A 49,162-nucleotide genomic window follows, 5' to 3' on the forward strand; every position below is an offset into this window, starting at 1 on the left:
CCAGGAAATTGTTACGGGCTTATTGGAGCAAACGGTGCTGGTAAATCAACATTTTTAAAGATTCTTTCTGGAGAGATTGAAGCGAACTCAGGTGAGGTTCATATGACTCCTGGGGAACGTATGGCAGTACTCAAGCAGAATCATTTTGAATTTGATGAGTTCAATGTACTTGAGGTTGTTATCATGGGCCATATTCGTCTGCATGAGATTATGAAAGAGAAGGATACGCTCTATGCTAAATCCGAATTCACAGAAGAAGACGGACTTCGTGCCGGTGAACTGGAAGGCGAATTTGCTGAGTTGAATGGTTGGGATGCTGAGCCAGATGCTGCAGCACTCTTGATTGGTCTTGGTATTCCTCGTGAACTGCATGATAAGAAGATGATTGAGCTTAGTGGTAATGAGAAAGTTCGCGTATTGTTGTCACAAGCATTGTTCGGTCGTCCGAATAACTTGCTACTCGATGAGCCTACCAACCATTTGGATCTTGAATCGATTGGCTGGTTAGAGAACTTCTTGATGGATTATGAAGGTACTGTTATCGTCGTATCCCATGACCGTCACTTCTTGAACAAAGTATGTACGCACATTGCGGATATCGATTTCGGTAAAATTCAGATGTATGTAGGTAACTACGATTTCTGGTATGAATCCAGCCAACTTGCTTTACGCTTGTCACGCGATTCCAACAAGAAGAAAGAAGAGAAAGTGAAGGAACTACAAGCGTTCATTCAACGTTTCTCTGCGAATGCTTCTAAATCTAAACAAGCAACTTCACGTAAGAAACAGTTAGAGAAAATTACATTGGATGATATTCGTCCATCAAGCCGTAAGTATCCATTCTTGCACTTCAAACCGGAACGTGAAGCGGGCAAACAACTACTTACAGTTGATGGCTTAAGCAAATCAATTAATGGTGAAGTTGTGATTGATAATGTAAGTTTTGTGGTTAATAAAGGCGATAAGATTGCTTTTGTGGGACCAAATACGCTACCTAAATCTACATTTTTTGATCTAGTGATGGGTGAGCAACCAGCAGATTCAGGTGAATATACTTGGGGAATTACGACGACACAAGCTTATTTCCCTATAGATAACTCCCGTTATTTCGATGGCATAGAGATGAACTTGGTAGATTGGCTTCGTCAGTATTCCCAAGACCAAGATGAAACGTTCCTACGTGGCTTCCTTGGACGCATGTTGTTTGCTGGAGAAGAAGCTTTGAAGAAAGCAAGCGTCCTGTCGGGTGGAGAAAAAGTTCGTTGTATGTTAGCGAAGATGATGCTTAACGGTGCCAATGTACTTGTGTTCGATGAACCTACGAATCACTTGGACTTGGAATCCATTACAGCACTCAATAACGGACTAACTGACTTTGACGGTACGATTCTATTCACATCTCATGACCATCAGTTCATTCAGACGATTGCGAATCGAATTATCGAGATTACTCCTAACGGAATTATCGATCGATCAATGAGTTATGATGAGTATTTAGAGAACGAAGAAGTTAAAACGCTGCGGGCACAAATGTACCCTGTAGAAAAATAAACTAGAATCAATTTTTTAGTGAATATCAATAATGACCCGTAGGCTTCACTTTGAAAAAAGTGGGCAACTTACGGGTCATTTTTACGTTAATTATATGTGTGTTGTTGATTAGTATCACATTTAGTTGATCTGTCAGATAGTAAAAGAAAGCGTTTTTTCGTAAGCTTAATGAAGTCGGAATAGCAGAGGGGGACACGACATGGCACAGCTTTCCGTGAAAACGGTGGAATCAAAGCCACCGCTAAAGCGGCCTACAAACAAATTCACAATTTTTATGAAGCAAATTGATTTACAGTTAATGGTATTGCCAGCACTTGCGCTTATTATTCTCTTCAGTTATGTTCCTATGTATGGAATCATGATTGCGTTCCAGGATTATAAAGTAGGCAATAGTTTCAGCAGTAGTCCATGGGTTGGATTTAAGCACTTTGCTTATTTCTTTAATTCACCAGATTTTGCCTTAGTTATGAAGAATACCATCATTATCAGTTTGCTGAAATTTTGTATCGGATTTCCGGCACCGATCATTCTAGCATTAATGCTTAACGAAGTTCGTAGGATGAGATTTAAGAGAATTGTACAGACCGTTACATACTTGCCTCACTTTATGTCATGGGTTATTATCGGTGGTCTTGTTGGATCGATACTCGCGACAGACAATGGTAGCATTAATATGTTACTTCAAAAGTTGAATTTGATTAATGAACCGATTAACTTTCTATCGGTACCGGAATATTTCAAGACCATTCTGGTATCAACAAATATTTGGAAAGAAATCGGATTTGGTTCCATTGTTTATTTGGCAGCCATCGCGGGAGTTGATCCTAGCTCATATGAGGCCGCTTCAATAGACGGAGCCAGCCGATTTAAACAGATATATCTGATAACGCTTCCATCTATTATGCCAGTTGTTTCAATCTTCATGATTCTAGCAATCGGGAACTTATTGAGTGCTGGATTTGAAGATATTCTCGTTCTCGCACCGAATCCCGCGCTTAGGGACGTATCAGATGTCATCGATACTTATGTCATTCGAGTCGGGGTAAACAATTACCGATATTCCTATGCCACTGCCGTCGGTCTTTTCAAAGCTGTTGTTAGTGTAGGATTGCTTACGATGGCTAACGTTGTAGCGAAAAGATCAGGCAACAGTCTATGGTAAATATGACACAAGTAAAGGAGGTACATGCTGATGCGCGACACTAAAGGCGATCGCATTATGGTAATATCCATCTATGCATTTCTAACTATTTTTGCTATATCAACACTTTATCCATTTCTAAATGCGCTTGCTGTCTCATTTAATATGGGGTCAGATACTGCTAATGGAGGAGTTACACTTTGGCCACGTAAATTTACGTTGGAGAACTATGAGCTAGTCTTCAAGGATGAACGTTTAATGAATGGGTTTTATATATCTGTGTTACGTACGGTAGTTGGTACTGTAACTGCTATATTAGCCACAGCTATTTTCTCTTACGGTATGTCAAAGAAAGAATTGGTAGGACGTAAATACTATATGGTCTTGTGTATCATTACGATGTACTTTTCCGGAGGTCTCATTCCTACATTCCTTTTAATGCGGAATCTTGGCTTGATGAACTCATTCTGGATATTCATTATTCCTTCGCTAATCGGCGTATGGAATATGATTATATTTCGTACCTTCTTTCAGGCGTTGCCTGCGGGATTGGAAGAGTCAGCAAAGATGGATGGATGTGGAAATTGGGGCACCTTATTCCGGATCGTATTACCATTATCGGGTCCGGTCATAGCTACATTAGGGTTGTTTACAGCTATATCGCACTGGAACGAATGGTTCGTTGCTAGTATTTATATTTCGAAAGATGAATTGATGCCAATTCAGACCATTTTGAAGCAAATACTGGCTTCTAATATCGTATCAGAACAGTCTTCTACGCTAGATTCAGCATCATTAGCGCGTATGCAGCAGGCGAAGACGATTACGAGTAAGTCTTTATCTATGGCGACAATGATGGTAGCAACACTGCCCATTGTTTGTGTATACCCTTTCGTTCAGAAGTATTTCGTAAAAGGGGTACTTGTAGGTTCCTTGAAGGAGTAGTCACTGGGATTTACTTAGCATGAGTTTGGAGCCTTGCGCTTTAAACATAAATAAAGAGATTGAAAGGGGAAAACAAGGGAATGAAGAATAAAAGAAAGTTAGTTGGTAGTGTATTTTCAACTGCAATGGCTCTGTCTTTAGTTGTTGGATGTGCCAGTAATAATGAGACTAAAGCACCGAATGAACCAGCTAAAGATGGTAACAACAAGGTTGAGGAAACCGCTGAGGCTCCAAAGCTTTATGAATTGGGCAAGGAACAACTAGACATTACATTGTTTGGTAACTATGCATGGTACGCGGCGACTCCTAAGTGGGGTTCAGAAGAAATAACTAAATATGTTCAAGATACAAAGAAAGTCACCATTACTGAAGTTCCAAACGGGGGGAATAATGTTCAGAAGCTTAATACAATGATAGCTTCTGGCGAGCTTCCAGATGTCATTTGGGGCGAACGTGGTACCGATGTAGAACGTTTACGTGAGGCTGGTTTACTTGTACCTTTGGATGATTATATTGACAAATATCCTAACTTGAAGAAATGGTTGGATCCGATGGCAGCTAATATGCTACGTTCACCAGATGGTAAGCTATATACGTTCCCTAACTGGTATTCGAATCGTCCATACGGTAACGCTGGTTGGGTTGTAAATAAGAAAATTTACAATGAGTTGGGCGCACCGAAATTGGAAACTACGGATGATCTTTATGCTTACTTGAAATTGGTTAAGGATAAATATCCAAAAGTTGTTCCTTTTGAGAGTGACTTGGCAGCAGAAGGTCAAGGTATCGACCAGATTTTCTCGGCTTTCAAAGAAAACAATCTTAGCTTCACAAGATTTTATGCAGTACCAGAAGGCGATAAAATGGTCTCCATTTATAAAGATCAAGGGTTCAGAGAATCTGTTGTGTACGCTGCGAAGTTGTTCCGTGAGAAGTTAATGACACAAGATGCCATGACGCAAACACGTGATCAAGTTCAAGAGAAACTTAACAACGGAAAAGTTGCGGTATATGCAACTTCTAACCCTACTGTTTATGCGATGCAGGCCGATGCTGAACTTAGGAAGACTGATCCTGAAGCAGGATATATTATGATCATGCCGATTTACAAGGAAGGTCTAGATCCAAGCAAGATTTTCCCAGGTACATTCAATAAACTTGGATGGAATTCTGCTGTCATTACGACAAGTGCTAAAGATCCAGAAGCAGTATTTGCATTCTTGGATTATTGGACTAGTCCTGAAGCGATGACGTTACAAATGTTTGGCCTTGAAGGTGAAGATGGTTACTGGAATGGCTTGGAGGCAGATGGTGTAACTCCGAAATTCACTGAAAAAGTTAAGACTGATCCAGCTGGTCTGACAAAATTACAAGGTAAAATGGATCCATTAATGTGGGTAGGTAATACGGTGTTTGTTGATGATCTTAAGGCTGAAATCCAAAAAACTTTAGCTGAAAGTGAACGCAACTGGGCAACATACTGGCAGTCTGAAATCACTTGGAAAACACAAGGTGATGCGACAGAATTCATCGATCTACTTCCAAATCCAGAAACTGAAGAAGGTATCGCATTCCAACGTGCTAAAGATATCTGGTTGAAGGTAAGAGCTCAGACATTGTATGCGAAGTCAGACGAAGAAGCGCTTGCAATGCTTGATAAAGCGCATGATGATTCAATGAGTGCTGGATTCGATAAAGTACTTGTAAAACTTGCAGAGAAATGGCATAAGAATCAGGAAATAATGAAAGGTAAGTAAGGTGTACTAAGGGGACCCGAGGGGTCCCCTTTTTATTTGGGTGTATTCGTCATGGATGGTATCTAATTTCAAATAGATTATTTGGAAACTTGTGGTCCAAATGATGCTAGAGAAGTTATACTTAGTTAAAGAACGGGATGAGCCTTTTAGGAGGGTTATGAATTCATGTATAAAGTATTGTTAGCGGATGACGAGCATCTTGATTTAGAGGGAATGAAACAGTTTATTCCTTGGACTGAGTTGGGTCTAGAAGTAGTGGGAGCTGTAAATAATGGATTCGCGGCTTGCGAAGTTATGGATAAGCTGTCCATTGATATTCTTGTTACAGATGTGAACATGCCTAATATGTCTGGCCTGGAACTTGCTAGAATTGCTATTGATAGGAAACCGGATATACGAGTTGTTTTCGTAAGTGGGTATCAGGACTTTCATTATGTTAAACAAGCATTGTCATTGAAGGCGTGCAGTTATGTACTTAAGCCAATGGATGATGAAGAACTCATCGCATCGCTGCATCAAATTGTTCAGGATCTTCAAACTGAGGAGAAACGAAAGGATGAGGAAGAGCAGTATTATCATATGAAGCCGATGGCAAAAAATGATCTTCTAATTCGATTACTCCAAGGGGAGACTACCTGGGAACGACCTGATGGAATAGCGAAAATTGCTGTGTCCTATGGACTGGATAAGCTTGCTGGACCACTTCGTACAGCGGTATTGGAAATGGATGATTTGGAATGGATACAGCATGGTGATACGCAATCGGGCACTGAGCAAAAACTTGAAGTATTACTGAAAGAAATAAATGAAGTGATTCTTGAACACGAAATGGGGTATTGCTTCAGGTTATCACGACAACGCGTTGCTGTTGTGATACATGGTAAAGGGATGAATGACAATATTCATGAAATGTTTGAAGAAGTAACCGCTAGGTTATCCTTTTCGGTGACGATTGGGCTTGGAGAGCCTGTCCAAGATGTGTCACAGCTCCCTATTTCATATAAACAAGCTTTGGAAGCCTTAGATGGAAAAATGTTTTTTGGTAAGGGGGACGTGATCAACTATGAGGATGTCCGTAGAGCACCAGAATTAAGTGATGCTAAAACACTGGATATTCGCTTGGTTGCCTTATTTAAAGCGATGTCGGAGTATGACTTAGTGGGTATTCACGATGAAATTGAAAATTTATTTCAAGCCGAGTCTACGTTAAGCTCAAGATTTACGATATATAATTTAGCAATGTACATTATCTTTAAGTTGGATCAGTATCTACATACATTGGATGAGGATTTGTTCGAAATGCTGGGGATGGAGCTTCGCAGTCTTGATGTCGTATTGAAATTTGAGACGATAGGAGATATCCGATCTTGGTTAGTACGCAAAGTGTTTGAGATTTCGGAAAAGATCCACCAAAGAAAAAACTCGAAAAATAGCAAATTAATTCGTGAGATTATGAATATTTTGAAGGAACGAATACAGGAGAATATTACACTGAAGGATATTGCCCAGCAATTTTTGTTCTCTCCTAATTATCTGGGACATTTATTCAAAGAAGAGGTTGGTAAAAGTTTCAGTGAGATACTGACCGGTATGAGAATGGAGCGGGCACGCGAATTACTTAAAGATCCTACTCTGAAAATATACGAAGTTGCGAATCTGGTGGGATACAAATATATTCCCTATTTCAGTAGGCAATTTAGAGAAGCCTATGGTATGACGCCAATGGATTTCAGGAAAAGAGAGTAACGACGGAGGGAAATATGATGCAAATTCAGGTTAAGACGAAGAAGCCAAAGTATATTCCGTTTGGCTACAAGTTGATGTTGACTTATCTAGTGTTTGTTATTATACCTGTTATTGCTATTGGTTTCTTTTCTCATAATATGTACCAAAATTCTATGCGTGAGCAGACGAGGAGTAACATTCAGGGAACGTTGTTGCAAACGCGGGATAATATTGAATATAAGATGTCGGATGTTGAACGAGTATCTTCAATGTTATATGAGGATTATTTTCTGAACTTACAGCTTCGGATTATTGACGAAGGCTGGGATCGGTATGAACGTATGACGAAGATTATTTTACCTAAGTTTGATATTGCCATTAATGCAACAGGTGTGAATATAGCAATGTACTTGTTTTTGCATAATGAAAATTTTAATGAAGTATATACAGGCTCCTTAACGAACGAAAATCCAGTGTTATTAGAACGCGATTATAATTTGTATCATATAAAGCGAATCGAGGAGAAATCGTGGTATAAGAATTTTCCGGAAGAAGTATATGGGGGCACGAAAGTATGGGAAAGTGTGGAGAGTGATAGTGATTTTAATCGTATTTCGCTACTTCGCCGCTTAGTAGATAACATTCGTCCTGTGAGTTTGAAAGAAACAGGATTTATGAGGCTTAGTGTTAGCATAGAAGAACTCTTTCAGTCGGTTGATTATCGTAAAATTGGTGAAGGAAGCATATTGGCTATTAGAGATGAGCATGGGGAAGTTATACATCAATCTGGTATTATGCCCAATGATTTCGCAAATGATACGATTCATGACAAGCAGTACATGATGATTACGGAAAGTATGAGGGGAACACCCTGGGAATTAGTAGCCTATGTTCCCATGACAATTATGGAGCGTGACTCTGCAAAAGTACGAATATTCATCATTTTACTATGTATCCTCTGTCTGATTGTATTTACGATAGCAGGTATGTTTATCTCACGATATTTCTCCATTAGAGTTACCAAAATTGTCTCTGTACTCAATGCGTTCCGCGAGGGAGATTTGCATAAGCGTATGGGTTATAAGGGGAAAGATGAATTCTCACAGATAGCTCTAGCGCTCAATGAAATGGGGCACAATATTGATCATCTGATCGAACAAGTATATGTGACACAAATTGAGAAGAGGGAGTTGGAGTTAGAGTCCCTGCAAGCACAAATTAATCCGCATTTCCTGTATAATACACTTTCTTCAATTAGTAGGTTGGCCAAATTCGGTGAGATCGATAAGCTACACCGTATGGTTCTAGACTTAGCCAAGTTTTATAGGCTTTCTCTCAATGAGGGAAGGACAGTGATTCCAGTACGGAGTGAATTGGAACAAGCAGAAGCATATATTAACATACAGACCACCAAGTTCGGGGATGCAGTGTCGATCTATTTCGACATAGATCCCGAGATTATTAAATATGACACAATTAAATTAATATTACAGCCCTTTATCGAGAACGCCTGTGAACACGCATGGTTTGGTGACTCAATTCATATTCGAATTGTGGGGGAACTGGAAGGTAATAATATCATATTTAAAATCATTGATGATGGTATTGGAATGTCACCGCTATTAATTAAACAAATTTTTGATCCTGTGGAAGGATTAAACACGGGTTATGGCATTCGTAACGTGAATAGTCGGATTCAGCTCCACTTTGGTCCACAGTATGGAGTTACTATCGGAAGTAGACCAGGTATTGGATCTACCGTAAGAATTGTCATCCCGGCACAACTTCCGGACAGAAAAGTTAAGACCTATGAATAGAGTTGTCAAATAGCCAATACATTATTAATGAAAAAGATGGATCCTAAAAATTTAGGATCCATCTTTTTCTTATTGTGTGTTATCTAAGGAAAGTTACGAATTACCCGCACGACGACGTTGGGTAGTCGGCTTGGTGTTGTTCTGATTTTTTAATTGCTTAGCAGAACCGGCTTGAAAGGTATTCGTTTGACCTGAGGCAGACTGCTGTTTCTTCTGATCCAGTTTTCTTCGAATGGCATCAGCCAGACTAACTTTTTTTAATTCTTTATTTTCGCTCATGTGAAAACCTCCCTTTGGGCGTGTGTCTTCATTCTAATCGTTTTTAATTATCTCTACAAGGGGGAGGATGTTCAGGTTCCTAATGAAGCACAATTGGTTGGTCTAGGCTCAAGAAGAATACGTTTAATCGGATAGGGAAAAGATGGTTAATAACTGCAAATGAAGGGGTTGTACAATGCTTTGGATATTTATGAAGAGATACGTAAAGGAGAAAGAGGAGCATGGGTTAGTATTGCGGCCTATCTCATTTTATCTGCATTCAAATTAGTGAGTGGTTATGTATTTGCTTCTAGCGCTTTAGTAGCGGATGGCGTCAATAACGTAACAGATATTGTTGCGTCCATAGCTGTGTTAATAGGTCTACGTATTTCACAGAAACCACCGGACTCGGATCATGCCTATGGACATTTTAGGGCTGAGACGGTGGCAGCCCTCATGGCTTCTTTTATTATGGCTATGGTTGGTATTCAAGTTATAGTTGAAACAATTCGGACGCTATGGAAAGGTGAAAAGATGGAGCCTCCGAACTTATGGTCTGCTGGTGTGGCCCTCCTATGTGCAGTTGCGATGTTTGGGGTATACCTTTACAACCGTCGATTAGCTCGTCAAATTAATAATAATGCTTTGATGGCAGCAGCCAAAGATAATTTATCCGATGCTATGGTAAGTATAGGGGCAACTGTAGGGATTGTTGGGGCACAATTTGGATTTCCTTGGATTGATAGCATAGCAGCATTTGTGGTAGGAATCATCATTTGTAGTACGGCTTGGGGTATTTTCAAGGATTGCACCTATAGTCTAACGGATGGATTTGACCAGAACCAGATCATGGACTTACGAAGTACAATTGCAAGTGTTTATGGTGTAGAAGGGATCAAAGATGTGAAAGCGCGTGTTCATGGTAGCCATGTACTTGTCGATGTGGTGATTGAGGTACAACCGAATCTAAGTGTTACGGAAGGCCATAAGATCACAGATCGAGTTGAAGAACAAGTGAAGAAAGAACATAACATTATGCAAGTCCAGATTCATGTCGAGCCTAAATAGAATGTGCTGTGTGAATATCCAGAGGTTGAGTTATGAGATTTGGAAATGAAAAAGGGTGTTTTCCAATATGGAAGACACCCTTTTTTAGGTTGCTAAGCGGTGCTATAGGATGAGGCATAGTTTCCCCTTTAGTGATAAAAGGTTCTATTACTGTTATAGTTGAATGATAAGAATAGATAGTAAATACGCCCTTTAGTAGGGTGATTCATATCATTTATTGGTTGAAAGGGGAGAGATTATGAGGATTGTTAGACGACTTGTTCTACTATTTCTTCTATTGGTTATCGCATTGATTGTTGCAGTTATAGTCTATATCAGACCAGATAAAGCAATAGATATGAGTTACGAACCCGTAGATATGAAAGTTAAAGTATGGAACATGGTGAAGAATAAAGTGCCCGAAATTGAATTGACAGGCGATGAATTAAATAATATCGCAAAGAAAAAGATGGTAGAGGCGCTCAAAACAACTAATTTAAGCGTAGATGTAACGGGGGCAGAATTTATCATTCATGGTGATGAAGTGGAAGCCCAATTGAATGGGAAGTGGGGTATACTTCCTTTTGGAGTGAATTTATTCTTTCATATGGAATCTAGTGGGAGTGACCTCATCTTAAAGCACTTATCGACCCAAATTAAGCAGATTACGATTCCTAATTCAATGTGGTCTTTACAACCTATTACTTTCTCATTAAAGGAACATATACCAGATATCGTAGGTATCGATCAAGTTGATTTTAAAACGGATAGCATTATGCTTACTTTCAAAATAGATTGGACATTGATCCCGCAATTTCTACTTGATTTTAAATAACGCAAATAACATAGAACCCCAAATCGCTAAATTAGCAACTTGGGGTTCTATAATATTTAAACCTTGATCATTTGCTCTAATGGCGGTTATACATTCCTTGACCGACCAGTAAAGAGTGAAATAATAAATAGTACAATAAAGATAAAGAAGAGTACTTTCGCAATCGAAGTTGCTGCTGCAACGATACTAAAGAATCCAAATATTCCTGCAATCACCGCAATAATTAATAATATAACAGACCATCTCAACATGTTCAGTCACCATTCTTTCTTAATAATTTAGTTTTGTTTTAGGATATTTTCTCGTTATCCTTCATATGGATAGGAGAATTCTTTGTCGTCTTAATGGGGTTGCTGCATCCTTGTAATTGGTATTTAACCTCGCTGTAAATGAATGAAACATCCAGATTTGAATGAATTGCAATAGCTAGTTCTAATGATGTAAGACCTGTTTCGCACTTTTAAAGAACGGGTAACTATGATCAATGAACAATATAAATTGAGAACATAAGAAGGAGCGATTTAACTATGATCGAAATCAGTGTCGTTATTATAGCTGTTGCATTTGCAGTACTTGTTGTATTTCTTATTAAAACGTTAAAAGCAGCTACGATATCGTTAGAAAAAACATCTCAAACATTACAGGAAGTGCAGAAGACAATTGATGAATTAGGGTATGAAGTGAAACAAACCGTTAGACACGCTAATGACATTACCGTAGATTTACAAGCGAAGATGAAACAAATTGATCCGGTGATAGAATCTGTACACAATCTTGGCGAAGTATTAAGTGAAGTCACATATGCAGCTAAGCAACTCTCGAGCACAGTGATGGATAAAATGATGAAAAAGAACAATACACCGCCAGCTTCAAATATAACACCAAGTACGGCTGAACAACGGACGGTGAATTCTTATGCAGCAGTTAACGAGGCGAAGGAATCTAAAGCAACAAGTTGGGTAAAGTACGTTGATGTTGCAGCTGGCATATGGCAGAAATTTCGTAAGTAGCGTTTAGGAAATATGATGTAATCCAATAAGGCAATCAGAAAGGGAGTGGAACATGTTTCAGCTAATGATGATGTTGCTAGGACTGCTTGCTCCTTTATCTGGAGCCCCAATGGATGAAAATGTTAGTACGATATCGCCCTCAGCAACAGTACAGAACGTTATCTATCAAGTGTCGGATAAAGATCATTATTACCAATCACTGACGAGTATCGAATCATTTGAAACGGTTAATGATATTTCTTTATGGGATCGTAAAGAGGATCTTATTAATAAGAAGGGTAAGGCTCTGCAAGTGATTGAGAACCCCATCTTAGGATGTAGCGAGTATGTATATGATGAAATGACCGTGGGGATCTGTGATGATGTGGTGAGTTATGTTCATGTAGATGCCATCGTTGGAACTCTTAGAGTTAATGGAACAGATATCACTATAAGCAAGAAGGGGATTGACGATACTTTAGGCATACCTCAATTTTATTCGGAAGATGGAGAGGTATATATCAGAGGTCAACAAGCGATTAAAGTATATAAGGATTCCTTAACGGGTACAATTCAAGGTATCGACTTTTTTGATGAAAGTTCTTCTTGAAATCTATTCTTTTGATTCAGTTATCTTCAGATAGGGTAATAGAATAACGAAGCAGAAACTTTAAAGGAGAGTGAGAATTATGGATTCAACTCAATTAAATTCTTATGCTAAAGTGGTTGATAATGGTGTTAAGGCGGTAGAAGAGGTTAAGCAATTGCGTAGCACAGGTTATGCATACGATAATATTTTTGTATTAGCACATGATGAAAAACGTACTGACCGGATTGCCGATGTAGCAAATGCTAATGAGATTGGCATCAAAGAAGAAGGCATGTTCGATTCACTTGCTAACTTATTTCGCTCTCGTGGCGACGAACTTCGAGCTAAGATTACTTCTCTAGGATTTACAGATGCACAAGCGGATGCCTACGAAAAGGAATTGGATCTTGGTAAAGTTCTAATTATTGCTAAAAGATAAATATCATATAAAATGCTTACATGTGCTTTAAACATAGATAAGGAATGGGGGATAGCTCCATTCCTTATCTGTGTTTTTTGGAACATATGACCATAGAATGATACTAACTCCAAAATAAAAAAAATTTCCTCTAAATGAAGCGAAGTTTTAGTATATAGTAATATAGTATGTATATTTACAGACAAATGTAGGAGTCAGAGTGAAATAGATTCTTCATCTATCGTATAACTTCGCAATTTCGTTATTATGAACCCAAGGAGCCAACTATGACCATATTAATTGTTGATGATAATCCTACGAATGTCATTATAATACGTGAGATATTAAAGAAAGAAAAGTATCTTGATACCCTGACTGCTTCTTCTGCGAGAGGCATGTTTGAGTTTTTGAAAATTAAGGATCATCCTGCTGAGGTCCTGCCTGAGAGCACCAATATTGACCTCATTCTTCTAGATATGATGATGCCTGAAATGGATGGTATTGAAGCGTGCCGTATTATTCAACAATACCCTCACCTTAAAGATATTCCAATCATTATGGTTACTGCCGTGGGAGACTCCAAGAAACTCGCTGAAGCGTTAGACAGCGGAGCTATAGATTATGTTACAAAACCGATTAATAAAGTAGAACTCATGGCTAGAATCCGTCTGGCATTGCGACTAAAGAAGGAGAACGACTGGCATAAGGAACGGGACCAACGTATTCAGGAAGAACTTAGATTGGCTGCTTTAGTTCAGCAAGCAGTTCTTACTCCACCAATTGAAGATAATTTATTTGAAGTACATGCTCTGTATCAACCTTCAGCAGAATTAGCGGGTGATCTATATGCGTGGTATCCACTTGGGGACGGAAGATATGGTGTTATTCTGCTGGATATGATGGGTCACGGGATATCATCTTCCCTAGTCTGTATGTTCGTTGCGTCAGTATTAAAGGATACGGTCACCACATATGTAGAGCCAGAGAAGGTCATTCAAGAACTGAATAGACGGTTTAATCAGCTATATATTGAGAATGAGTTATTACAATATTACTTCACAGCCATATATTTAGTAGTGGATACACGTATGAAGAGGATTGACTATGTCAATGCAGGACATCCCCCTGCGCTCTTTTTTCAAGAGAATGGAAGTGCAGAAATGTTACATCAAGTATGCTGTCCTGTGGGGCTATTTGACAAGATTGAAGTAGAACAAAAGACTTTTTATTATGCAGGAAACAGTCACATCGCATTATATACAGATGGATTGATGGAGATTGTCGAAGGTGATCATGATGAGCAAATGGCCTTTTTGAGTGGGCATTTAGAGAGTAGTCATAACTGGGATGAGAGCGCGATGCGACAAGCATTTTTTAATAGCGAATTAGAGAATGAACGAGATGATGATAAATGTTTGGTGTGGATATCACTTAAAGAAGGAGAGAGGCAAGAATGAAATTAAAAACAAAGTTATTTATTGGATTTGGTTCCATGATGTTTCTCTTACTCATATTGACTATGGTTGGATACGACCGCTTAGATTATATGAATAAGCAATTTAATAGTGTCTATGAGGATAGATATATTAAGGTACGGAGTTCAACGGGGATGCGTGGTGAAGTTAATAAGGTATCACGGTATATGGCGAACCTACTCCTTAATGAGGATGATAGCTCCACTCTCAATGCAAAAGATCAACAAGATATAGTTACATCAATTACTGATGCGGAGAATTACTTGAAGATCATGGTGAATAGTAATAACAGTATTGAAGAAAAACAAATGTTAGACCGGGTGCAATTAGCTTGGACTCAATTTGATACTTATTTAGATAAAGGAATATTATTATTATCTAATGGAATGAAAAAGGAAGCCGTTGCGTATCGAGATAACATGGGACTTCCAACGCAACTGGAAGCATTAGCTAGTTTGAATGAGTTGGCTACGTATCAAGACCGAATGGTTGACGAAGCAATAAAAAATGCCAATGTTGAATACAATCGTTCTATTCAAATTACGACAATTATTATGGTTATTGGACTAATGTTAGGTTTGGGTATTATTATGTGGGTTATCCCAAGCATTACTAAAGGGCTTAATACCGTTAATATGATGATTAGTAGCTTTGGTAAGGGGCATATAAGAACCATTCGACGCCTGAAGGTGAAATCGAAGGATGAGATTGGTGATGTGGCACGTGTATTCAAACAAATGGCTGAAGATATTGAGAAACAACAAGAATTGGAAAAGAGTTATCTAGAAGCTCAGAAGGATCAGAATTGGCTTAATTCTCATACAAGCCAAGTAACAGAGCTTCTTCGTGGTGTTAATTCTTTGGAACAGATTTCTCAAACCTTTATTAATGAATTCACACCTGTCTTGGGGGCTCAATATGGGGCAGTGTATATTCAAGGCGATGACAAACGGCCTAATCGTCTATTTCAATATGGGGCATATGCGGGCTCTGTAAATATAGTGAGTAAAGAATATATTGATATTGGGGAAGGACTCGTAGGTCAATGTGCATTGGATAAAAAGCCGATCCATATTAAAGAAATTCCGGATCAGTATCTATCTATTCAATCTGGACTTGGAGATACATCACCTACAAGTCTAATGATCTATCCGGTACTATTTGAAGATGAACTATTAGGTGTAGTAGAAATCGCATCTTTAGGACAATTCACTGCATTGCAGAGACAATTAATGTCCCAACTTACAGGTAGCCTAGGTATTATCCTTAACAATATTCGACGTCGACTTAATGTAGAAGAATTGTTACGAGAATCACAGGCTTTGACGGAAGAATTGCAGTGTCAATCAGAGGAATTACAGACGCAGCAAGAGGAGTTACGTCGTTCTAATGAACATTTAGAAGAGCAGACAACAGCGCTTAAGAGGTCTGAAGGACAATTGCAGAGCCAACAAGAGGAGCTTGAACATTTTAATACAGAATTGATTGCTAAGTCACGTACTTTGGAAGAGCAGATGCAAGATTTGGAAGAGAAGAATTACCAAATTGAGAAAACGAGTGCTCAATTGGAACAACAAGCCGTACAGCTTGCTGTTACAAGTAAATATAAATCGGAATTTTTAGCTAATATGTCACATGAATTACGTACGCCTCTTAACAGTCTTCTGATCTTGTCGCAGTTGTTGACTGAGAATAAGGGGGATAATTTAACGACTAAGCAAATTGAATATGCCCGGACTATATATATGTCAGGTGCAGATTTGCTGAAAATGATTGATGAAATTCTAGATTTATCCAAAGTAGATGCTGGTAAAATGGAAATTAATCAGGAAATGTTAAAGATCAAAGACTTAGAGGTATTTGTTCAACAGAATTTCACACCAATAGCTGATAAACGTCAAATCGCACTCAATGTTCAATATGGAGATGAACTACCTGAAGAAATCTTAACAGATGAACATCGAGTGAAACAGATTCTTCGGAATTTGTTTACGAATGCTATTAAATTTACAAGTAGTGGCTCTATTAACTTTAATATCAATCGAGTACAAGCAAGTGAAATACCTAATCCTCTTAAGAAGGATGGAGAATATATCGCTCTTTCAGTCAAAGATACCGGAATTGGCATTCCACAAGATAAATTAGGGTTGATATTTGAAGCGTTTCAGCAGGTTGATGGGACAACTAGTCGTAAATATGGTGGGACTGGATTAGGCCTTTCGATTAGCCGTGAGCTTGCGGGTCTTCTTGGGGGCTACATTGATGTTGAATCGAAGGAAGGTGAAGGAAGTTGCTTCACATTGTATCTTCCGATAGATTCCTCCAGTGAAGTATTTTCAGGGGAAAAGGAAGCGGCTGCTTCCCATTCAGAGTCATTCATTACTAACAGAATGAATCGATTCGATACAGATTTCATGAGCAATATGAAGGTTGAGTTGAAGGAAGTGACGATGGCGCCTTTAAAAGATGATCGCGATGCAATTCAAGAAAAGGATAAAGTCCTGCTTATTATTGAAGATGATATGAAGTTTGCAGGAATACTACTGGAGATGGCACGAGATCGAGGGTTTAAGACGTTACTTGCGACACAGGGCGATATAGGTTTAAAGATGGCACAACAATACCTTCCTAGCGCTATTATTCTAGATATTCAACTTCCAGTCATGGATGGATGGTCAATACTAGGTGTATTGAAGAATTCTGCATTAACACGGCACATTCCGGTTCATATCGTATCTGTTGTGGATGATGTGAAGCAGGGATTAAGGATGGGCGCGATTGCATATCTTCAGAAGCCCTCTTCTAAAGATTCTCTTGAAAAGGCCTTTTCGTATATTGAATCGTATACGGAGAAATCCCTGAAACATTTATTGATCGTTGAGGATGATCATATACAGCGTAATGCTATTATTGAATTTATTGATCATGACGATGTATCGATTAAGGCTGCTTCATCCGGTGAAGAGGCGCTAAAAGAACTTCGTAAACAAAAATATGATTGTATGGTGTTAGATTTGATGCTCACCGATATGACAGGTTTTGAACTTCTTGATCAGATTCGAGATGATAAACAATTAGCAGATCTGCCGATTATTATCTATACAGGCAAGGAATTAAATCATCAAGAAGAAATGATTCTGCGTAAGTATACGGAATCTATTATTATTAAAGATGTACGCTCTCCCGAAAGATTGCTAGACGAGACAACGTTATTCTTACATCGGGTTGAAGCTAACTTACCAGAAGATAAACGTGAAATATTACAAAAACTCCACAATAAAGAGGCCTTATTTGAGAATAAAAAAATACTACTTGTGGATGACGATATACGCAACGTCTTTGCGCTATCTAGCGTGCTTGAAAGTTATCATATGGAAGTTGTATTTGCCGAGAATGGAAGAGATGCTCTAGATATGCTAGAGAAACAACCTGACTTTGATCTCATCTTAATGGATATGATGATGCCAGAAATGGACGGCTATGAGGCTATGCGTCAGATTAGGCAAATTCCACAATTTCAAAGATTGCCTATTATTGCACTCACGGCTAAAGCAATGAAAGAGGACCGTTCTAAATGTATTGAAGCAGGTGCTTCTGATTATGTTAAAAAACCGATACAAACAGAACAACTACTATCATTAATGCGCGTATGGTTGTATTCGTAATAAAAAGAGAGTAGGTAATATAATGACTTCGTGGAATAGTCCTGAGGATGAAAATGCACTAATGAACTTGGTAGACTCTGAAAGAGAGCAAATTGAACTTGAGCTGTTGTTAGAAGGGATGCATCGTATGTACGGGCACGACTTCAGAAATTACGCAACGCCTTCTTTAAGGAGGAGAATATGGAATTTCATCAAGATGAATAATTTCCGAAATATTTCTTCTCTCCAAGAGAAAGTTCTCCATGACCGCTTAACGTTTGATCGATTGGTGCATAATATATCTATTCCTGTTACGGAGATGTTCAGGGATCCGCAGCTGTTTAAGTCATTCCGAGAAAATGTGGTTCCAATTCTTCGAACATATCCATATATTCGTATTTGGCATGCGGGATGTTCCACGGGTGAAGAAGTATATTCTATGGCTATTCTTCTGTACGAAGAAGGCCTATATGATAAAACCCGTATTTATGCGACAGATATGAATAGCCAATCTTTAAAGCAAGCGCAGAGTGGGATATTCGGAATTGAGAAAATGAAGTTGTATACTAAGAACTATATAGAAGCGGGTGGTTCCCGATCCTTTTCCGAATATTATACAGCGAAGTACAATTCGGTTATTTTCAAACCATTTCTTCAGAAGAATATGATTTTTGCGGAACATAATCTAGCTACTGATCGCTCATTTAATGAATTTAACGTTATTTTATGCCGAAATGTGATGATCTATTTCAATGATAAGCTTCGTGATCATGTTCATGAGTTATTTCACGAGAGTCTGAGTCGTTTTGGTGTTCTAATATTGGGTTCGAAGGAATCGATTCAACATACGAACTATGGAAGTTTATATGAACCACTGGATCGAGTGGAAAAAATATATCGTAAAATAAATTGAGAACGGAGGTGGAAAACATGGGGTTTCTTGGACCCATTCATATCCTTTTGGTAGATGACCGACCAGAAAATTTACTTGCACTCGAGGCTGTCCTTGAAAGTGAACAATATCATCTTATAAAGGCAACTTCCGGGGAAGAGGCATTGAGGTGCCTTTTGAAGAATGAATTTGCTGTGATTATTTTGGATGTGCAAATGCCTGGGTTGGACGGAATTGAGACCGCTAAATTAATTAAAGCAAGAGACAAGACGAAGGATATTCCCATCATATTTATTTCAGCGAACAGTAAAGAGGCAGAACATCTATTCGCTGGTTACTCAGCGGGAGCTATTGATTATATGGTTAAACCATTTATCCCGCAAATACTAAAGTCTAAAGTTGATGGATTTGTGGAAATGTATGTGACCAACAAGAAGCTTAAGACTCAATCGATGTTACTTCAACAGAAGACACGAGAATTAGAGAAAATGAATTATGAACTGATTGTGGCGAAGGAAGCTGCAGAAATTGCTGCGAATGCCAAGACTGAGTTCTTAGCGATGATGAGTCATGAAATTCGGACACCCATGAATGGTGTTATCGGCATGATTGATCTTCTAATGGAGACTGATCTACAAGAGGAGCAGAAGGAATATTCTGAAATTATACGTAAGAGCGCAGATGCCCTTGTCACCGTGATTAATGACATATTAGATTTCACCAAAATGGAATCTGGCAAGATGGAACTCGAAGAATATCCATTTGAGGTACAAGCTTGTGTGCAAGAGGTATTTAGTCTTATGGATATGGAAGCAAGTAAGAAGAATCTGGAGTTAGTTTACTTTGTAGATGAAGATATTCCACAAGTTGTGTATGGGGACATGAACCGACTTCGTCAAGTTCTTATCAATTTGATCTCGAATGCTATAAAATTCACAAGTAAGGGTGGTGTATACCTTGTCGTGTCTCTTCAAGAGAGCGATCAGGAGCATCTCACACTAGAATTCACAGTTAAAGATACTGGTATTGGACTCTCCAAAGACAAACTTGATCAATTATTCATCCCTTTTTCTCAATTGGATTCATCCATGAACCGTAAGTATGGAGGTACTGGATTGGGCCTTGCTATATGCAAATCAATGGTTGAGATTATGGGGGGAGCAATTCATGCTGAATCGATGGATGAGGACGGCGCTACCTTTATATTCAGTATTGTAGTTCGGTATCTGAATGAAGAGGAACGTGAATTATGTTTTGCAGATAACCTAGGTTTGCCTGTCACTAGAAAAGAACAATTAGAGGCGAACGTTCTCATTGTAGACGATCATCCGGTGAATCAGAAATTGATGGTAAGTATGCTTTACAAAATGGGGTTGTCTGCCGATATAGCGAAAGATGGATTACAGGCAGTTGATATGGTCAAGAATCATAAAGCATATGACATTATATTTATGGACTTACACATGCCCGTGATGGATGGGTTAGAAGCTACAGCTCGGATACGTGAATTGACGTCATTGACAGACACCCAACCGATTATTATCGCAATGACAGCGAATGTAATAGAGGGCATCGAACTGCGATGTTCTGAGGCAGGGATGGACAATTATATCAGTAAGCCAGTACAGATGAATCATGTGGAACAAGCATTATCGCTCTATTTGAATTAATTTTAATTTATTTGTTTCAAACATGATTAAATAGGGTTATGAATATTGGTAGTCAAAACATATTCGGGAGAGAGTGTCTATGAATACAAATAAGAACGAGAAGTTTAATGCTACAATGCAATCGAACGATGGAACAATCACTGTTGTCCTTTCTGGAGAGCTTGATTTGTCTGTTGCTCCTGAATTTCGCTTAATGATGAAGCCATTAGTTGAGGATTCCAATCATGATCTTATCATCAACTTGAAGAATTTGAAGTATATCGATAGTACAGGTATTGGCATTTTATTATCTATTTTAAAAGCGCGACATGGTATGGGTTCAAAGTTTCTTGTGGAGGATGTTCCTTCCCAGATTCAGAAATTATTTGATATGACGGGTATTTCTAAGTTCTTTGCAACTAAAGAGAATTCCTAATAGGAAAGGGTCGGACTATAAATGAATGGTGAAGCAGTTCAGAAAGTGGTAATATCATTACCTGCAAGTGCTGATTATGTAGATATTGTAAGATTGAATTTGTACGGTATTGCCTCGAAAATGGGTTTTTCCTATGAGGATATAGAGGACATGAAGGTAGCCGTGTCAGAAGCATGTAACAACTCTGTTCTATATGCTTATGGACAGGAAGACGGGACCGTAGAAGTGACTTTTGAAATAAACGGCGATTTATTATCTATTACTGTTAAGGATGAAGGGGATAGCTTTGACAATCTGACCGCACAAGGTGAAGGTAGTACGTTGCATGATAAAGAATTGGATGACGTACAAATTGGAGGCCTTGGATTCTTCCTAATGCAGGCGCTTATGGATGATGTGAGCGTAGAAAGTCAAGCGGGTTGTGGCACTAAAGTAGTGCTTACGAAACGCCTTATGAGAAGCGAGGAAATGGTATGAGTAACAATGTGACTCCCCCCGAGTCCATGAGTGAGGTAGTGGGTCTGATCTGGGAATACCAGCAGACACAAGATAATGAAATCGCCACCGTACTTATAAAGAAATTTAAGCCGATGGTAAAGATGGCTACAGGGAAAATCTCTCGTAACCGTCCTGATCTATATGAGGATTTATATCAAGTAGGTCAGATGGCATTGATTCGTTTGCTTAACCAATACGATATTAGTCTTGGGATTCCATTTGAGCCTTATGCTATGAAAAGTATCATAGGTCACATGAAGAACTATTTAAGAGATAAATCATGGTATATTCAAGTCCCACGAAGAATTAAGGAAAAGGGTGCTCTCGTTCAACGTGCAATTGATGAATTGAACATCAAGTTAGAACGTTCCCCTAATGTTCGAGAAATTGCCGAGTATTTGGAGCTCACGGAAGAAGAGACCATAGAGGTGTTAGCAGGACGTGAGTGCTATCATTATGTTTCATTGGATACACCGCTGTCACAGGAGGATTCAGGAACTACCTTGGGGGAACTCATTAGCTCTGATGTCAATGATTACGATTCGGTTGAGAAACGTATGGATTTACAGCAGGCTCTAAGTCAACTTAAGGAACAAGAACAACAAGTATTGTTATTTGCATTCCAAGATGGTGAATCGCAACGAACGATTGCTCAGAAGTTAGGTATATCTCAAATGAGTGTGTCGAGGATTCAAAAGAAGGCCACGGAGAAGTTAAAAGAAATCATTACTAATTCTTCTTTATAAAAGGAACTTTATGAAGCAACAATACAGTACACAGATGAATCTTACCCTCGTCAGGACACGCTGATATTCTCTTAGAAGAATTAGTAGCGTGTCCTTTTTGCTACGACAACATAACAATATGGATTAGAGGAGGACTGTACTTGAAGAATGAACTCAGGAAGAGGCCGTATAACCTGCTGTCTTTGCAAGGTGATTGGCAGTGGCATGATTTGGTGGTGGATGATTGGTCATCACCTGAAATTGAGAAGTTACGGATAGATCATCCCCATGCAGCGGAGTGGCTTGATATACTTCCACACCTTGAATCTAATTACATAAGCGTTAGATTTCCAGATGGTTTGAGCCCGAGTATCTTTGGGACGATAGAGTATACAATGAATTCGATGAAGCCAAATGATACAACGTATAAGCGCGAAGTGGAAAGATTCCATTACTTTGTGTTTGAGAATACCCTTATCACGATTAATTTGGATAACCATACCTGGGAGGAAATGAATAAGGCGAATCGAATGATTATGCTGCAACAATGTAAGCAATCGGTAGAAGGATTATTTGTAATCGCGAGGACAGTTCTTCATTATCTTCATCAAGGGATGGATGTGTTTGAATGTGACCTCCGCAAATTGGAGCAACAAATGGAGAGCAACAATCACCGCTATTTAATGGATAAGATTTTAGATTCGCGATATGAATTACTTTTTTGGAATAATCTATTTATTTCTTTTCAGGAATTGGTCATTGCTTCTAAAGAGGCATATTATGATGACATCAAAGATAATCGACTTTATAATCAATTATTCTATCGAGTAGATCGAATGGAGCGCTTATTTGTTCATTATAATAAAGAAATTGACACTTTAATTTCGATTGATAACGCTGTTTCTGCCTTTCGAGGGAATGAGATCATGAAGACGTTAACGATTTTGACAGCCGTATTTATGCCAGCCTCTGTGATTGGAGCCATCTGGGGGATGAACTTCGATATCATTCCATTCTCAAAAATCCCTTGGGGGTTTGTAGGAATGATTGTCATGATTGGATTAACAACGACGGTCATGTACTTGTGGATGCGGAAGAAGGGATGGACTGGTGATCTACTTAAGACAAATTCAAGGGAAAAACATGTGTGAGTTGTCTTGAAATAATGGATATAGAAATAGCCTGAAAGAATCCTTTCGTAAGGATTTCTTCAGGCCATTTCTTATTGGATCTAAAGAGGTTCATTTATAAGCATCAATGTATTGTTGTAGGTTGCCCAGGTATTTACCTATCAGAGGCATATCAACGAAAATACTTAAGATATAACCAAGTAGTCCTAGAACAACAAAGGTTCCTACGGATAGTCCTAGGCCACGAGACAGACCTGCAGTGAAGTTCGTAATAATTCTTTTCTTGGGGTTGGTATAGTTCTCAATAATGTCTTTGAACTCAGCTTTATCAAGCATATTGGCAATTTGGTCCAGTCGAGAGTTAAGGTGCTTCACTTCATGCCTGAGCTCGAAAGGATGCTCATCTACTTCATAAGTTTTGATTTTCGTCATAAGACTTCCTCACTTTCTGTAAGAAATACATCATTTTTTTAACCCGTAGACGCAAGAAATAGCCGCTAAAGAAAGCCGGCTATTTCCTCTGAATGATTGGCTTAGTATTTTGTTGTGTTTAGTTCTTTTTTAACGTCTTTGGCTGCTTCTGCGGAAGTATCTTTAACATCTTTAGCTGCTTCACTAGAAGAATCTTTGATTGCACTGGAAGCATTGGCAAGTTCTTCTGATACATCAGAGACAGAATTCTTTACCGTCTCTACAATGTTCGAAGTACCTTCAACAACAATGTTAGCTACGTCGGTAGATTTGGTGGACACGGTCTTAGCGATTTCAGATGCTTTATCGCCCACAGCACATGCAACTTCCTTCGTCTTGTCAGTAACAAGAGATAACTTCTCGTTTAAATCTCCACGTAGTTCGTTACCTGGTTTGGGAGCGAACAATAAAGCTGCTGCTGCACCGATTAAACCACCGATTAATGCCCCTTTAACGAATGTGCCACTACTTTGAACTGGATAATTTTTTTCTTCTTGATTCATACTAAATCACTCCTAAGTTATATTTTTTAATAGATATTAAGTATATTCTGGATTTAGGCAGCACGTCTGAATAAACGGCTGAGTAGACCTAGAAGGAAAACAAAAATGGCTGTTCCCAAGATAGCGGGTACGACTGCAAAACCACCGATTTTTGGACCAAAACTACCGAATAATGATGCCCCGATCCATGCTCCTACAAAACCAGCGATCATAGATCCTATTATGCCTCCTGGCATTTTATTACCCACCAGCGCATCGCCGATAAATCCAATAATAATTGCCATTACTATACTAATAATTAAACCCCACATAAGAATGACCTCCTTAGTATTGATTGTTATGATGTTGTCGTCTTGCTTACTTGGTATTTAAACTACAAAAGGGTGGATGAAACAAGGACAATGATACTACACCCATAATCAAGGGAGCATAAAGGCTATATCTATAGGAAGTTATTCTTACACATATTTAGGAATGATTGAAGTAATATGGCTGCGGGTAAGTATTGGTTATCAAATACAAATAATTAACTTATTCACACTATGGAGGTGTATGTAATGTTTAAAATCGTAACTTCAGCGGAACGTCATACTTCGGAGAAAGAGTGGATTCATAGTGAGTTTAGCTTTTCTTTTGCTGACTATGAAGATCCGAGTAATTCCCACTTTGGATGTCTACTTGCCCATAATGATAATCAACTGCAACCACAAGAAGGTTTTAAGAAACACCCACATCATGATTTAGAAATTGTAAGTTATGTCATTTCGGGGACGCTACAACATGAGGACGATATGGGTAACCAACACGTATTAGAGGCAGGTACTGTGCAGGTGATGAGTGCAGGAACGGGATTAAGCCATTCTGAGACCAATCCTTCCACAACAGACCCTGTTCGTTTCTTACAAATGTGGTTCCTGCCGTCCACTCCAAATTTGGAACCAAGATGGGCGAATAGAAGTTTCTCTAAAGAGGAGATGACAAATCAATGGCGTCCTGTTGTGGTTGGACAAAATGAATTACAAAAAGAAGATCATTCTCCTTTGTCTATTCAACAAGATGTTACGATTTATTTGCCTATTCTTGAGACAGGTAAAGAACTTGTTTTTCCACAAAAAGAAGATAGGAGAACACACTTATTTCTTATTTCTGGTCATTTGGAAATTCAATGTGATGAAGGAATCTTTCATTTAGAGCCTGGGGATGCGGCCCGAATTCATAAAGCATGTGATTTGAATATTAAAGGAAGTAGTAGTGAAGGGAAATCAGAATTTATACTTGTGGATCTTCCCTAGAACGGTTGATTCTCACAATAGAAGGAAAGAAGGAGGGTATCCTTAACCATTACTCGGTGGTTAAGGATACCCTCCTTCTAATATATTCTTTAAGCTTGACGGCGTAAGCGTCCGAGTTCTAATACAAGTGACTCCACTTCAGAAATACTAAGGTTATTCGTTTTCATAACTAGTTCATAGACATCTTGAATGTCTTCATACTGCTCTACTGAAAAGGCAGAAGCTTGCATAGCTGCTCCACTTGCCATTCTTAATTTTGTTTTAATCTCTTCAATCATATATTCGATGTTCTCAGGTGTTTTATTTGATAAATCCATTAGGTGGACCATCCTTTCTTCATATGAAATATGCTTCTTATATTGTAGCATGTCTCATATGCTCACTACCATTATCTATTAATAAAGGCTTTTATAATAAAGAAATCTTAATTAAAGGTTTCAAGATGGCGTAATTTGATTAATAATACGTATTAAGAAGAGACGCAGAGAGAAGGATTAATTATGAAAAAAATAATATGCGATGGAAATACCATTTGTTATAAAGATCAAGGTCAAGGCGAACCTCTAGTACTTTTGCATGGATTTTGTGGTAGTTCAGAATATTGGGATCAAGTGGTTCCATTATTATCTGATCGATATCGTTGTATTGTACCGGATCTTCGTGGCCATGGTTCGTCGGATGCTCCAATGGGTGCATATACGATTGAACAAATGGCGGATGACGTGATTCAACTGATGGATGCATTAGAACTTCCTAAAGTGACGCTATTAGGTCATTCATTAGGGGGATATATCACCCTTTCAGTAGTCCAACGTTATTCAAATCGTTTGAATGGATTTGGAATGATTCACTCTACAGCTTACCCTGACAGTGAAGAGGGGAAGGAGAAACGCTTACTTGCAATTAGTAACATTCAGGCAAATGGGATTACCTCTTTTGTCGATAACATGATTCCAACGCTATTTGCTCCAGATCATGTAAGTGATCATCCAGAGTGGATAAATTTAGCTAAAGAAATTGGATATAGAACACCTCCACAGGGGGCTTGTGGATCTGCAATGGCGATGCGTGAACGTCCGGATCGTCGTGATGTACTCTCAGCATCGGTTCTTCCAGTATTACTTGTTGCAGGAGAACAAGATGGGATTATCTCACAAGATAAGACCTTTACCGTCGACCAACCGAATGTGACTCAGGTAACGATTGCAGGTTCAGGACATATGAGTATGTGGGAAGCACCTGATCAGTTAGCTACGACGATTACAATTTTTTTAGATCAGGTTCAATCTAAATAGTGTCAATACAATAAATTATAGATTAACCGGAGGCGATTGTGCCTTCGGTTTTTTGTGAGGCCTATTATTCTAAGAGGAGTGACGAACGACAGACGTAACTCGAACAAGGTCGCTAGTATTGCTTGTGGGAATGACTTACAATTAAAGATATGTAGAGTAAAGGTTTTGCAAATGGGAGATTTAAAGGAGGGTACATATGTTTCGTAAAGATTACATTCTCAGGATGGTCGAGGAAATGACCCAAATGATCTCCAAGGTATTTGATTTAAAAAAAGAACGAAAATATACAGAGGCTCTTTGGGAGATCGATGAATTACTTAGTAAGGAATTCCCCTTGAATTCTCGGCTGTTGAATTCTTTACCCACAGAAGAGATTACGGAAATGTTTCGTTTTGGTGGAACGGTCGAATCAGATAAGTTACAGGGAGCTGCGTACCTGCTGAATGAAGAGGGTAAGATATATAGGGATTCGGGTCAAATAGATGAAGGTTTGACACGATTTATGAAATCGTTACATCTTTATTTGGTGGCGGATACTCATGGTGCGAATAAAGAGTTGATAAAGCTTACCGATCAAGTTGATAATCTCTTGAATCAGCTCAAAGACTACCGTCTTCCTCTAAAAACGGAGACCTTGTTGTTTCATTATCAAGAGGTTAATGGTCAGTATGCTGAAGCCGAGAATGCTTTGTTTCGTCTCTTAGAACGAGATGGGATAGATCCAACCGAGGGAATCGCTTTCTACAATCGTCTTCTGGGTAAAGATGATGAAAGATTGGAGCAAGGGAGGCTTCCGAGGGTAGAAGTTATGGAAGGGTTATTAGAAATGCAGCAAAGATTCCAGTAAGAATGATTTGGAGGAGTCAACCGAATATGGTATGGTAACGGATAAGACAACTTTTAGAAAGCGAGATGTACTCTTTTGGAATCTTTACGCAAACTTATTTCACAGGTGATTAACGACTCTTCCATGATTACGGCCACGATAAGCCAACTTCGTAAGAAAGAAGGCATTTCATATACCAAAGTACAGATTAAACCGGTAGAATTGAAAAAAGTTCTTCATTACCAATTTGCTTATTACTACAGTAACAAGGTTGTCCACAAGAATGCTACAGAAGAAGAAGCTATAACGCTACTTGAGGAGCTTTTTGAGCAGACTTTTCGTCAAGGAATTATCTGTACATCTGAAGCTGATTATCAAATACTAATCAGTAAGAAGTTCAAAGTATCGATCTTGACCAAATCCCCTTCTAAGAGTGAAGTTGATTTGTCTCATAATCGTAAGAAGCAATACGTTCTTGAAGAGGGGCAACCGATTCCTTTTCTAGTTGAACTAGGAATTATGAACGAAGATGGCAAAGTGTTAGCCCGCAAATATGATAAGTTCAAACAAATAAATCGCTTTTTAGAAATGGTAGAGGATGTCCTTCCGAGCTTGCCAGAAGATCGTCCAATAACGATTGTAGATTTCGGCTGTGGTAAATCCTATTTAACATTTGCACTGTATCATTATTTAGCAATTCAGGAACGAAGAACATTGAATGTGGTTGGACTTGACCTGAAGGCGGATGTGATAGAACATTGTAATCTGCTTGCTAGTAAGCTTGCGTATAACAATCTGAATTTTCTTGTAGGAGACATTGCTGACTATAATGAACTGGAAAAAGTTGATATGGTCGTCACGCTTCATGCTTGTGATACTGCAACAGATGCGGCGCTTGAGAAGGCTGTTCGTTGGGATGCCTCTGTGATATTATCCGTACCGTGTTGCCAACATGAAGTGTTCACTCAAGTGAAGAATCCACTATTAGATCCACTTCTATCACATGGGATATTGAAAGAACGATTCTCTGCATTAGCGACAGATGGCGTACGAGCGAAGTTGCTAGATCTGATGGGTTATCGTACGCAACTTTTAGAATTTATTGATATGGAGCATACACCGAAGAATATCCTCATTCGTGCTGTAAAAGGAGATAGTGGAGATCGTGCTCAGTTATGGAAGGAATACACGGATTTCCGTGACTTCCTTCATATATCTCCTTATTTAGAGAAGGTCTGTGCAGATCTTCTACCTAGATAGATTGAAATAAAGACGAACCCCTATGTTCATGATTTTCTTTGGAAATGATTGAACTTGTGAGCGCGAACATGATTTCAATCTATACTCGTCTTCTACGAATGATTTGAATGAAGTATACCGATGACAATATTTTCATATAATAGATACGTAGCCGCCCGCGCTGGGCGGTTTTTTTTGTAGATATAAGGAAATGATGAAGGCGGGTATATCGTATGAAGAATTGGGAGTGGAAGCTATCTGCTATTGGATTGCTTACAATGGGTGCTATTTGCTGTTTCCAGACAGGTGTTTTTTTTGCATCAGATTTATATCCTATCGTTCTTGGAGCGAGCGTTGTCTCTCTTATATTAGGATTCTCTGTTCTGCTCCGGAGCTATAAGGTTTGGGAGAAGGTCACTATATTCCCCGATATACTCGTAATTACATGTCCTTTTCTTATGATGATACTATATGCGATACATGGATTCTCTCAACCGCTGTCTGCTCAGGGAACTTTCGTTGAGCTCTTGAAATGGGGCTGGTATGGGACAGTTGCTGTTATGGCTTATTATGTGGGAAGTAAGAAAGAGGGGAGAACTCTTCTAAAGGCTGGCTGGCATGGCATGGGGCTATTCCTTGCATTAAGTGCAATCTTTGATATCTATGGGCTTGTAAATATTCCTCACAATATAGTGTATACTTTGAACCCTGGCATAAGTGCCACGGGTGCAAGACTAGCAGGGATGATACAGTATCCCAACACATTCGGCGCGATCATGGCCGCTTTCCTAATGGAGCGGCTATTTGCGCTAGCGCCGCTTGCGAAGCAGCGGCCATCTAGATGGCGGGTGCTAGTTGGCATTCTGCCATTAGCACCCTATACCGCCGCGCTGCTCCTCAGCGAGTCGCGCGGCGCTTGGCTTGCGGCCGGCGTGGCATTGGCTGCCGGCCTAGTGATTGAGCGGCAGAGGCTTATGCCGCCGCTCGTGCTTGCCGCCGCGCCATGCTTTGGCGCGGCATTGCTGTACCGCCAGCTGGCAGAGGTGCAGCTGGCTCCAGTTCCTTGGCCCAGCCTGCTATGGCTGGGCGGGCTGTGGGCCGGCAGCATGCTAGCCGGCCTAGGGCTGTGGCGGCTGTGCCAAAGCCGCCATCCTCGTAGCATTACAACAATGTTGTTTGCGGCGAGCTTATGGACTGGAAGTTGTATCACGGTCTGGTTCACAGTGGTAGATCGGATCACTGCCAATTATGGCACGGTATCCGCTCGTTGGATTATTTATCAAGATGCGTGGAGGCTAATACAACAAGCACCATGGTTGGGACAAGGTGGGTATACATGGCGAATGTCATATCCTAAGATACAATCGCAGCCTTATGTAGGAAGTGAAGTTCATAGTGGATATCTCGATGTGCTGTTGAATACCGGAATTGTTGGTTTTTTGACCGTGGTGTTCATGTTGATTGGCATCGGATGGATATTGTATAAGCAATATCGTGTGCTAGTACCCGCATATTTGGTGTTGGTCCTACATGCAGCGGTAGATTTTGATTGGAGTTTTGGTCTTGTATGGATTCTTATATTTTGGCTAGCAGCATGGGGGTTCTCTTATCATGATCGCTTAGAAGAGACTACAGTAACTAATGTAGAATCTAGTGCTACGCAACACCATTCAAAAAGGATCATGCATAAGGTGTTTTGTGTTCTATGGTTATGTACAATCATATGTTTAACGCTTGTAGCTCTACGCTCAGAAATAAGTAGTTCGCTACAAAGACTAGCTTTACAATCTAAAGATTCAGATATTTCCCGAAAGCTGCTTCGCTCATCCTTACTTTGGAATCCAATGAACACAGATGCAGCAATTCAATTGGGTCGAATTTCGTCACTGGAGGAAGGGATACGAGTGCTAACACAGAGCTTGTCCTATTCCCCCCAGCACCCCGGGCTTGTATGGAAGTTAGCATACACATATGGGGAACTGGGAGGAAGTGAGCCTTACACCCAATGGTTATCCTTGAGCAATGTATTAGATCCTTTTAACACAGAGAAACAAAGTGATAGTCTGGAACAATTACTCACACTTTCCCGAGAGCAAATGGCTTTAGGAAATACAGATGAATCCTATCGTCTGATTCGTATAGGGGTTAGTCACTACAACAAATATAAGCATATGGTGGAACAGTTATCGGGACAACAGGCTCAACTACATAATGATAGGAAATTCATATTAACGAGGGAGGCTGAAGAATGGGGCAGTCAACTGGAAAGGTTGGCACAATCGCTGCCCGATTCATGAAGATCTAACGATTAGAGGTTGTTCAAAAAGTCACCTTTTGATCACGCACGATTAGCCTCCAAAAGCATCACGAAATGCAAGACACAGCTTCCCCTGATCAACTTGCCATAGTGCAGCAAGTTCTTCACTGACGTCACTTTCCCACCACTGGTATAGTAACTTACGATTGCTACTGTTTTCGTGAATCCAGATCAGCTTGCCGATTACTTTCCGGTAGTATAATTCTTCACCTTGTTTCAATAAGGGGGCTGGAATATGTGTCTTCATCCGTTTGAGGGTACGGTAAAGCTCTTTGCTACAGGCTCTACGTATACCACGCGGAGTAGGAAGGGGTCTAGTATTCTTCGCTGTGTGATTAGGGGGCATAAATCCTCACTCCTTTCATCCACAACGTATGCATAAAGATAGACGGAAGACACCATAGAATCGTTAATTGGGCTCAAGTAGAAGGTATGTCCTTTCCTATGTTAGAATAGAAATTAAGAATAGGAGTTTCTAATTATTAAATACCGAATACATAATGAAAGAGGGGACGGAGTGGAGTTCATTTCGGAAGTTGTTAATCAGCTATTTCATTGGATTCAAAGTTTAGGTTATTTCGGAATTATGATTGGCTTGATGGTAGAAGTTATCCCTAGTGAAATTGTACTTGCCTATGGTGGTTATTTGGTCTATACAGGACATATTAATTTTTTTGGAGCAGTCTTATTCGGAACCATCGGCGGAGTGATAGCCCAAATATTCGTGTACTGGATTGGTCGTTATGGTGGTCGACCTGTACTTGAGAGATATGGTAAATATATCTTTATTCATAAGAAACAGATTGACGCTTCAGAAGCGTGGTTTAATAAATACGGTACAGGCGTGATTTTTACAGCTCGGTTTATTCCGATCGTTCGACATGCTATTTCGATTCCAGCAGGAATGTCCCGCATGCATCTAGGTAAATTTACGTTGTTAACGACACTCGCCGTTATTCCATGGACAATCTTATTTGTATATCTGGGACATTATTTAGGTGCGAAATGGGAGACAATTGATGAAGTAGCAGGTCCTTATGTTACGCCAATTCTCTTAATTGCTCTTGCATTATTAATTATTTATTTCTTAATGAAATGGGTTAAATCCAAGAAAAGAGGAATCAATTCATGAGAACAAATTTAGCAGACAAAATAAGAACAGGTATTTCGCCTCAACAGTTTATGGATGGCATGGAAAAGAATAAAGAGAAGTTTCAATCCAACTATGATGAATTCGTATGGGATGTTGCTTCAGAACGCGAATTTTTCGGAAGTTTGAATCATCGTGATGATATTCGTGTTCTTATTCTCGCTGCAGATTGGTGTGGAGACGTAGTACGGAATATACCTGTAGTCTTCCATGCGTTAGAGACTGCTGGCATTCCTACGGAAGTGTTAATTCTTGAAGAGAACTTTGATGTTATGGACGAATTCCTTACGCTCGGCGGAAGATCAGTTCCTGTAGTTATCTTCGTAGATACAGGAGGACATGTTCTGGGATCTTGGGGACCTCGTCCGAAACATGTTCAACAATATATGATTTCGTTCAAACAGGAGAACCCAGATCGTGAAGCATCGGACTATGCCGAGAATATGGCTATTGTGCGGTCACAAATGATCGAAGCTTATGGAGAAGGAGTCGATGTCCGTGCAGCTATTCTTAAAGAACTGCGCGAATTGATATCGGGTATATAATTAGTTATGTTGAAAATTGATAGCTACTCCTTAGGTCCCTTACAGACGAATGCCTATTTATTAACGAATGAAGAAACAGGCAAAGCCATTATTATTGACCCAGGTATGAACCCTGGTGCTCTTATCAGAAAGATAGAGAACTTAGAGATCGAAGCCATTCTGTTAACGCATGCTCATTTTGATCATATGGGTGGTGTTGACGAAATTCGTAAACTTAAAGGATGCCCTGTCTATCTGCATGATCTAGAAAGTGAATGGCTGATATCGCCTAAATTGAATGGCTCATTGATGTGGTCACAAGTATCACCACCACTGTCAACGAATCCAGCGGAGTATGATTTGGCAGGAGGGCAGCAATTGGAGCTTATTGGACATCAATTCGCTGTGTACCATACACCAGGACATTCTCCAGGAAGTGTTAGCTTCCTTTGTGGAGACCACCTTTTCTCAGGTGATGTATTATTTAAGCTTGGGGTAGGACGGACGGATCTTCAGGGTGGTAGAGAGCGAGATCTTTTGGATTCAATACACAATACATTGTTTACATTTAAGGATGAAGTGAAAGTATATCCGGGCCATGGCCCTCGTACAACGATAGGGTATGAACGTTCAAATAACCCGTATGTATAACTTCTTAGTCGGATACAAATAAGGCGAATATTAACGGAAATATTTACCTGTACAATTGATGACAAAATGGTTACAATCGGGTTAGTTATTTGATTCACAATGAAAAAGCACGCAAGCTGCGGAATTGATCCCGGTTTGCGTGTTTTATTTTGTTGTGTTTTTTTTGTTCAATACTAAAACTAATACTTAAGAATGTTGAGTAGGATGACCGCTACGGTGACGTATTGTTCTTACGACGGCTGACGCTTCTACAGTACAATTCGCCCCCTTCGCTACGACCTATATCAATCATTACTTTATAATCAGCGTTTTAGTCTTGAGCTTTTTTTTGTATTTTATGAAAGACAAATGAACGAAACGGCCAACCTATTCGTATTATCTATGTCGCTGATGGAAGTGAGGATTGAAGATGAAGACAGAGGAATGCAATAAAGTTAAACTTGCGCAGCAAGGGGATGCTGATGTTCTTGCAGAGCTAATACATGAACATTACTCTTTTCTATATAAATACTTAGTGAAGGTCACGATGGATCCTGCTTTGGCAGAGGATGTCGCTCAAGACACTATACTCCGATGTATCGAGAAGATACACCTTTATGATGGTTCCTCCTCCTTCTCTTCTTGGCTGATGACGATGGGTACTCGTATATATATAGATCAGATGCGACGTAAGAAGAGAGAGAAGAATTGGCTATTTAAAGAGCGAGGGATTCGCCGAATTCGGTGGCAGTTTGAGAGCAGGAACGAGGAATGGGACGGCGTACTTGAATCGTTAGCAAATTTGTCTTCAGAACATCGGATAACTGTGCTACTTAAACACTACTATGGCTATACCTACGAGGAGATTGGAGAGATGCTCTCTATTCCCTCTGGAACCGTTAAATCAAGAGTAGCCACAGGCGTTCGTCAATTAAGAGAGGAGATGAGATAACCATGGATAGAAGAGATGAGTTTGAAACAGAGGAAGAGATATTTCTTAGAGGATTACGCCAAAGTATAGACAGAATGGATCATGTACTGGATCATCCTTCGACACCATCCAAAGAACAATTGAAAGGTCACATTCATGAACGCATACAAAGGCGACGGAAGTCTATGATAATGGAACTGCTGTTGTTCTGGTTAGTCTCATTATTCGTAATAGGCGGAGGAGTATTATTAGTTTATTCGGCTTCTTGGATTGTTTGGTTAATTCAGGGAATAAGTTTTGTTACGGCTTTCGTCATAGTGGTACACTTTAACATTGATGGAAGAAAAGAGGGTTTAAGATGAATGAACTAGAACTTAAAGAAATCCCCATATGGATCATTGTAACGATTGTACTGCTCCTTTTGCTCCAAGGAACGTGGTTATTTATAGATGCAGGCAAACGGGGGAAGTGGCGCTGGTTCTGGGGGTTATGGGGATTGACAAGCGCACCAACACCCCTACTGATTTATCTCTTTTTCGTTAGGATACCGAATAAGCGTCGTAAGAAATCCCAAGATAGAAAGGATAATTAAAATGGATTCGTCATTAAACTGGCCTTTAATTTTACCCATCTTGATTCTGCAACTTGTTCTTGCCGTAATTGGTTTGATATCTCTATATAAAGCGCAGGAAGTACGAGGACCCAAGTGGATGTGGGTTTTGATCATTGTATTTGGAAATATGCTAGGAAGCATCCTCTACTTCGTTATTGGAAGGAAAGATGCATAATGTCTCTACTACAAGTGACTGATTTGAAGAAGAATTTCGGTAAAGAAAATGCTGTTAGAGGATTGACATTTCAATTGGAGCAAGGGAAATGTGTTGCTTTATTAGGTCCCAATGGTGCCGGCAAAACAACAACATTACGGATGCTTGCAGGACTTCTAGAGCCTTCTTCAGGTGGAATTATCTTTAATGAACAGCAAGGGGTTACAGATTATCGGAAGTGGCTTGGTTATTTACCTCAGAATCCTACATTTTATGGATGGATGTCTGGACAAGAATATATCCGGTTTGTGGCGGGACTTAGTGGAATGGAACAGAAAGAAATTGGCAGACGAACTGAAGCCGTACTTGAGAAGGTTGGCTTGCAAGATGCAGCGAAACGTCGGATATCTGGCTATTCTGGAGGGATGAAGCAGCGTCTAGGATTTGCACAGGCTCTTGTTCATGAACCGAAGCTGTTAATCCTCGATGAACCTGTCTCTGCTCTCGATCCCATTGGACGTAGAGAAGTGATTAATCTTCTTCGTGAAATAAGACAAGAGACAACCGTCTTGTTCTCTACACATGTCCTACATGATGCAGAGGAGATTTGTGATGATATCCTCGTGATGGCGAAGGGACGCTTAGCTGAGCAAGGATCACTTAGCTCTTTGAGAGAGAAGCATCGCCAGCCGCTTGTGATTGTACAAGTGGAGAGGGAACGTGATGCACTGACATGGCTTGACTCTTTGAAGAGTAAACCTTATGTGATACTAGCAGATATTAAAGCAGATATTGCAGAATTAACGGTCCATGATCTGGGATCAGCAAGAGATGATCTCATGAGAGAAGCTACTGAGAAACGGATCCCTCTAGTGAGATTCGAAGCCGGAAGCTCTTCCTTAGAAGATATGTTCGTGAAAGTGGTGAGTGAGCAATGAGATCTACTTGGATATTTTATCAGAAAGAGATGCTAGACATGTCTCGAAGTTTCAAGCTTATATGGATTCCCATCGTATTTGCGATATTGGGAATCACGCAGCCAATCATCAGCCTGTTTATGCCGGAAATATTGGAGATGTCTGGAGGAGTTCCACCAGAGATGCTCTCATTATATGAGACGCCATCTTCCGCAATGGTTATGGTTCAAGTATTGAGTCAATATAGTACGATGGGTGTTCTGATCCTTGTACTTGCAAGCATGAATAGTGTATCGGGTGAACGCTACGGGGGAACTGCGGAACTAATTATGGTAAGACCTATTTCGGTTTTTTCTATCATGATTGCTAAATGGTTTGCTCAATGTACACAGCTACTTATTGCCTTTGGTTTTGGATACATAGCTTCGTTCTACTATACCTATCAAATGATTGGACCTTTATCTTGGACAAGTGGGTTAGCATCGTTTGGACTGTACGGTCTATGGCTCATATTAGCAATGACAATTACTCTTCTATTTAGTACAATTCTGCGAGGAGCGGGAGCGGCCTTTGTCACATTAGCTATTCTAGTACTACTTTCACTCTTAAGTAGCCTTCTTCCTACCTGGTTTAACTGGAGTCCAGCTCGTCTTACATCTCTTTCATCGGAGGTATTGGTTGGGAACGGACTTTCCGTATCTTCTGTTGTAATATGTTGCTTGATTGCCGTAGGTATCATTGTTTTTTCTCTTCTTAGTGCAGCACGTCTTCTTCAAAAGCGAGTGCTCCCGAACTAGCAATGAGCTCTTCTTAATAGCTACCGTAGACATCACTATCTTTTTTTAGTAGACTATTGAGTATCTTATTGACATCTAGGAGGTAGACGATGCTACTTATTGGGGAAAAAATTGTAATCGTCGATGACGCCTTTGAGCAGAATCTTCCGATCGGTGAATATGGTTATATAATTGCTTATGATCGTAATCCCGACAACGCATTTGACTATGTCATTCGTGTACCGAAAGTGAATCGTAATTTTTTCGTGCCTAATGATGATGTTGAGCTGGAAGAGCGGCTCTTGCAAGAGGAAGTAGAGCGTACAACACAAGAAGCGCTAATCGATTATGCATTGGCGACATATAATGAGGAGCTATTTCATCACGTGATGAATGGCGAGCCAGAACCTGTTGAGGAAGGCGAGATGATCTCAACAGAGGCTTTGTCCCAAGCAGAATTTATTAAACAAGTAAATCTTCGGGCATGGATATAAAAGAGTCGGCTTATGCCGACTCTTTTTGCGTAAAAAATGAGAAGAATAAGGATCTTGATTCCTTGTGATTGAATTGTGAATGGTTCTATCCTATAATTATAAACATTATCCTGAGGGTTGAGGCTTTAATCCTGTACTAATTGAGAAAGAATAGGGAGGAATAGAAATTACATGAATATATCGACCCAAGATGTTCAACATGTAGCCAAGCTTGCGAGACTTAACTTGAGCTCAGAGGAAGAATTAGTATTTACCGAACAGTTGAATGCGATTTTGCAATATGCAGAGAAACTGGATGGCTTAGATACAGAAGGCATTGAGCCAACAACACATGTTCTTCATCTTAGCAATGTGATGCGTGAGGATGAACAACGTGAGAGTCTTCCAATTGAGAAAGTATTTGCAAATGCACCAGAGCATGAAGATGGACAATTTAAAGTTCCAGCAGTGTTGGAATAGTGTCTTATTATTGAAGGGAGGAATACCGTTTGAGCCTGTTTGATTATAAATTATCTGAAATACATAACAAGATGAATGACGGGGAATTGTCTCCTACCGATTTGGTAGATCAGGCATTCAAGACGATCCAAGAACGTGATGATCGCGTGGGGGCCTATCTTACACTTGATGAAGAGAAGGCAAGAGCCACAGCACGTAGACTTGATGACCAACTGATTGCAGGTGGGGATCGGGGATTGTTGTTCGGATTGCCTGTGGGAATTAAGGACAACATTGTGACAGACGGTCTTCGTACGACTTGTGCAAGTCAGTTCCTTAGCAATTTCAACCCTGTATATGATGCTACCGTAACGAAGAAACTGCGTCATGCAGATTCAGTCATCCTGGGTAAATTGAACATGGATGAGTTCGCGATGGGCGGATCTAATGAGAATTCAAGTTTCCATCCTGTTCGTAATCCGTGGAATTTGGAATATGTACCAGGTGGGTCTAGTGGAGGTTCCGCTGCTTCTGTGGCAGCTGGAGAAGCTTATTTCACGCTCGGTTCTGATACGGGGGGTTCTATTCGTCAGCCTGCATCTTACTGTGGCGTTGTCGGTTTAAAGCCAACCTATGGTTTAGTGTCTCGTTTTGGTTTGGTAGCTTTTGCTTCCTCTCTAGATCAGATCGGACCTGTAACGAAAAATGTAGAAGATTCGGCTTACGTATTGCAAGCTATTGCGGGTTATGATTCTATGGATTCAACATCAGCTAATGTAGATATTCCTGATTATCTAAGTGCTTTGACTGGTGACGTTAAAGGACTTCGGATTGCTGTTCCGAAGGAGTATATTGGCGAAGGCGTAGACGCAAGCGTTAAAGAGAAGATTATGGATGCATTGAAAGTGCTTGAGGGACTAGGTGCCGTATGGGAAGAGGTTTCTCTGCCACATACTGAGTACGCTGTTGCGACCTACTATTTACTTGCATCATCGGAAGCTTCTTCTAACTTGGCACGATTTGATGGTGTACGATATGGTGTTCGTGCGAACAACCCAAGCAACCTCCTTGATCTTTATCACGAATCTCGTAGTCAAGGGTTCGGCCCGGAAGTTAAACGTCGTATCATGCTTGGAACCTATGCGTTAAGTTCTGGGTATTATGACGCCTACTATTTAAAAGCACAGAAAGTTCGTACGTTGATCAAACGTGACTTCGATCAGGTATTTGAGAAATATGATATTATCATCGGACCAACTGCACCTACTACAGCTTTTAAACTAGGGTCTCAGGTAGATAATCCACTTACGATGTATCTGAATGACATTCTAACCATTCCGGTAAGTCTTGCAGGCGTGCCTGCAGTAAGTATTCCGTGTGGTTTCGTAGACGGTCTCCCAGTAGGGATGCAAATTATCGGTAAATCATTCGATGAATCTACGGTGTTGCGTGTAGCACATGCTTTCGAACAGCATACGGATCATCATACAAAACGACCTAACATGTAACGGTCTATGTAGATTGAACTAAAGGTTTACGCTTCTCATATTCTATGGATACAAATATATATCATGATTATGAGAATTCTTCTTTAGTTCATTCTATCCAGAAAAGGAGGGAATAAGGCGTGTCTACATCCAAATATGAAACAGTCATCGGACTGGAAGTCCATGTCGAGCTCCATACGAATTCCAAAATTTTCTGTGGATGCTCGACTGAATTCGGAGCACCACCCAACACCCATACTTGTCCTATTTGTCTTGGGCATCCCGGCGTATTACCAGTTCTGAATCGCCAAGCGGTGGATTATGCTATGAAAGCAGCAATGGCGCTTAACTGTACCATTGGAGATAGAAGTAAATTTGATCGGAAGAATTATTTCTACCCAGATTCACCTAAAGCTTATCAAATATCTCAGTTTGACCAACCGATTGGTGAGCATGGTTGGATTGATATAGAAGTGAACGGTGAGACGAAGAGAATTGGGATTACTCGTCTTCACTTAGAAGAAGATGCGGGTAAACTGACGCATGTCGATGGTGGATATGCTTCGTTGGTGGACTTTAACCGCGTAGGTACTCCTCTTGTTGAAATTGTATCTGAACCAGAGCTTTCTTCACCTGAAGAAGCTCGTGCATACCTTGAGAAGATCAGAGCAATTATGCAATATTGCGAGGTTTCTGATGTGAAGATGGAAGAGGGTTCGCTTCGTTGCGATGCTAATATTAGTCTTCGTCCATATGGACAGGAAGAATTCGGAATAAGAGCAGAGTTGAAGAATATGAACTCTTTCCGTGGTGTACAGAAGGGTATGGAATATGAAGAATTCCGCCAAGCTGAAATTTTGGATGATGGTGGAGTCGTAGTCCAGGAAACAAGACGTTGGGATGAAGGACAAGGGAAAACCATCAGTATGCGCGGGAAAGAACAAGCCCATGATTATCGATATTTCCCAGATCCAGATCTTGTGACGTTACATATTGATGATGCTTGGAAGCAGCGGATACGTGCATCTATTCCTGAATTACCTGACGCACGCAAAGAACGTTATGCCACTGAATATGGTCTTCCGAGTTATGACGCATCAGTCATTACCGCATCCAAACCACTTGCAGACTTCTTCGAGGAGAGCTTGAAATATACAAGTGATGCCAAGGCGGTATCGAACTGGATTATGGGTGACCTGCTCGGATATCTAAACAGCAGTAACTTAGAACTATCTGGTGTGAAGGTTACTGGTCAAGGGCTTGGTGAGATGATCGGTCTCATTGAGAAGGGGACGATCAGTAATAAAATTGCCAAAACCGTATTTAAAGAGATGCTTGAGAGTGGGAAACTACCATCGCAGATCGTGGAAGAACAAGGTCTAGTGCAGATCAGTGACGAAGGAGCGATCCTTAGCATTGTGGAGCAGGTAGTATTGGCTAACCCACAATCAGTAGAAGATTATAACGCCGGTAAGCAGAAGGCGATTGGATTCCTAGTTGGTCAAGTTATGAAAGAGAGCAAGGGGAAAGCTAATCCTGCGCTCGCAAATAAATTAATTGTTGAAGTTTTAAGCCGTTAAGGCTAAGGGGCTTGTCGATGTTGACAAGCCCTTTTGTTAAATATAAGAAATTTGATACGCTAATTCTTATATTGCCTCAGAGACGGATATCCCCCCCATATGGGAGGTATAATCGTTTCTTATTGTATAAAAGGTCAGGTAGGTATCAGCTCATTGGAATGGAGAATGATAAATGATCATAGATCTTTTATTAGATCATGAAGATACGGTGCATCAAATATGGCGTCTGCAACAAGTTGCTTATCGACTTGAAGCTCAGAGGATTGGATTCAACGAAATTCCACCGCTGTTGGATACCTATGAATCGCTTAGCCAGTGCGGAGAGACGTTCTTTGGTGTAATGGATGAAGATGGTGAACTATTGGGAGCAATAGCTATCATTAGCGAGGCTGCTGGAACCATGACGATTACCCGGATGATGGTTCAGCCAGCTTATTTTCGCAAAGGGATTGCTGGGGAATTAATTCAGTACGTGTTAGATCTTCATGTAGATACCCCTTTATTTATTGTATCAACAGGCACACGTAATGATCCTGCGTTTGCGCTGTATCTGAAATATGGCTTTATTCCTTTTGATACCTATGAAGTAGCGCCAGAGATTGAATTGACCACGTTTCATAGACAGCAACATAATAAGTAAGATATTGACTAATTAACATTTTTTATTATTTAAGGAGGGTGCATGTTACATGTTGCATAATCCATGGCTGATCGATGATCTTCATATTTTACTTCGTTTATTACTGTCCATGTTGTTAGGTGGACTCATCGGATTGGAGAGGGAAAGTTCAAATCGTGCGGCAGGACTTCGTACACATATTCTGGTGTGCTTGGGTTCGTCTCTAATTATGATGCTCTCCATATATGGATTCGCAGACTTTGCGAATGAAATGAACATTCGAATGGATCCAGCGCGTCTTGCATCAGCAGTGATTACAGGTATTGGATTTCTAGGGGCAGGTACGATTCTATTTACAGGGAAATCGATTACAGGGCTAACGACAGCTGCATCACTGTGGGTTGTAGCTGCATTGGGACTTTCGGTAGGGGCAGGCTTCAATTTTGCTGCTATTACGACAACCGTGTTAATTCTGCTGACCTTGGTCTTGTTTAATAAGCTTGAACAGCGATACATTAAAGGCAATAAATTACATTTAGTCACGATCCACGCAACGAATGCTCCTGGATTTCTTGATGATGTTTCTCTTTTATTTAAAGAAGAGGGCTTCACCATTAAGAAATGTATCGTGAACGAACGTAATGTTAATCCGTATGGAGAACTTCAGCCTCCACAGACGACAATTGAACTCACGATGCATGTATTAATCAAACGAACGTTTGATCCGATTTATGTATCATCGAAAGTTCGAGGCTTAGAAGGCGTAACTATGATATCTTTGGAATGAAGCAATTTTTTTTACGATAACGGGTACTTTCCGAGAGGAAATTACCCGTTTTTTATTTACCTATTATTACAGTACCCAATTGTTTACCAGTTACTAAACATCTGTAATGGGGTATTATCTTTATAATCTTAAGCTCAGTGATAGGTAAGGTAAAGGAGGGGGTAGGAGATGAGCCTCTTGCAACAGCAATCATCTACCAATAATGAAAAGGTACAACGGAGCAATAAGCGAACTCGAAGATTTTTTTCTCGTAAACGTAAGTTTATAGCGGGATTATTTGCAACGTTATTACCTGGTTTAGGACATATTTATTTGGGTTTATTCAAAAAGGGTATCTCATTCCTATTTATTCTAATTCTAGACGTCTCAGCAATGTTATATTTTTCATCTAAAGGAATGCATATTAATGTGCCCCTATTAATTCTTCTTGGTCTAATGATTCCAGTTACTTATTTCTACAATTTATATGACGTACTTCAAGCGGCAGACTATACAATCACCCTCCGAGATAAGGATCTAGATGTGAACAATGATCAGATACGAAAGCGTCATAATCCTTTTGCGGGTGAAGGGAGCATTTCTTTCGGTATATTACTTGTGGTCGGAGGAATATTACTGATTCTGTTCTATCAGAAACCTGCTTGGTTAGAGCAATTCATTGAACTCCATGGACAGTTAACGATTGCCGTCGGATTGGTAATTGTAGGTTTAGGACTGTTAATTCGAGAGAAGGTAATACAACGAGGATCGAATACACAAGAGGAGGGGTAAGAATGAATGGCAAACACAAAATTCGCGTGGGGCGTTATACAGCAGCATTTTTGATCATGGTAACTGGAATTTTGTTGATCATAGATGAAGTGCAAGGAAGTGAATATATGCTTCTGTTGCTTAAATGGTGGCCTATGTTAGCGATCATGTGGGGGTTTGAATCCATTCTTATCTATTGGTTTAGGCGGCATGAGAGGGGATCTGGGTCTAGACCGCATCTTGATATAAAAGGTCTTTCAATGGCCATTATTCTATGCGCTAGTGTATTCATCATCACGCAACAAGAGCACTATTTATATCTTTGGAATAAAGTGAGCTTGAATCTGACTGCTTCTGCCGTAGATTTTAGCGAGCAAGAAGGTGGAAGTTTTAATAAAGAAGTTCAAGATGTCCCTGTTGCCTTTGATAGTGAGAACATCGTTATTAATAATATAAATGGTGATATCGTATTACATCGAGAACCTATTGAGAACATACAGGTTTCAACTGAAGTATGGGTGGATCAGATTACCGGACCTGAGAGAGAAGCAGTCGTTGAGCAGTCAGTACTTGAGATTAGCGAAGGAACAACCATCAACATCGCAACGATATCTAAGGCATATGGACAATCAGGTAAACGGCAGCCTCGGATGAATCTTAGCATCGCGCTTCCGGAGAATAGACGTTTTAATCTAGATGTACGAACAATGAATGGGAATATCAAACTTAAGAATATAAATGCCATTGAGAATATTTCATTGGAAAGTGCTAATGGAATGCTGGAATTATACAATGTATTAGGCAACGTCAAAGGTAAAACTTTAAATGGTGTCGTCAGAATCGTTAACCTTGAAGGTGATGCTGATATTAGTTCCAGCCAAGGGAATATGGAAGCTACAGATACCTCGGGCACACTTAAATTATTGACTCAAGTAGGAAATATCTCTGTTATTCGTGCACTTAGTGATGTCGATATCAGAACGAAGAATGGGGATATCTATGTTAGCCAATCCCAAATGAGTCTCAAAGCGGAATCTCTTAACGGGGGTATAACCGTGTATGCATATCAAATCGGTGGGAACTGGGATATTTATAGTGCAGTGGGAATTATGAATTTGTACTTGCCATTGGAAGCAAACTATAAGTTGAATGGCAGGATTACTTTTGGTGATATTCATTCTTCTATACCGGATTTCACAATTGTAAATAAGACCATTTTAGGAACAGTTGGAGAGGGAGATTATTCAATCCGAATAGAAGGAAATAGCGATTTAAATGTGAATTCACTTTAAAATAGATCCTTTTATATGTGTATAACTAAATTTCATGAGATGGCTAGCTCATTGACAATTATCAGATAATAACCGTAATATAATAATAATGATACTAATCTAGAAGAATTTTATAAAAGGTGGCGGGATAGATGGGAACACGAGTCCAACATGCATTGGAACAATTAAAAACGACCGGTGTCCGGATCACACCCCAACGTCATGCAATTTTAGACTACTTATTGGAATCCATGACTCATCCAACAGCAGATGAGATATATCGTGCTTTAGAACCTAGATTCCCCAGTATGAGTGTAGCGACAGTCTACAATAATTTAAAAATGTTTACGGAATCTGGGATGGTTCATGAATTGACATATGGCGATTCATCAAGTCGATTTGATGCGAATGTGTCGGATCATTATCATGTGATTTGTGAAGAGTGCGGTAAGATTGAAGATTTCATGTATCCTTCTTTAGTTGACGTTGAGCGTGTAGCGGAAGAGGCAACAGGCTTTCAAGTGAAAGACTTAAGGATGGAACTTTACGGAGTTTGCAGCACATGTAAGAAACATTAAGCTCATACACAGCGTTATAAAACATGTGGATTCCTTGAAGGATTCTTCATGTTTTATTTTTATTCCACTATTTTCACATTCATTGATTTACGGAGGTTTATACTTTGAGAAGAAACAAACCAAGACGTAATAAGACGAGAAAAAGGCGATTGACTTCACTTCTGATGATTTGTTTATTTTTGATCGGTGGCTATTATCTATATACGCAGACCCTTCCTAATTCAGAGCACGTCGAACCCGATTGGAAAGGAAAGAGTAGTCCCATTTTTGTGAGAGGTGAACTACTTGAATATCCTGCTTTGGGTACCGGTGAGGATTTAAAGCTTCCATTGCCTATATTACAAGATGTAATTGATCCACATATTCGTTATGAGTCGGAGACGAAGTCTATTATACTCACAACTTCTGAGAAGTTGGTGCATTTAACTCCGAATGAGAAAAAGGCTGAAATTAATAATGAAATCACGCAACTCCGATTTGCGCCTGAAGAATCTGAAGGAATTATGTACTTGCCTATTCGTGTATTGAAGGAACTGTACGGGTTAGATGTCCATCAAGATATCGATTCAGGTGCAGTTCAGCTTATGAAGGCTGGAGAAATTATTCCCATGGGTACAGTGAAGGCGGACAAGTCAGATACTACAATAGCTATGCGTAAAGACCATACCATACATGCGCCTATTATATTTGATGTACCTACGGGTACACAGTTAAGAGTATGGACCACCGAAGAGGATTGGTACTATGTGCAATTGGATAATGGCTACACAGGATATATGGAGAAGAATACAGTTGTAATGGGGGAGAGTAGAACGGTTGCGATGCCTCAGGAAGTTATTACACGTGCCGAGCGAAGTTGGAAAGGGAAACCTGTTAATCTGGTATGGGAAGCTGTGTATCAGAAGAAGCCTAATCTAGCTAACATAGGTGAACTTCCAGGTGTAAACGTCGTAAGTCCGACTTGGTTCAGTATCATAGATGGTGAAGGGAATGTACGAAGCCAAGCAGACTTAGATTATGTAAAATGGGCACATAAGAAGAAAATGGAGGTCTGGGGTTTACTCAGTAACAGTTTTGAACCTGACATTACCTCTAAAGCAATGAGTAGCTTTGTTAGTAGAATGAACGTTATCAATCAAACGCTACAGTATGCAGATTTATATAAGTTAGATGGTATTAATCTGGATTTCGAGAATGTATATACGAAGGACGGTAGCAATATTACGCAATTTGTTCGGGAATTAAAGCCACTTGCGGAAGCCAAAGGGCTTATTATATCGGTGGACGTAACTCCCAAATCGAAAAGTGAGATGTGGTCACTGTTTCTAGATAGACAAGCCCTTGGAGCGGCTGCCGACTATCTTATTGTCATGGCTTATGATGAACATTGGGCATCAAGCCCGAAAGCAGGCTCTGTTTCTTCGTTGCCATGGGTGGAAGCAGCATTACAGCGAATTATTTTAGAAGATAAAGTCCCGCCAGAGAAGCTTATTATGGGAATACCTATGTACACTAGGATATGGAGTGAAGAGGTTAAGGAGGGAGAAACCAAGGTTAGCTCTAAAGCTGTGGGGATGGATTCTGTTGCTGACATTATTCGTACAAAAAAGCTAAAACCAACCTATTTAGAGGCTCCTAAACAAAATTACGTTGAATATATAGAGGATTCTATACTTAAGAAAATATGGATTGAAGACGAGGTATCTTTAAAATCAAGGGTGGAGCTAGCGCAATCGTTACAACTCGGGGGAATTGCTTCTTGGACCCGAAGCTTAGCAAATGAACAAGCGTGGCAAGTACTCAAATCTATTCATCCTTAAAGTACTGACTTAATGTGAGTTTAATGAAATCATATATATGTATAATATGCTAATAAAACCGGCATCCTTATGATAGGGATGCCGGTTTTATTGCTGTAATTAAAAATATAATTCCGAACTATCCTTGAGGAGTTGAATGGCTAAGTTCTTCTTCCAACTGTTCAGCAGTAGTGTTTGCTATTCCTGGGTCCATCGTTAGTATCGTCTTACAGAACATACAGCGATCTGTTCGACCTAACATTTTTGTTAATTTACCGCATTGAGGACATTGGATTTGGATTGCACTGGTAGATAGCATACCTGCCCAGAAGTAAATACCAAGGCTACCAACCATAGCAATAAGCCCGATGACCAGACCAATAGCAGCAAAGATTTTACCGGAATGTCCCCAGAAGACGATACCTGCTGTTCCTAGCACCATAAGTCCCATGCCAATCATCGTTAGTAATAGTCCCCATGTACGAAATGCATTGATTTTTGCAGACTTAAACATCATGGTATGTTCACCCTATCATATAGAATAATTATAATTCATTTTCTAAGAAGGAACTCGTATAAACATGTTGAAATATAGTATAACTGAAATGGCGTATTTACGCCAAGAAATGTATGGAGGCAAATTGTGAAATCATCAAACCTATATATACAATATAAAGAAGTGTTAGATGAAGATACCCTAGGAGCTATTGTATGCCAGCAACATGATCAGAACAAACAGGGGTCTCTTTTTCATGATTACGATATTCTTATATTAGTGGTACAAGTATCCGAACAGAGTAGGGTTGACCACGTTATCATTGGTGGAAAGGTTTGCCAGGTGATACATGTAAGTCTTGGATTATTTAGGCGTTGGCTCATATCCGGGGAGAAGTGCAATTTAGTGAAATGTTTGTTAGAGGGTGATATTATTTTTGATACGGATAGTCGTCTTGCAAATCTTTCATTGGAATTTGAAGAATTTAAGCAACCACTTCGGGATCAAGTCATGTTCTTGGAATTCTCACGTTTTCTCTGGTTGTATCTAGAAAGTAAACGTTATATGAGCGAAGGCTATATTATGGATGCTTATCATAGTGTCATACAATCGCTTCATCACTGGGCAAGGATTGAACTGATCGAGCGTGGAATACGTCCACAAGATAAAGTATGGGAACAGGTGCGAGGTTTGAGTACAGCTGTTCATAAACTATATGAAGAATTAACGGTAAGTAAGGAAACATTGAAGCAACGGGTCGAATTAGTTCTATTGGGATGTGAGTTTTCAGTGTTGTCCAAGATGGCTGAATGTTCAGTTCTCCTCATAAGTGTGATGGATAGTCGTGAAAAGCCGTGGAGCATTAGAGAATTAATTCAACATCCGGAATTGAAAATAGTCAGTGCAGAACTACCACTGGTACTTCGTAAGTTAGTATATCGTTCAATTATTAAAGAAGTGAAGATTGAGAATGAGGATAAGAGTTTACATGCTCAACGTAATATTTTCTATAGTACGATATGAGGCGGATAGAAAGAGTGGAGGAGAGTCTAATGACTTTCCTTTTCTTTTTTATGTTGTGGTAAAGTGAAATGGTGACTTGAATAATTCGTGACTTATGTCATGATACTAGGAAGAGTACTGATAGCTATCTACATAAAACGTTTTGTGTTTATGATGAGAAGTTCTTCAATATGTTATTAGCAGAAGTCATTAATGGAATCGAGATTTGAAGGGTGTCTATTCAAAAAAATATCTTAAAATAAAGTTGACTCAGCAATAGTTTCTGTGATAAATTATATCTCGCCCCATTAAACGTGAATCGGTAATTGATAAGTCAGTTATCATCACGGAAAAAGAAGTTGAAAAAAACTTCTTGACGAAATGACGGTCAACATGATATGATATAGAAGTTGTCGCCGAGAACATGGGGTGCTGACAAAACGAAATAATTGGTCTTTGAAAACTGAACAACGAGTGAGTAGATTTCACAAAAGTGAAATCAAAACAAATGAGAAATCATTTGATGGAGAATGTAAATTCTCGCCAGTTTGTTTCAAAATGAGCATTTCGCTCTTTCTAAATACCAATTTGGAGAGTTTGATCCTGGCTCAGGACGAACGCTGGCGGCATGCCTAATACATGCAAGTCGAGCGGAGTTGTTTTGGAAGCTTGCTTCCAAAACAACTTAGCGGCGGACGGGGG

The 49,162-nt window shown here is 39.7% G+C and carries 52 protein-coding genes and 1 rRNA gene (1 of these 53 cut by a window edge); 45 read left to right on the forward strand and 8 right to left on the reverse strand.

The window, feature by feature from the left end; genetic code table 11:
• From PBAT_RS13015 to PBAT_RS13040, 6 genes are all read left to right on the forward strand, one after another.
• Positions 1–1,551, forward strand: the 3' portion of a protein-coding gene (locus tag PBAT_RS13015; RefSeq protein ID WP_068650199.1) for an ABC-F family ATP-binding cassette domain-containing protein. 75 nt of this gene lie to the left of the window's left edge; the window shows 1,551 of its 1,626 coding nt (coding positions 76–1,626); its start codon lies beyond the left edge, outside the window; the stop codon is at positions 1,549–1,551.
• A gap of 199 nt (positions 1,552–1,750) precedes the next feature.
• On the forward strand, positions 1,751–2,713 hold the full coding sequence (locus PBAT_RS13020) for an ABC transporter permease (RefSeq protein WP_068650201.1): 963 nt from the start codon (positions 1,751–1,753) through the stop codon (positions 2,711–2,713).
• A gap of 30 nt (positions 2,714–2,743) precedes the next feature.
• Positions 2,744–3,637, forward strand: a complete 894-nt coding sequence (locus tag PBAT_RS13025) for a carbohydrate ABC transporter permease (RefSeq protein ID WP_420848768.1) — start codon at positions 2,744–2,746, stop codon at positions 3,635–3,637.
• 80 nt (positions 3,638–3,717) lie between these two features.
• Positions 3,718–5,394 carry an extracellular solute-binding protein gene (locus tag PBAT_RS13030; protein WP_068650203.1) on the forward strand — a complete coding sequence of 559 codons (1,677 nt, stop codon included), beginning with the start codon at positions 3,718–3,720 and terminating at the stop codon, positions 5,392–5,394.
• A 165-nt stretch (positions 5,395–5,559) separates the two neighbouring features.
• Positions 5,560–7,140, forward strand: coding sequence for a response regulator (locus PBAT_RS13035; protein ID WP_068650209.1), 1,581 nt, complete (start codon positions 5,560–5,562; stop codon positions 7,138–7,140).
• A gap of 14 nt (positions 7,141–7,154) precedes the next feature.
• A complete protein-coding gene (locus PBAT_RS13040; RefSeq protein WP_420848769.1) occupies positions 7,155–8,936 on the forward strand; it encodes a cache domain-containing sensor histidine kinase in 1,782 nt (593 codons plus the stop codon).
• Positions 8,937–9,029: 93 nt separating this feature from the next.
• On the opposite strand, the gene PBAT_RS13045 is transcribed toward PBAT_RS13040, so the two are convergent.
• A complete protein-coding gene (locus PBAT_RS13045; protein ID WP_068650213.1) occupies positions 9,030–9,215 on the reverse strand; it encodes a hypothetical protein in 186 nt (61 codons plus the stop codon).
• Between the two features lie 159 nt (positions 9,216–9,374).
• Between PBAT_RS13045 and PBAT_RS13050 the strand changes: the two genes are divergently transcribed.
• Together PBAT_RS13050 and PBAT_RS13055 are read left to right on the forward strand one after the other, a co-directional pair.
• Positions 9,375–10,262 (forward strand): cation diffusion facilitator family transporter, encoded by an 888-nt coding sequence (locus tag PBAT_RS13050; protein ID WP_068650216.1) that lies wholly within the window; start codon positions 9,375–9,377, stop codon positions 10,260–10,262.
• Positions 10,263–10,500: 238 nt separating this feature from the next.
• A complete protein-coding gene (locus PBAT_RS13055) occupies positions 10,501–11,076 on the forward strand; it encodes a hypothetical protein (RefSeq protein ID WP_084403035.1) in 576 nt (191 codons plus the stop codon).
• 86 nt (positions 11,077–11,162) lie between these two features.
• On the opposite strand, the gene PBAT_RS24795 is transcribed toward PBAT_RS13055, so the two are convergent.
• Entirely contained in the window at positions 11,163–11,327 is a 165-nt protein-coding gene (locus PBAT_RS24795; protein ID WP_084403037.1) for a DUF1328 domain-containing protein, read from the reverse strand.
• Positions 11,328–11,603: 276 nt separating this feature from the next.
• Between PBAT_RS24795 and PBAT_RS13060 the strand changes: the two genes are divergently transcribed.
• From PBAT_RS13060 to PBAT_RS13110, 11 genes are all read left to right on the forward strand, one after another.
• Positions 11,604–12,086 carry a DUF948 domain-containing protein gene (locus PBAT_RS13060; protein ID WP_068650224.1) on the forward strand — a complete coding sequence of 161 codons (483 nt, stop codon included), beginning with the start codon at positions 11,604–11,606 and terminating at the stop codon, positions 12,084–12,086.
• Between the two features lie 52 nt (positions 12,087–12,138).
• Positions 12,139–12,675: a hypothetical protein gene (locus tag PBAT_RS13065; protein WP_068650226.1), complete on the forward strand. Its 537-nt coding sequence runs from the start codon at positions 12,139–12,141 to the stop codon at positions 12,673–12,675.
• Between the two features lie 79 nt (positions 12,676–12,754).
• Positions 12,755–13,093 (forward strand): YflT domain-containing protein, encoded by a 339-nt coding sequence (locus tag PBAT_RS13070; RefSeq protein WP_068650228.1) that lies wholly within the window; start codon positions 12,755–12,757, stop codon positions 13,091–13,093.
• 266 nt (positions 13,094–13,359) lie between these two features.
• Positions 13,360–14,529 carry a SpoIIE family protein phosphatase gene (locus tag PBAT_RS13075; protein WP_068650229.1) on the forward strand — a complete coding sequence of 390 codons (1,170 nt, stop codon included), beginning with the start codon at positions 13,360–13,362 and terminating at the stop codon, positions 14,527–14,529.
• A complete protein-coding gene (locus tag PBAT_RS13080; protein ID WP_068650231.1) occupies positions 14,526–18,212 on the forward strand; it encodes a response regulator in 3,687 nt (1,228 codons plus the stop codon). Before PBAT_RS13075 ends, PBAT_RS13080 begins: the two co-directional genes overlap by 4 nt.
• 22 nt (positions 18,213–18,234) lie before the next feature.
• A complete protein-coding gene (locus PBAT_RS13085) occupies positions 18,235–19,104 on the forward strand; it encodes a CheR family methyltransferase (RefSeq protein ID WP_068650232.1) in 870 nt (289 codons plus the stop codon).
• A 17-nt stretch (positions 19,105–19,121) separates the two neighbouring features.
• Positions 19,122–20,753: a response regulator gene (locus PBAT_RS13090; protein WP_068650234.1), complete on the forward strand. Its 1,632-nt coding sequence runs from the start codon at positions 19,122–19,124 to the stop codon at positions 20,751–20,753.
• 79 nt (positions 20,754–20,832) lie between these two features.
• Positions 20,833–21,168: an STAS domain-containing protein gene (locus PBAT_RS13095; RefSeq protein WP_068650236.1), complete on the forward strand. Its 336-nt coding sequence runs from the start codon at positions 20,833–20,835 to the stop codon at positions 21,166–21,168.
• Between the two features lie 21 nt (positions 21,169–21,189).
• The gene (rsbW, locus tag PBAT_RS13100; RefSeq protein ID WP_068650238.1) at positions 21,190–21,645 is read left to right on the forward strand and encodes an anti-sigma B factor RsbW; all 456 of its coding nucleotides are present in this window, start codon (positions 21,190–21,192) and stop codon (positions 21,643–21,645) included.
• Positions 21,642–22,412, forward strand: a complete 771-nt coding sequence (locus PBAT_RS13105; RefSeq protein WP_068650240.1) for a sigma-70 family RNA polymerase sigma factor — start codon at positions 21,642–21,644, stop codon at positions 22,410–22,412. Before rsbW ends, PBAT_RS13105 begins: the two co-directional genes overlap by 4 nt.
• 140 nt (positions 22,413–22,552) lie before the next feature.
• Positions 22,553–23,542 carry a magnesium transporter CorA family protein gene (locus PBAT_RS13110; RefSeq protein WP_068650242.1) on the forward strand — a complete coding sequence of 330 codons (990 nt, stop codon included), beginning with the start codon at positions 22,553–22,555 and terminating at the stop codon, positions 23,540–23,542.
• Between the two features lie 90 nt (positions 23,543–23,632).
• On the opposite strand, the gene PBAT_RS13115 is transcribed toward PBAT_RS13110, so the two are convergent.
• From PBAT_RS13115 to PBAT_RS13125, 3 genes are all read right to left on the reverse strand, one after another.
• The gene (locus PBAT_RS13115) at positions 23,633–23,953 is read right to left on the reverse strand and encodes a DUF5665 domain-containing protein (protein ID WP_068650243.1); all 321 of its coding nucleotides are present in this window, start codon (positions 23,951–23,953) and stop codon (positions 23,633–23,635) included.
• 101 nt (positions 23,954–24,054) lie between these two features.
• Complete coding sequence (locus PBAT_RS13120; RefSeq protein ID WP_068650244.1) at positions 24,055–24,495, reverse strand: YtxH domain-containing protein; 441 nt, start codon at positions 24,493–24,495, stop codon at positions 24,055–24,057.
• A gap of 53 nt (positions 24,496–24,548) precedes the next feature.
• Entirely contained in the window at positions 24,549–24,806 is a 258-nt protein-coding gene (locus PBAT_RS13125; RefSeq protein WP_068650245.1) for a GlsB/YeaQ/YmgE family stress response membrane protein, read from the reverse strand.
• Between the two features lie 246 nt (positions 24,807–25,052).
• Between PBAT_RS13125 and PBAT_RS13130 the strand changes: the two genes are divergently transcribed.
• Complete coding sequence (locus PBAT_RS13130; RefSeq protein ID WP_068650247.1) at positions 25,053–25,787, forward strand: pirin family protein; 735 nt, start codon at positions 25,053–25,055, stop codon at positions 25,785–25,787.
• An 89-nt stretch (positions 25,788–25,876) separates the two neighbouring features.
• On the opposite strand, the gene PBAT_RS13135 is transcribed toward PBAT_RS13130, so the two are convergent.
• Positions 25,877–26,104 (reverse strand): DUF1128 domain-containing protein, encoded by a 228-nt coding sequence (locus tag PBAT_RS13135; protein WP_068650249.1) that lies wholly within the window; start codon positions 26,102–26,104, stop codon positions 25,877–25,879.
• Positions 26,105–26,287: 183 nt separating this feature from the next.
• On the opposite strand from PBAT_RS13135, the gene PBAT_RS13140 reads away from it, so the two are divergent.
• From PBAT_RS13140 to PBAT_RS13155, 4 genes are all read left to right on the forward strand, one after another.
• Entirely contained in the window at positions 26,288–27,082 is a 795-nt protein-coding gene (locus PBAT_RS13140) for an alpha/beta fold hydrolase (protein WP_068650251.1), read from the forward strand.
• A 196-nt stretch (positions 27,083–27,278) separates the two neighbouring features.
• The gene (locus PBAT_RS13145) at positions 27,279–27,929 is read left to right on the forward strand and encodes a DUF6483 family protein (protein WP_068650253.1); all 651 of its coding nucleotides are present in this window, start codon (positions 27,279–27,281) and stop codon (positions 27,927–27,929) included.
• Between the two features lie 75 nt (positions 27,930–28,004).
• Positions 28,005–29,168: a class I SAM-dependent methyltransferase gene (locus PBAT_RS13150; protein WP_068650255.1), complete on the forward strand. Its 1,164-nt coding sequence runs from the start codon at positions 28,005–28,007 to the stop codon at positions 29,166–29,168.
• Positions 29,169–29,380: 212 nt separating this feature from the next.
• On the forward strand, positions 29,381–31,444 hold the full coding sequence (locus tag PBAT_RS13155) for an O-antigen ligase family protein (RefSeq protein ID WP_068650257.1): 2,064 nt from the start codon (positions 29,381–29,383) through the stop codon (positions 31,442–31,444).
• Between the two features lie 51 nt (positions 31,445–31,495).
• On the opposite strand, the gene PBAT_RS13160 is transcribed toward PBAT_RS13155, so the two are convergent.
• Entirely contained in the window at positions 31,496–31,810 is a 315-nt protein-coding gene (locus PBAT_RS13160; RefSeq protein ID WP_068650259.1) for a dehydrogenase, read from the reverse strand.
• A gap of 171 nt (positions 31,811–31,981) precedes the next feature.
• Between PBAT_RS13160 and uptA the strand changes: the two genes are divergently transcribed.
• The 19 genes from uptA to PBAT_RS13255 all read left to right on the forward strand — a co-directional run bounded on the left by uptA (position 31,982) and on the right by PBAT_RS13255 (position 46,983).
• Positions 31,982–32,596, forward strand: coding sequence for an undecaprenyl phosphate transporter UptA (uptA, locus tag PBAT_RS13165; protein WP_068650261.1), 615 nt, complete (start codon positions 31,982–31,984; stop codon positions 32,594–32,596).
• The gene (locus PBAT_RS13170; protein WP_068650262.1) at positions 32,593–33,159 is read left to right on the forward strand and encodes a thioredoxin family protein; all 567 of its coding nucleotides are present in this window, start codon (positions 32,593–32,595) and stop codon (positions 33,157–33,159) included. Before uptA ends, PBAT_RS13170 begins: the two co-directional genes overlap by 4 nt.
• 6 nt (positions 33,160–33,165) lie before the next feature.
• Positions 33,166–33,789, forward strand: a complete 624-nt coding sequence (locus PBAT_RS13175; protein WP_068650264.1) for an MBL fold metallo-hydrolase — start codon at positions 33,166–33,168, stop codon at positions 33,787–33,789.
• 409 nt (positions 33,790–34,198) lie between these two features.
• Positions 34,199–34,720, forward strand: a complete 522-nt coding sequence (sigY, locus tag PBAT_RS13180; protein ID WP_068650266.1) for an RNA polymerase sigma factor SigY — start codon at positions 34,199–34,201, stop codon at positions 34,718–34,720.
• A 2-nt stretch (positions 34,721–34,722) separates the two neighbouring features.
• On the forward strand, positions 34,723–35,061 hold the full coding sequence (locus PBAT_RS13185; protein WP_068650271.1) for a YxlC family protein: 339 nt from the start codon (positions 34,723–34,725) through the stop codon (positions 35,059–35,061).
• Complete coding sequence (locus PBAT_RS13190) at positions 35,058–35,291, forward strand: hypothetical protein (RefSeq protein WP_068650275.1); 234 nt, start codon at positions 35,058–35,060, stop codon at positions 35,289–35,291. The genes PBAT_RS13185 and PBAT_RS13190 overlap by 4 nt, the downstream gene beginning before the upstream one ends.
• A 1-nt stretch (position 35,292) precedes the next feature.
• Complete coding sequence (locus PBAT_RS13195; RefSeq protein WP_068650277.1) at positions 35,293–35,487, forward strand: PLD nuclease N-terminal domain-containing protein; 195 nt, start codon at positions 35,293–35,295, stop codon at positions 35,485–35,487.
• Positions 35,487–36,404 carry an ABC transporter ATP-binding protein gene (locus tag PBAT_RS13200; RefSeq protein WP_068650279.1) on the forward strand — a complete coding sequence of 306 codons (918 nt, stop codon included), beginning with the start codon at positions 35,487–35,489 and terminating at the stop codon, positions 36,402–36,404. The genes PBAT_RS13195 and PBAT_RS13200 overlap by 1 nt, the downstream gene beginning before the upstream one ends.
• On the forward strand, positions 36,401–37,180 hold the full coding sequence (locus tag PBAT_RS13205; protein WP_068650280.1) for an ABC transporter permease: 780 nt from the start codon (positions 36,401–36,403) through the stop codon (positions 37,178–37,180). The genes PBAT_RS13200 and PBAT_RS13205 overlap by 4 nt, the downstream gene beginning before the upstream one ends.
• An 89-nt stretch (positions 37,181–37,269) precedes the next feature.
• Positions 37,270–37,653, forward strand: coding sequence for an ATPase (locus PBAT_RS13210; RefSeq protein ID WP_068650282.1), 384 nt, complete (start codon positions 37,270–37,272; stop codon positions 37,651–37,653).
• Between the two features lie 171 nt (positions 37,654–37,824).
• Positions 37,825–38,112: an Asp-tRNA(Asn)/Glu-tRNA(Gln) amidotransferase subunit GatC gene (gene gatC / locus PBAT_RS13215; RefSeq protein WP_068650285.1), complete on the forward strand. Its 288-nt coding sequence runs from the start codon at positions 37,825–37,827 to the stop codon at positions 38,110–38,112.
• 29 nt (positions 38,113–38,141) lie between these two features.
• Positions 38,142–39,599, forward strand: a complete 1,458-nt coding sequence (gene gatA, locus PBAT_RS13220) for an Asp-tRNA(Asn)/Glu-tRNA(Gln) amidotransferase subunit GatA (protein ID WP_068650287.1) — start codon at positions 38,142–38,144, stop codon at positions 39,597–39,599.
• Between the two features lie 119 nt (positions 39,600–39,718).
• Entirely contained in the window at positions 39,719–41,158 is a 1,440-nt protein-coding gene (gene gatB, locus PBAT_RS13225) for an Asp-tRNA(Asn)/Glu-tRNA(Gln) amidotransferase subunit GatB (RefSeq protein ID WP_068650288.1), read from the forward strand.
• A 172-nt stretch (positions 41,159–41,330) separates the two neighbouring features.
• Complete coding sequence (locus PBAT_RS13230; protein ID WP_068650289.1) at positions 41,331–41,798, forward strand: GNAT family N-acetyltransferase; 468 nt, start codon at positions 41,331–41,333, stop codon at positions 41,796–41,798.
• A 52-nt stretch (positions 41,799–41,850) separates the two neighbouring features.
• Positions 41,851–42,564 carry an MgtC/SapB family protein gene (locus tag PBAT_RS13235; RefSeq protein WP_068650354.1) on the forward strand — a complete coding sequence of 238 codons (714 nt, stop codon included), beginning with the start codon at positions 41,851–41,853 and terminating at the stop codon, positions 42,562–42,564.
• Between the two features lie 168 nt (positions 42,565–42,732).
• Positions 42,733–43,335: a hypothetical protein gene (locus tag PBAT_RS13240; RefSeq protein ID WP_068650290.1), complete on the forward strand. Its 603-nt coding sequence runs from the start codon at positions 42,733–42,735 to the stop codon at positions 43,333–43,335.
• A 2-nt stretch (positions 43,336–43,337) separates the two neighbouring features.
• Complete coding sequence (locus tag PBAT_RS13245; RefSeq protein WP_068650292.1) at positions 43,338–44,606, forward strand: DUF4097 family beta strand repeat-containing protein; 1,269 nt, start codon at positions 43,338–43,340, stop codon at positions 44,604–44,606.
• 131 nt (positions 44,607–44,737) lie between these two features.
• Positions 44,738–45,163, forward strand: a complete 426-nt coding sequence (gene perR / locus PBAT_RS13250; protein WP_068650294.1) for a peroxide-responsive transcriptional repressor PerR — start codon at positions 44,738–44,740, stop codon at positions 45,161–45,163.
• A gap of 104 nt (positions 45,164–45,267) precedes the next feature.
• Entirely contained in the window at positions 45,268–46,983 is a 1,716-nt protein-coding gene (locus PBAT_RS13255; RefSeq protein ID WP_084403041.1) for a glycosyl hydrolase family 18 protein, read from the forward strand.
• A gap of 118 nt (positions 46,984–47,101) precedes the next feature.
• On the opposite strand, the gene PBAT_RS13260 is transcribed toward PBAT_RS13255, so the two are convergent.
• A complete protein-coding gene (locus PBAT_RS13260; RefSeq protein WP_068650296.1) occupies positions 47,102–47,479 on the reverse strand; it encodes a YgzB family protein in 378 nt (125 codons plus the stop codon).
• 126 nt (positions 47,480–47,605) lie between these two features.
• Between PBAT_RS13260 and PBAT_RS13265 the strand changes: the two genes are divergently transcribed.
• Together PBAT_RS13265 and PBAT_RS25770 are read left to right on the forward strand one after the other, a co-directional pair.
• Positions 47,606–48,481, forward strand: a complete 876-nt coding sequence (locus PBAT_RS13265; RefSeq protein WP_068650308.1) for a nucleotidyltransferase-like protein — start codon at positions 47,606–47,608, stop codon at positions 48,479–48,481.
• A gap of 564 nt (positions 48,482–49,045) precedes the next feature.
• Positions 49,046–49,162 (forward strand): 16S ribosomal RNA (locus PBAT_RS25770); the annotation flags it as partial.

Origin of the sequence: Paenibacillus antarcticus (assembly GCF_001637225.1) — a bacterium.
GTDB classification, from domain to species: Bacteria; Bacillota; Bacilli; order Paenibacillales; family Paenibacillaceae; genus Paenibacillus_AQ; species Paenibacillus_AQ antarcticus.

Bases quoted from the DNA above. Each gene is read 5' to 3' on its own strand.
- PBAT_RS13020 (WP_068650201.1), top strand. From the start codon at position 1,751: ATGGCACAGCTTTCCGTGAAAACGGTGGAATCAAAGCCACCGCTAAAG.
- PBAT_RS13025 (WP_420848768.1), top strand. From the start codon at position 2,744: ATGCGCGACACTAAAGGCGATCGCATTATGGTAATATCCATCTATGCA.
- PBAT_RS13030 (WP_068650203.1), top strand. From the start codon at position 3,718: ATGAAGAATAAAAGAAAGTTAGTTGGTAGTGTATTTTCAACTGCAATG.
- PBAT_RS13035 (WP_068650209.1), top strand. From the start codon at position 5,560: ATGTATAAAGTATTGTTAGCGGATGACGAGCATCTTGATTTAGAGGGA.
- PBAT_RS13040 (WP_420848769.1), top strand. From the start codon at position 7,155: ATGATGCAAATTCAGGTTAAGACGAAGAAGCCAAAGTATATTCCGTTT.
- PBAT_RS13045 (WP_068650213.1), bottom strand. From the start codon at position 9,215: ATGAGCGAAAATAAAGAATTAAAAAAAGTTAGTCTGGCTGATGCCATT.
- PBAT_RS13050 (WP_068650216.1), top strand. From the start codon at position 9,375: ATGAAGGGGTTGTACAATGCTTTGGATATTTATGAAGAGATACGTAAA.
- PBAT_RS13055 (WP_084403035.1), top strand. From the start codon at position 10,501: ATGAGGATTGTTAGACGACTTGTTCTACTATTTCTTCTATTGGTTATC.
- PBAT_RS24795 (WP_084403037.1), bottom strand. From the start codon at position 11,327: ATGTTGAGATGGTCTGTTATATTATTAATTATTGCGGTGATTGCAGGA.
- PBAT_RS13060 (WP_068650224.1), top strand. From the start codon at position 11,604: ATGATCGAAATCAGTGTCGTTATTATAGCTGTTGCATTTGCAGTACTT.
- PBAT_RS13065 (WP_068650226.1), top strand. From the start codon at position 12,139: ATGTTTCAGCTAATGATGATGTTGCTAGGACTGCTTGCTCCTTTATCT.
- PBAT_RS13070 (WP_068650228.1), top strand. From the start codon at position 12,755: ATGGATTCAACTCAATTAAATTCTTATGCTAAAGTGGTTGATAATGGT.
- PBAT_RS13075 (WP_068650229.1), top strand. From the start codon at position 13,360: ATGACCATATTAATTGTTGATGATAATCCTACGAATGTCATTATAATA.
- PBAT_RS13080 (WP_068650231.1), top strand. From the start codon at position 14,526: ATGAAATTAAAAACAAAGTTATTTATTGGATTTGGTTCCATGATGTTT.
- PBAT_RS13085 (WP_068650232.1), top strand. From the start codon at position 18,235: ATGACTTCGTGGAATAGTCCTGAGGATGAAAATGCACTAATGAACTTG.
- PBAT_RS13090 (WP_068650234.1), top strand. From the start codon at position 19,122: ATGGGGTTTCTTGGACCCATTCATATCCTTTTGGTAGATGACCGACCA.
- PBAT_RS13095 (WP_068650236.1), top strand. From the start codon at position 20,833: ATGAATACAAATAAGAACGAGAAGTTTAATGCTACAATGCAATCGAAC.
- rsbW (WP_068650238.1), top strand. From the start codon at position 21,190: ATGAATGGTGAAGCAGTTCAGAAAGTGGTAATATCATTACCTGCAAGT.
- PBAT_RS13105 (WP_068650240.1), top strand. From the start codon at position 21,642: ATGAGTAACAATGTGACTCCCCCCGAGTCCATGAGTGAGGTAGTGGGT.
- PBAT_RS13115 (WP_068650243.1), bottom strand. From the start codon at position 23,953: ATGACGAAAATCAAAACTTATGAAGTAGATGAGCATCCTTTCGAGCTC.
- PBAT_RS13120 (WP_068650244.1), bottom strand. From the start codon at position 24,495: ATGAATCAAGAAGAAAAAAATTATCCAGTTCAAAGTAGTGGCACATTC.
- PBAT_RS13125 (WP_068650245.1), bottom strand. From the start codon at position 24,806: ATGTGGGGTTTAATTATTAGTATAGTAATGGCAATTATTATTGGATTT.
- PBAT_RS13130 (WP_068650247.1), top strand. From the start codon at position 25,053: ATGTTTAAAATCGTAACTTCAGCGGAACGTCATACTTCGGAGAAAGAG.
- PBAT_RS13135 (WP_068650249.1), bottom strand. From the start codon at position 26,104: ATGGATTTATCAAATAAAACACCTGAGAACATCGAATATATGATTGAA.
- PBAT_RS13140 (WP_068650251.1), top strand. From the start codon at position 26,288: ATGAAAAAAATAATATGCGATGGAAATACCATTTGTTATAAAGATCAA.
- PBAT_RS13145 (WP_068650253.1), top strand. From the start codon at position 27,279: ATGTTTCGTAAAGATTACATTCTCAGGATGGTCGAGGAAATGACCCAA.
- PBAT_RS13155 (WP_068650257.1), top strand. From the start codon at position 29,381: ATGAAGAATTGGGAGTGGAAGCTATCTGCTATTGGATTGCTTACAATG.
- PBAT_RS13160 (WP_068650259.1), bottom strand. From the start codon at position 31,810: ATGCCCCCTAATCACACAGCGAAGAATACTAGACCCCTTCCTACTCCG.
- PBAT_RS13170 (WP_068650262.1), top strand. From the start codon at position 32,593: ATGAGAACAAATTTAGCAGACAAAATAAGAACAGGTATTTCGCCTCAA.
- PBAT_RS13175 (WP_068650264.1), top strand. From the start codon at position 33,166: ATGTTGAAAATTGATAGCTACTCCTTAGGTCCCTTACAGACGAATGCC.
- sigY (WP_068650266.1), top strand. From the start codon at position 34,199: ATGAAGACAGAGGAATGCAATAAAGTTAAACTTGCGCAGCAAGGGGAT.
- PBAT_RS13185 (WP_068650271.1), top strand. From the start codon at position 34,723: ATGGATAGAAGAGATGAGTTTGAAACAGAGGAAGAGATATTTCTTAGA.
- PBAT_RS13190 (WP_068650275.1), top strand. From the start codon at position 35,058: ATGAATGAACTAGAACTTAAAGAAATCCCCATATGGATCATTGTAACG.
- PBAT_RS13195 (WP_068650277.1), top strand. From the start codon at position 35,293: ATGGATTCGTCATTAAACTGGCCTTTAATTTTACCCATCTTGATTCTG.
- PBAT_RS13200 (WP_068650279.1), top strand. From the start codon at position 35,487: ATGTCTCTACTACAAGTGACTGATTTGAAGAAGAATTTCGGTAAAGAA.
- PBAT_RS13205 (WP_068650280.1), top strand. From the start codon at position 36,401: ATGAGATCTACTTGGATATTTTATCAGAAAGAGATGCTAGACATGTCT.
- PBAT_RS13210 (WP_068650282.1), top strand. From the start codon at position 37,270: ATGCTACTTATTGGGGAAAAAATTGTAATCGTCGATGACGCCTTTGAG.
- gatC (WP_068650285.1), top strand. From the start codon at position 37,825: ATGAATATATCGACCCAAGATGTTCAACATGTAGCCAAGCTTGCGAGA.
- PBAT_RS13230 (WP_068650289.1), top strand. From the start codon at position 41,331: ATGATCATAGATCTTTTATTAGATCATGAAGATACGGTGCATCAAATA.
- PBAT_RS13240 (WP_068650290.1), top strand. From the start codon at position 42,733: ATGAGCCTCTTGCAACAGCAATCATCTACCAATAATGAAAAGGTACAA.
- PBAT_RS13245 (WP_068650292.1), top strand. From the start codon at position 43,338: ATGAATGGCAAACACAAAATTCGCGTGGGGCGTTATACAGCAGCATTT.
- perR (WP_068650294.1), top strand. From the start codon at position 44,738: ATGGGAACACGAGTCCAACATGCATTGGAACAATTAAAAACGACCGGT.
- PBAT_RS13260 (WP_068650296.1), bottom strand. From the start codon at position 47,479: ATGATGTTTAAGTCTGCAAAAATCAATGCATTTCGTACATGGGGACTA.